General features: G+C 77.3%; 45 protein-coding genes and 1 pseudogene. 25 read left to right on the forward strand and 21 right to left on the reverse strand.

Annotated features, from left to right (window positions below):
- Nucleotides 1–130: 130 nt before the first annotated feature.
- A complete protein-coding gene (locus tag ACI796_RS20475; RefSeq protein WP_456943059.1) occupies nt 131–1747 on the forward strand; it encodes a long-chain fatty acid--CoA ligase in 1617 nt (538 codons plus the stop codon).
- Nucleotides 1748–1756: 9 nt separating this feature from the next.
- On the opposite strand, the gene ACI796_RS20480 is transcribed toward ACI796_RS20475, so the two are convergent.
- Nucleotides 1757–2065, reverse strand: coding sequence for a rhodanese-like domain-containing protein (locus ACI796_RS20480; RefSeq protein WP_456943060.1), 309 nt, complete (start codon nt 2063–2065; stop codon nt 1757–1759).
- Between the two features lie 81 nt (nt 2066–2146).
- Here ACI796_RS20480 and ACI796_RS20485 point away from each other — a divergent pair, with 81 nt between their 5' ends.
- The gene (locus tag ACI796_RS20485; RefSeq protein WP_456943061.1) at nt 2147–2665 is read left to right on the forward strand and encodes a PH domain-containing protein; all 519 of its coding nucleotides are present in this window, start codon (nt 2147–2149) and stop codon (nt 2663–2665) included.
- The gene (locus tag ACI796_RS20490; RefSeq protein ID WP_456943062.1) at nt 2662–4170 is read left to right on the forward strand and encodes a PH domain-containing protein; all 1509 of its coding nucleotides are present in this window, start codon (nt 2662–2664) and stop codon (nt 4168–4170) included. Before ACI796_RS20485 ends, ACI796_RS20490 begins: the two co-directional genes overlap by 4 nt.
- A gap of 106 nt (nt 4171–4276) precedes the next feature.
- On the opposite strand, the gene ACI796_RS20495 is transcribed toward ACI796_RS20490, so the two are convergent.
- Nucleotides 4277–4969: a response regulator gene (locus tag ACI796_RS20495; protein WP_456943063.1), complete on the reverse strand. Its 693-nt coding sequence runs from the start codon at nt 4967–4969 to the stop codon at nt 4277–4279.
- A gap of 59 nt (nt 4970–5028) precedes the next feature.
- On the opposite strand from ACI796_RS20495, the gene ACI796_RS20500 reads away from it, so the two are divergent.
- From ACI796_RS20500 to ACI796_RS20510, 3 genes are all read left to right on the forward strand, one after another.
- Entirely contained in the window at nt 5029–5775 is a 747-nt protein-coding gene (locus tag ACI796_RS20500; protein ID WP_456943064.1) for a sensor histidine kinase, read from the forward strand.
- A 190-nt stretch (nt 5776–5965) separates the two neighbouring features.
- Nucleotides 5966–6826: a manganese catalase family protein gene (locus tag ACI796_RS20505; protein WP_456943065.1), complete on the forward strand. Its 861-nt coding sequence runs from the start codon at nt 5966–5968 to the stop codon at nt 6824–6826.
- A 109-nt stretch (nt 6827–6935) separates the two neighbouring features.
- Nucleotides 6936–7190 carry a hypothetical protein gene (locus ACI796_RS20510; protein WP_456943066.1) on the forward strand — a complete coding sequence of 85 codons (255 nt, stop codon included), beginning with the start codon at nt 6936–6938 and terminating at the stop codon, nt 7188–7190.
- 70 nt (nt 7191–7260) lie between these two features.
- Here ACI796_RS20510 and ACI796_RS20515 read toward each other — a convergent pair whose 3' ends face one another.
- Together ACI796_RS20515 and ACI796_RS20520 are read right to left on the reverse strand one after the other, a co-directional pair.
- Entirely contained in the window at nt 7261–8904 is a 1644-nt protein-coding gene (locus tag ACI796_RS20515; RefSeq protein WP_456943067.1) for a solute symporter family protein, read from the reverse strand.
- Nucleotides 8894–9289 carry a DUF485 domain-containing protein gene (locus tag ACI796_RS20520; protein ID WP_456943068.1) on the reverse strand — a complete coding sequence of 132 codons (396 nt, stop codon included), beginning with the start codon at nt 9287–9289 and terminating at the stop codon, nt 8894–8896. Before ACI796_RS20520 ends, ACI796_RS20515 begins: the two co-directional genes overlap by 11 nt.
- Before the next feature lie 162 nt (nt 9290–9451).
- On the opposite strand from ACI796_RS20520, the gene ACI796_RS20525 reads away from it, so the two are divergent.
- Nucleotides 9452–10690 (forward strand): Rieske 2Fe-2S domain-containing protein, encoded by a 1239-nt coding sequence (locus tag ACI796_RS20525; protein WP_456943069.1) that lies wholly within the window; start codon nt 9452–9454, stop codon nt 10688–10690.
- Nucleotides 10691–10762: 72 nt separating this feature from the next.
- Here ACI796_RS20525 and ACI796_RS20530 read toward each other — a convergent pair whose 3' ends face one another.
- Entirely contained in the window at nt 10763–10933 is a 171-nt protein-coding gene (locus tag ACI796_RS20530) for a hypothetical protein (protein ID WP_456943070.1), read from the reverse strand.
- 99 nt (nt 10934–11032) lie between these two features.
- Between ACI796_RS20530 and ACI796_RS20535 the strand changes: the two genes are divergently transcribed.
- Nucleotides 11033–12268, forward strand: a complete 1236-nt coding sequence (locus ACI796_RS20535) for an MBL fold metallo-hydrolase (protein WP_456943071.1) — start codon at nt 11033–11035, stop codon at nt 12266–12268.
- 3 nt (nt 12269–12271) lie between these two features.
- On the opposite strand, the gene ACI796_RS20540 is transcribed toward ACI796_RS20535, so the two are convergent.
- The 4 genes from ACI796_RS20540 to ACI796_RS20555 form a co-directional block, all read right to left on the reverse strand.
- Nucleotides 12272–13273: a LacI family DNA-binding transcriptional regulator gene (locus ACI796_RS20540; protein WP_456943072.1), complete on the reverse strand. Its 1002-nt coding sequence runs from the start codon at nt 13271–13273 to the stop codon at nt 12272–12274.
- Between the two features lie 59 nt (nt 13274–13332).
- Nucleotides 13333–14202 (reverse strand): Fpg/Nei family DNA glycosylase, encoded by an 870-nt coding sequence (locus ACI796_RS20545; protein WP_456943073.1) that lies wholly within the window; start codon nt 14200–14202, stop codon nt 13333–13335.
- An 88-nt stretch (nt 14203–14290) separates the two neighbouring features.
- Entirely contained in the window at nt 14291–15781 is a 1491-nt protein-coding gene (locus tag ACI796_RS20550; protein WP_456943074.1) for a malic enzyme-like NAD(P)-binding protein, read from the reverse strand.
- A 35-nt stretch (nt 15782–15816) separates the two neighbouring features.
- Nucleotides 15817–16203, reverse strand: coding sequence for a hypothetical protein (locus ACI796_RS20555; RefSeq protein WP_456930142.1), 387 nt, complete (start codon nt 16201–16203; stop codon nt 15817–15819).
- Between the two features lie 704 nt (nt 16204–16907).
- Between ACI796_RS20555 and ACI796_RS20560 the strand changes: the two are divergent.
- Both ACI796_RS20560 and ACI796_RS20565 read left to right on the forward strand, forming a co-directional pair.
- A pseudogene (locus tag ACI796_RS20560) lies at nt 16908–17279 on the forward strand (CPBP family glutamic-type intramembrane protease); the annotation flags it as partial.
- A gap of 37 nt (nt 17280–17316) precedes the next feature.
- The gene (locus tag ACI796_RS20565; protein WP_456943075.1) at nt 17317–20517 is read left to right on the forward strand and encodes a BTAD domain-containing putative transcriptional regulator; all 3201 of its coding nucleotides are present in this window, start codon (nt 17317–17319) and stop codon (nt 20515–20517) included.
- A gap of 59 nt (nt 20518–20576) precedes the next feature.
- On the opposite strand, the gene ACI796_RS20570 is transcribed toward ACI796_RS20565, so the two are convergent.
- Entirely contained in the window at nt 20577–21029 is a 453-nt protein-coding gene (locus ACI796_RS20570) for a DUF309 domain-containing protein (RefSeq protein ID WP_456943076.1), read from the reverse strand.
- 175 nt (nt 21030–21204) lie between these two features.
- On the opposite strand from ACI796_RS20570, the gene egtA reads away from it, so the two are divergent.
- The 9 genes from egtA (at nt 21205) to egtE (ending at nt 29736) form a co-directional block, all read left to right on the forward strand.
- Entirely contained in the window at nt 21205–22509 is a 1305-nt protein-coding gene (gene egtA / locus ACI796_RS20575) for an ergothioneine biosynthesis glutamate--cysteine ligase EgtA (RefSeq protein WP_456943077.1), read from the forward strand.
- Between the two features lie 102 nt (nt 22510–22611).
- Nucleotides 22612–23892 carry an ergothioneine biosynthesis protein EgtB gene (gene egtB / locus ACI796_RS20580; protein ID WP_456943078.1) on the forward strand — a complete coding sequence of 427 codons (1281 nt, stop codon included), beginning with the start codon at nt 22612–22614 and terminating at the stop codon, nt 23890–23892.
- Between the two features lie 2 nt (nt 23893–23894).
- Complete coding sequence (egtC, locus tag ACI796_RS20585; protein WP_456943079.1) at nt 23895–24584, forward strand: ergothioneine biosynthesis protein EgtC; 690 nt, start codon at nt 23895–23897, stop codon at nt 24582–24584.
- A 24-nt stretch (nt 24585–24608) separates the two neighbouring features.
- On the forward strand, nt 24609–25580 hold the full coding sequence (gene egtD / locus ACI796_RS20590; RefSeq protein ID WP_456943080.1) for an L-histidine N(alpha)-methyltransferase: 972 nt from the start codon (nt 24609–24611) through the stop codon (nt 25578–25580).
- 84 nt (nt 25581–25664) lie between these two features.
- The gene (locus tag ACI796_RS20595) at nt 25665–26480 is read left to right on the forward strand and encodes a DUF4397 domain-containing protein (RefSeq protein ID WP_456943081.1); all 816 of its coding nucleotides are present in this window, start codon (nt 25665–25667) and stop codon (nt 26478–26480) included.
- A gap of 1 nt (nt 26481) precedes the next feature.
- The gene (locus ACI796_RS20600) at nt 26482–27123 is read left to right on the forward strand and encodes a class F sortase (protein WP_456943082.1); all 642 of its coding nucleotides are present in this window, start codon (nt 26482–26484) and stop codon (nt 27121–27123) included.
- Nucleotides 27124–27224: 101 nt separating this feature from the next.
- Nucleotides 27225–27824, forward strand: a complete 600-nt coding sequence (locus tag ACI796_RS20605) for an RNA polymerase sigma factor (protein WP_456943083.1) — start codon at nt 27225–27227, stop codon at nt 27822–27824.
- On the forward strand, nt 27805–28596 hold the full coding sequence (locus ACI796_RS20610) for an anti-sigma factor (protein ID WP_456943084.1): 792 nt from the start codon (nt 27805–27807) through the stop codon (nt 28594–28596). Before ACI796_RS20605 ends, ACI796_RS20610 begins: the two co-directional genes overlap by 20 nt.
- A gap of 9 nt (nt 28597–28605) precedes the next feature.
- Nucleotides 28606–29736 (forward strand): ergothioneine biosynthesis PLP-dependent enzyme EgtE, encoded by a 1131-nt coding sequence (gene egtE, locus ACI796_RS20615; protein ID WP_456943085.1) that lies wholly within the window; start codon nt 28606–28608, stop codon nt 29734–29736.
- 57 nt (nt 29737–29793) lie between these two features.
- Here the strand turns inward: egtE and ACI796_RS20620 are convergent, their stop codons facing one another.
- Nucleotides 29794–31167, reverse strand: a complete 1374-nt coding sequence (locus ACI796_RS20620; RefSeq protein ID WP_456943086.1) for an 8-oxoguanine deaminase — start codon at nt 31165–31167, stop codon at nt 29794–29796.
- A gap of 133 nt (nt 31168–31300) precedes the next feature.
- Between ACI796_RS20620 and ACI796_RS20625 the strand changes: the two genes are divergently transcribed.
- From ACI796_RS20625 to ACI796_RS20640, 4 genes are all read left to right on the forward strand, one after another.
- Nucleotides 31301–32179, forward strand: coding sequence for an FAD binding domain-containing protein (locus tag ACI796_RS20625; RefSeq protein WP_456943087.1), 879 nt, complete (start codon nt 31301–31303; stop codon nt 32177–32179).
- Entirely contained in the window at nt 32170–32658 is a 489-nt protein-coding gene (locus ACI796_RS20630) for a (2Fe-2S)-binding protein (RefSeq protein ID WP_456943088.1), read from the forward strand. Before ACI796_RS20625 ends, ACI796_RS20630 begins: the two co-directional genes overlap by 10 nt.
- Complete coding sequence (gene pucD, locus ACI796_RS20635; RefSeq protein ID WP_456943089.1) at nt 32655–35033, forward strand: xanthine dehydrogenase subunit D; 2379 nt, start codon at nt 32655–32657, stop codon at nt 35031–35033. Before ACI796_RS20630 ends, pucD begins: the two co-directional genes overlap by 4 nt.
- A 237-nt stretch (nt 35034–35270) precedes the next feature.
- A complete protein-coding gene (locus ACI796_RS20640) occupies nt 35271–36212 on the forward strand; it encodes a serine hydrolase (protein WP_456943090.1) in 942 nt (313 codons plus the stop codon).
- A 12-nt stretch (nt 36213–36224) separates the two neighbouring features.
- Here the strand turns inward: ACI796_RS20640 and ACI796_RS20645 are convergent, their stop codons facing one another.
- Both ACI796_RS20645 and alc read right to left on the reverse strand, forming a co-directional pair.
- Nucleotides 36225–36968 (reverse strand): SDR family NAD(P)-dependent oxidoreductase, encoded by a 744-nt coding sequence (locus ACI796_RS20645; protein WP_456943091.1) that lies wholly within the window; start codon nt 36966–36968, stop codon nt 36225–36227.
- 50 nt (nt 36969–37018) lie between these two features.
- Nucleotides 37019–38014, reverse strand: coding sequence for an allantoicase (gene alc, locus ACI796_RS20650; protein WP_456943092.1), 996 nt, complete (start codon nt 38012–38014; stop codon nt 37019–37021).
- Between the two features lie 86 nt (nt 38015–38100).
- Between alc and ACI796_RS20655 the strand changes: the two genes are divergently transcribed.
- Entirely contained in the window at nt 38101–38262 is a 162-nt protein-coding gene (locus ACI796_RS20655) for a hypothetical protein (protein ID WP_456943093.1), read from the forward strand.
- A 3-nt stretch (nt 38263–38265) separates the two neighbouring features.
- Here the strand turns inward: ACI796_RS20655 and allB are convergent, their stop codons facing one another.
- The 8 genes from allB to ACI796_RS20695 are packed head-to-tail and all read right to left on the reverse strand — an operon-like array spanning nt 38266 to nt 45084.
- Nucleotides 38266–39594: an allantoinase AllB gene (gene allB / locus ACI796_RS20660; RefSeq protein ID WP_456943094.1), complete on the reverse strand. Its 1329-nt coding sequence runs from the start codon at nt 39592–39594 to the stop codon at nt 38266–38268.
- Nucleotides 39591–40274: an urease accessory protein UreD gene (locus ACI796_RS20665; RefSeq protein WP_456943095.1), complete on the reverse strand. Its 684-nt coding sequence runs from the start codon at nt 40272–40274 to the stop codon at nt 39591–39593. Before ACI796_RS20665 ends, allB begins: the two co-directional genes overlap by 4 nt.
- Nucleotides 40271–40945 (reverse strand): urease accessory protein UreG, encoded by a 675-nt coding sequence (gene ureG, locus ACI796_RS20670; protein WP_456943096.1) that lies wholly within the window; start codon nt 40943–40945, stop codon nt 40271–40273. Before ureG ends, ACI796_RS20665 begins: the two co-directional genes overlap by 4 nt.
- Nucleotides 40935–41573: an urease accessory protein UreF gene (locus ACI796_RS20675; RefSeq protein ID WP_456943097.1), complete on the reverse strand. Its 639-nt coding sequence runs from the start codon at nt 41571–41573 to the stop codon at nt 40935–40937. Before ACI796_RS20675 ends, ureG begins: the two co-directional genes overlap by 11 nt.
- Nucleotides 41573–43294 carry an urease subunit alpha gene (locus ACI796_RS20680; RefSeq protein WP_456943098.1) on the reverse strand — a complete coding sequence of 574 codons (1722 nt, stop codon included), beginning with the start codon at nt 43292–43294 and terminating at the stop codon, nt 41573–41575. Before ACI796_RS20680 ends, ACI796_RS20675 begins: the two co-directional genes overlap by 1 nt.
- Nucleotides 43294–43596 (reverse strand): urease subunit beta, encoded by a 303-nt coding sequence (locus ACI796_RS20685; protein ID WP_456943099.1) that lies wholly within the window; start codon nt 43594–43596, stop codon nt 43294–43296. Before ACI796_RS20685 ends, ACI796_RS20680 begins: the two co-directional genes overlap by 1 nt.
- Nucleotides 43593–43895: an urease subunit gamma gene (locus tag ACI796_RS20690; RefSeq protein WP_456943100.1), complete on the reverse strand. Its 303-nt coding sequence runs from the start codon at nt 43893–43895 to the stop codon at nt 43593–43595. The genes ACI796_RS20685 and ACI796_RS20690 overlap by 4 nt, the downstream gene beginning before the upstream one ends.
- A gap of 58 nt (nt 43896–43953) precedes the next feature.
- Entirely contained in the window at nt 43954–45084 is a 1131-nt protein-coding gene (locus tag ACI796_RS20695; RefSeq protein ID WP_456943101.1) for an epoxide hydrolase family protein, read from the reverse strand.
- A 111-nt stretch (nt 45085–45195) separates the two neighbouring features.
- Between ACI796_RS20695 and ACI796_RS20700 the strand changes: the two genes are divergently transcribed.
- Complete coding sequence (locus tag ACI796_RS20700) at nt 45196–45558, forward strand: GntR family transcriptional regulator (protein WP_456943102.1); 363 nt, start codon at nt 45196–45198, stop codon at nt 45556–45558.
- The last annotated feature ends 436 nt before the right edge of the window (nt 45559–45994 follow it).

The raw sequence follows: 45994 nt of genomic DNA on the forward strand, positions 1-45994 counted from the left end.
GCCGTCGCGACGGCGCGGGACCTGCGGTCGGGAGGCCCCGGCGCGCGCTGGGTCGGCGCCGACGCCCTGCGGGAGCTGGAACGGCGGCCTCCCGGTAGATCGTGAGCGCGGTCACTGGCACGATGCCGCCATGCGCGGGCTCATGCAGGACTTCCCCCTCACCATCGACGCGATCTTCCGGCACGTCGAGCAGCACTACGGCGACGGGACGATCGTCACCGGCAGCCCGACCGGACCGGTGCGCAGCACCTACGCCGAGTGGGCAGGGCGGACCCGCCGGCTGGGCGGGGTCCTCGACACCCTCGGCGTCAGCGAGGACGGCCGGGTCGGCACGTTCGGCTGGAACAGCCAGCGGCACCTGGAGCTGTACTTCGCCGCGCCGGCCACCGGCCGGGTGCTGCACACCCTCAACATCCGGCTGTTCCCCGAGCAGCTGACCTACATCGCCAACCACGCCGAGGACGAGGTGGTCTTCGTCGACCGCACCGTCCTGCCGCTGTTCTGGCCGCTGGTCGACACGATGAAGACGGTCAAGCACGTCGTCGTCATGGACGACGGCGGCGACAACGAGATCCCCGACGACCCGCGCGTCCTGGACTACGAGGCGCTGCTGGCGGAGGCCGAGCCGGTCGACTTCCACGTCGAGGACGAGAACCGCGCCGCCTCGATGTGCTACACGTCCGGGACCACCGGCAACCCCAAGGGCGTCGTCTACAGCCACCGCTCGACGTTCCTGCACACCATGGGCGTGATGCAGCCGAACGCCTTCGGGCTGGGCATCCAGGACGTCGCGATGCCGGTCGTGCCGATGTTCCACGCCAACGCCTGGGGCATCGCCCAGGCCGCCCCGGCCGCCGGCGCCTCGCTGGTCATGCCCGGGCCGATGATGCAGCCCGAGGCACTGGCCAAGCTGATCGTCGAGGAGGGCGTCACCTTCACCGCCGGCGTCCCCACCATCTGGCAGGGCGTGCTGCCGCACCTGGCCGGCAAGCCGCACAAGCTGCGCGACATCGGCTGCGGCGGCTCCGCTGTGCCCAAGGCGCTGTCGGAGGCCTACCGCGAGCAGGTCGGGCTGCCGATCCTGCAGGCCTGGGGCATGACCGAGACCCACCCGGTCGCCTCCTCCGGCGTCCTGCCCAAGCGGTACGCCGACGCCGACGAGGCGACCAAGGCCGACCAGCGGGCCCGCGCCGGCATCCCGTTCCTCGGCGTCGAGGCCCGGATCGTCGACGCCGAGAGCCTCGAGCCGCAGCCCTGGGACGACGAGGCCACCGGTGAGCTGCAGGTCCGCGGCCCGTGGTGCGCGAAGGACTACTACAACCCCGACGCCGGCGTCGTCCTGACCACCGACGACGGCTGGATGCGCACCGGCGACGTCGCGGCGATGGACCCCTTCGGCTCCATCCGCATCGCCGACCGCACCAAGGACCTCATCAAGTCCGGCGGCGAGTGGATCAGCTCGGTCGACCTCGAGAACGCGATCATGAGCCACCCGAAGGTCAAGGAGGCCGCGGTCGTCGGCATCCCGCACCCGAAGTGGGACGAGCGGCCGCTGGCCTGCGTCGTCCTCAAGGAGGGCGAGGAGGCGACCGAGGAGGAGATCCTCGAGCACCTCCGGCCGCTGGTGGCCAAGTGGTGGATGCCCGACGCCGTCGAGTTCATCGACGAGGTCCCGAAGACCAGCGTCGGCAAGTTCTCGAAGAAGGACCTGCGCACCCGCTTCGCGGAGTACGAGCCCAGGTCCTGAGGCGGGGTCCTAGCGGACGAAGGGCGGCCGGCCGGTCTCGCTCACCAGGGGCCGGCCCGCCGCCTCCCACTCCCCCATGCCGCCGCCGACGTTCACCGCGTCGTAGCCGTTGAGGTTCAGCCACGCGGCGACCCGCGCCGAGCGCCCGCCGCTGCGGCAGATCACGTACACCGGGTCGCCGTCGGGGACCTCGTCGAGCCGGGCCGGGACGTCGCCCATCGGGATGTGCGTGGCGCCCTCGGCGTGCCCGGCCACCCACTCGCCGTCCTCACGGACGTCGAGGAGCGCGGCGTCCTCGGGCACCTCGACGGCGGACACGGTCGGAACCTGCTGCGGCATCACGCACCCCATCCTCCCAGGTGGGGCCCTGCCGCACCGGCGGGCTGGGAGGATCGGGCCGTGACGTCCGCTCCCCCCGCGCCGCCGGTCCGCGAGCCGGCCTGGTCGCTGTCGCGCTCGGCCATCTGGCTGTGGGTCACCCAGGGGGTCGTCGGCACGCTCGTCTACGGCGTGGTCGTGGGGGTCCTCCTGCTGGCCGTGCCGGCGTCGGTGGGCGGTCCGGTGCCGGTGCTGCGGTGGCTGCTGCCGGTGCTGGTCGTCGTGTACGCGGTGGTGGCGATCGGCGTGCGGCCGTGGATCCGCTACCGGGTGCACCGCTGGGAGGTCACCGCGGACGCGGTGCACGCCCTCACCGGCTGGCTCAGCCGCACCTGGACGCTGGTGCCGGTCGCCCGCATCCAGACCGTCGACGTCACCCGCGGCGTGCTGCAGCAGCTCTACGGCCTGGCCAGCGTCGCGGTGCTGACCGCCTCGTCGCAGGGCACCGTCCGGGTGCCGCACCTGGAGGTCGCCGTCGCCGAGCGGGTGGCCGACGACCTGGCCCGCCGGGCCGAGCAGGTGCGGGACGAGGCCACGTGACGGACCCGGTCCTGACGGCGCCCGGGCTCACCGCCCCGCGGCGCACCTCGCCGCTGGTCGTGCTCGTGCACACCGTCACCTTCCGCCAGGCCCGGCAGGTGGTGCCGGCCGCGATCCCCGTCGTCGCCGCGGTCGGCGTGGACGGGCCCGGGGTCGTCGTCGCGCTCGTGGCGACGGTGACGGCGCTGTCGCTGCTGTTCGCCGCGCTCACGTGGTGGCGGACCACCTACCTCGACACCGCGTCCGCGGTGGTGGTCACCCGCGGTCTGCTGGCGCGGTCGGTGCGCACGGTGCCCAACGACCGGATCCGCGGCGTGGAGGTCGAGGCGCCGGCGCTGCACCGGCTGTTCGGGCTGGTCCGCGTCCGCGTCGACGCCGCCGCCGGCACGCTCACCGGCGGGGACGAGGAGGTCGTCGTCGACGGCGTCCCGCGGGCGGAGGGCGACCGGCTGCGGGCCTCGGTGCTCACCCACCGGCGGGCCGCGGCGCCGCTGCCCGGGGCGGACCCGTCCGCCCCGCCGCCGGAGGAGCCGGCCGAGCAGGAGCTGGCCCGGTTCGACCGGCGCTGGCTGCTGTACGCGCCGCTGGTCGCCAGCTACCTGGCGGTGCCGCTGGCCGCGGTCGGCGCGCTGTCGCGGCTGCTGCAGGAGCTGCCCCGGGACCTGCGCCCGGACCTCGACGGCCCCGACCTCACCGACGTCCGCGTCCTCGTCGTCACCGCGGTGGCCGCGGTGGTGCTGCTCGCCGTCGGGGCGGTCGCCGGGGCGGCGGTGGTCAACTGGGGCTTCCGGCTGGTCCGCCGCGGGGGCTCGCTGGTCGCCGTCCGCGGGCTGGTGACCCGGCGGCACACCGAGCTGGAGGTGGACCGGATCCGCGGCGGCACCCTCGCCGAGGGGCTGGGCATGCGGCTGGTGCGCGCCGCGCGGGTGAACGCCCTGGTCACCGGCCTGGGCGCGGCCAGCCGGCGCGGCCAGCTGTTCCCGCTGGGCCCGCGCGAGGAGGCGGTGCGGCTGCTCGGCCTGCTGGTCGACGACCCGGGCCCGCTGACGCCGCACCCGCACGCCGCCCGCCGGCGGGCGGTGGTCCGCGCGGTCGCCACCGGGCTGCTGGTCGCCGCGGCCGGGGCCGTGCTGACGGCCCTCACCGGCTCCTGGGGCGTGCTCGCCGCCGGGATCGTGCTCACCGTGCTCGGCGTGCCGCTGGGCCTGGGTCGCTACGCCGCGCTCGGGCACGCCACCGGGGCCGGCTCGTTCACCGTGCGCAGCGGGCTGCTGGTGCGCGAGCAGGCGGTGCTGCAGCGGCGGGCCGTCGTCGGCTGGCAGGTCCGGCAGACCTGGTTCCAGCGGCGCGCGGGCCTGGCCACCGTCGTCGCCTGCGTCGGGGCGGGCAGCGGCGGCTACGCCGCGGTGGACATGGCCGCCGACGACGTCGCGGCGTTCACCGCCGCCGCGTCGGGACCGTGGGCCACCGCGCCCGGCACGGGAGCGCCCCGCCCGGCCGGCTGACGGTGGATCGCTGGCCCGTCGGGGCCAGTTCACCGGAACGCGGGAGTGTCGATCATCGGCCCGGGTAGCCCGGCGCTCGATGACCGCCGCCCCGCGGCACGCCCGCTCAGTGCAGCCCGCCGGTCTCCCTGCCGAGCCCGACGCGGCCGGCCAGCGCGGCCGCCTCCACGCGGGTGGCCACCCCGAGGCTGCGCAGCAGCGAGGCGACCAGCCGCTTGGCGGTCCGCTCGGACACGTGCAGCGTGGTGGCGATGTCGACGGTGCTCGTGCCGTCGGCCACCAGCCGCCACAGCCGGCGCTCGTCGCTGGTCAGCCGGCCGGCCACGGTCTGCTCGCCGGTCGGCGCGGCATCGTCGAGCAGCCGGCGCAGCAGCGCCTCGGGGACGACCGACCAGCCGTCGAGCACTGCCAGCAGCGGGCGGACGAGGTGCTCCGGGTCGGCGCTCTTGGGCAGGAAGCCCGCCGCGCCCGCCCGCAGCGCCTCCAGCGCCGCGTCGGCCTCCGCCAGCCCGGACAGCGCCACCACCCGGACCACGGGGTCGGCCCGGCGGATCGCCGCGATCGCCCGCACGCCGCCCGGGGGCGGCATGTGCAGGTCCACGACGGCGACGTCGGCGTGGTGCCGGCGCACCAGTGCGGCTGCCGCGGAGGCGTCGTCGGTGGTAGCCACGACGCGCACCCGTCCGTCGCTCACCCCGGGGAGCAGCAGCGACAGCCCCCGGCTGAACAGGGGGTGGTCGTCGACGACGACCACGTCCACGTAGCCCTGACGCCCAGCCCCGGCGTCGGTCGATCCCACGACCCTCCTCCCGGTCCGGTGCGCCCGGCGCACCGGACCCTCCGCACCCGGAGGTGCCCGTGACCCTCGCCCCCGACACACCCCGTACCGCCCGGTCCGGTTCCGGCCGCCTGCTCCCCGACCTGGCCCGCGTGGTGCGCGACCACCTCGTCCGCGCCGCCCGCGGCCCGCGGGCGGGCCAGGAGCCGCTCCCCACACCCGAGGGCGCGCTGCTGCGGGCCATGTGCCACGACATGCAGAGCCCGCTGGCCTCGCTGGAGGCGCTGCTCGGCTCCCTGGACCGCGAGCCCGCGCAGCGCGGGGAGCTGCTGGAGCTCGCCCGCGCGCAGACCGCCCACCTGTCCTCGATGTTGCGCACCGCCGACGCCTCCGGCGGGGCGACGCGGCGGCCCCCCGGGGGCCGGCTGCTCGGCGAGGTGCTCCGCGCGTCGGTGGCCGCCTCCGGCCTGCCGCTGCGCCAGCTGACCCTGGCGGTGCAGGAGTGCGCCGCCGGGGTGACCGTGGCCGACGCCCGGGTGCAGCGGATCCTCACCAACCTGCTGGAGAACGCCCACCGGCACGGGGACGGCGCCGCGGTGCTGCTGACGGTGGTCCACCGCGACGGCTGGGTCCGGCTGGCGCTCACCCAGGACGTGGCGCGCCCCGAGCGGGTCGTGCAGTACCTGCGCCACGACGCGCCGCCGGTCGACCTCACGGGCCTCGGCCTGTGGTCGGTGCAGCGGCACGCGCACGACCTCGGGGGCGCCGTCGTCTGGGCCACCTCCGACGCCGGGCTCACCCTCTGCGTCCAGCTCCCCGACCGGTGAGGGGGACGGCACCCGGCCGCGGTGTCGGCCGGTGGACCGACGGGAGACACGGCCGACGGGAGACACGGCACGGACGACGTGGCACCGGGGGGCCACGGGACGGCACGGGCGGGCCACCGGACGCGGGCAGATCCGGGGTGTCGCCGCAGCGGCGGCGGCGCGACGACGCAAGCCGAGTGAGGGAGAGCCCGTGTTCACGCACACCCACGCCCTGCAGTACGAGGCCAAGCCCGACGGCCCCGACCCGGACTTCGCCCGCAAGATGCAGGAGGTCCTCGGCGGTCAGTGGGGCGAGATGACCGTCGCCACGCAGTACCTGCTGCAGGGCTGGAACTGCCGGCTGCCCGGCAAGTACAAGGACATGCTCCTCTCGATCGGCACCGAGGAGCTGGCGCACGTCGAGATGATCATCACGATGATCGACCGGCTGCTCGACCACGCGCCGCTCAAGCCCGACTCGGCCGACCGCACCAAGGAGGCCGCCGCCGGCTACGGGCAGCACAACCCGCAGCACCTGATCCAGAACGGCCAGGCCGCGTCCTACATGGACAGCATGGGCAACCCGTGGACCGGCGCGTACGTGACCGCCAGCGGCAACCTGTACGCGGACTTCATGTACAACGCCACGGCCGAGATGCAGGGCCGGCTGCAGGTCGCCCGGCTCTACAACATGACCGACGACCCGGGCGTCAAGGACCTGCTGCGGTTCCTCATCACCCGCGACCACATGCACCAGCAGCAGTGGCTGGCCGCCATCGAGCAGCTCAAGGAGGACGGCCTCGAGGGGCTGCCGGTGCCCGAGGCCTTCCCGCTCGACGAGGAGGTCGGCGACCTGGGCTACACGTTCATCCAGGCCTCCGACGGTCCCGAGGCCGCCAACGGCCGCTGGGCCTCCGGCCCCTCGATCGACGGCCGCAGCGAGTTCCGCGCCGCGGCGATCGAGGCCACCGCCGACGCCCCGACGCTGCCCCCGGGCGACCCGCGGCTCTACAGCACCCCGCAGACCGAGGCCCACACGATGCTGCAGAAGGCCAAGGACCTGCTCAAGTGAGCCGCTGACCCCGACCACCGCGCCGTCGCCGCGCCGGCGGCCGGGCTCCCGCAGCCCGGCCGCCGGCCGGCGGGGTGCATCCCGCGAACGGCAGTCCCCGGAGGTCCCCGTGCACCTGCCTGCTCCCGCCGCCGTCCTGACGGCGGTCTACGCCACGGCGCTCGCCGTCGCCGTGGCCGGCGCCACCACCGGATCGGTCCGCGAGGCCCTGGCCGGCCTGGTCGTCCTCACCGCCCTCGTCACCCGCTGGGCGGTGCGCCGCTCCCGCCGCGCCACCCCCACGACCGCGGCCGCCGTGGCGACGGTCGACGCCGCGCTGCCCGACGTCCCCCTCCCCGAGGCCGCCCCTGCCCGCGCCGCCTGACACGCGCGAGGCGCGCGCCCCCTGACGGGGACGCGCGCCTCGGCTGGTGCCGTGCTCGGTCGGCGACCCGTCAGTGGGCGACGGCCTTCTCGGCACCGATCCCGGTGAGGGAGCGGACCTCCAGCTCGGCGGTCTTGTCCAGGTCCGGCTTCTCCTTGGACAGGACCGTGCCCAGCCAGCCGAGGAAGAACGACAGCGGGATGGACACGATGCCGGGGTTGTTCAGCGGGAACCAGTGGAAGTCCACGTCCTGGAACAGCGACGGGGACAGCCCGGTGGCCGGGTTGACCGGCGCACCCGACACCACCGGCGAGAAGACGATCAGCACGATGCAGGCGATCAGGCCGCCGTACATCGACCACAGCGCGCCCTGGGTGGTGAACCGCTTCCAGAACAGCGTGTAGAGGATCGTCGGGAGGTTCGCCGACGCCGCGACGGCGAAGGCCAGCGCCACCAGGAAGGCGATGTTCAGCCCGGCCTGCAGGGCGAGGATGCCCAGGCCGATCGAGATCGCGCCGATGACGACGGCGGTGATGCGGGCGACCCGCACCTCGCCGTTGGGCGGCACGTTGCCCTTCTTGATGACCGACGCGTAGACGTCGTGCGCGAACGAGGCCGACGCGGTGATCGTCAGGCCGGCGACCACCGCGAGGATCGTCGCGAACGCGACGCCGGCGATGATGCCGAGCAGCACCGTGCCGCCGAGCTCGAAGGCCAGCAGCGGGGCGGCGGAGTTGACCGCGCCGGGGGCACCGAGGACGGTGTCCGCCCCGACGAGGGCGCCGGCGCCGTAGCCGATCACCAGGCTGAACAGGTAGAAGATGCCGATCAGCCAGATCGCCCAGACCACCGAGCGACGGGCGTCCTTCGCCGTCGGCACGGTGTAGAAGCGCATCAGCACGTGCGGCAGGCCCGCCGTGCCGAGCACCAGGGCCAGGCCCAGCGAGACGAAGTCCAGCTTCGAGGTGCTGGTGGCGCCGTACTGCGCCCCGGGGGCCAGGACGTCGCGGCCCTCGACCGCGTTGTCCTGCGCGGCGCCGAGCAGCGAGGACAGGTTGAAGCCGAACTCGCCGAGCACCCACAGCGTCATGACCAGCGCGCCGGCGATCAGCAGCGAGGCCTTGATGATCTGCACCCAGGTCGTGCCGCGCATGCCGCCGACCAGCACGTAGATGATCATCAGCGCGCCGACGAGGACCACGACCAGCGCCTGCGCGGCCTCGCCGGTGACCCCCAGCAGCAGGGTCACCAGCCCGCCGGCGCCCGACATCTGCGCCAGCAGGTAGAACAGCGACACCGCGAGCGTGGAGATGGCCGCGGCGGTGCGCACCGGGCCCTGCCGCATCCGGAAGGCCAGGACGTCGGCCATCGTGAACCGGGCGGTGTTGCGCATGAGTTCGGCGACCAGCAGCAGCGCCACCAGCCAGGCGACGAGGAAGCCGATCGAGTACAGGAAGCCGTCGTAGCCGTAGACGGCGATCGCCCCGGCGATGCCGAGGAACGACGCCGCCGACAGGTAGTCGCCGGCGATGGCCAGCCCGTTCTGGGTGCCGCTGATGTTGCGGCCCGCGGCGTAGTAGTCCGCCGCGCTCTTGTTGTTCCGGCTGGCGCGGAAGGTGATCACCAGGGTGACCAGCACGAACGCGCCGAAGATGCCGATGTTGAGCGCCGGCGTGCCGATGGTGGCGTCGGCGGCGAGCACGTCAGCGGGCACGCGTGGCCCCCTTCCCGAGGTCGGGGCCACCGCGGCGGCCGGTGGCGTACTCGTGGTGCTCGAGCCGCTCGCGCATCTCGTCGGCGATCGGATCGGTGCGCCGGTTGGCGTGCGACACGTACAGGTGGGTGATCACGAACGTCGACAGGAACTGCCCGAGCCCGAGCAGGAGCCCGATGTTGACGTTGCCGAACACCCGGGTCGCCATGAAGTCCGGCGCGTAGGTGGAGAGCAGGACGTAGAGCAGGTACCAGGCCAGGAAGGCCACGGTCATCGGGAACGCGAAGGCCCGGAAGCGCCTGCGCAGCTCCGTGAACTCCGGCGAGTCCTGTGCCTGCCGGTACTCCTCCGGCGTCAGCAACCGCCGTTCGGCGGGTTCGGTCACGGCTGTGCCCCCTCGTGTCGACCTGTTCCGGACGTGTGACGGCGCTCACCATAGGTCGGGGCCGGTGGGGTCGGAAACCGGCGAAACTTTCGGTGCCAACCCGTGACCTGAGCTTCCGACCGCCGTAACGCCGTGGAAGTGCGCCGGCGGTGCACTGGGGACATGACCGCGACGGCAGGGACGTCGACCGCACGGTCGACGGGGTGGTTCCCGGTGGCCCGCGCCACCGAGGTCGGGACGACGCCGGTGCCGGTGGGCGCCGGCGGGCGTGCGTACGTCGTCGTCCGGCTGCGGCCCGGCGGGGAGGTCAGCGCCTTCCCCGCCCGGTGCCCGCACCGGCTGGTCCCGCTGGCGGCGGCCACCGTCGTCGGGGGCAGGCTGCAGTGCCCGTACCACGGCTGGCGGTTCGACGCCGACGGCCGCTGCGTGGACGTCCCCTCCCTCGGGCCCGACGGCAGCGCGCCGCCGCGGGCGGACCTCCCGGTGCCGTGGGCGGTCGAGGAGCGGCACGGCTGGGTCTGGCTGGCGCCCGAGCCGACCGCCGTCGCCCTCCCGCCGGTCCCCGCCGCCGAGCCGCTGCCCGAGCCCGCCCCGGCCCCCGGGCCGCCGCCGGGGCCGGTGTTCGGCAACCTCGACCCGTCGCTGGAGCACGCCTGGCACCCGGTCGCGCTGTCCCGCGAGCTGCGGCCCGGCGGCTGGCTGCAGGTCCGGCTGCTCGGCCGCACCTGGGCGCTGTCCCGCGGCGCGGACGGCCTGTCGGCCGACCCGCCGGCGTGGGGCGTCCGCGAGCGGTTCGGCGTCGTCTGGCTGGCGCCGGCCGAGCCCCGCGACGTCCCGCTCGAGGTGCCCGAGGACGGCGACCGGCGCTTCGTCCGGGGCTGGCTGGCGCCGGTGCGCTCGCCCGGCCCGGCCGGGCCGCTGGCCGACGCCCTCCTCGATCCCACGCACGGCCCGTTCGTGCACGGCGGTCCCGAGGACGACGCGCCGGCGCCCGAGGTGACGCCGGAGCCGGGCGGGTTCACGAGCGTGCGCGGGCAGGGCGCGACGGTGGCCACCGCCGTCCACCGCGCGCCGTTCCAGCTGCGGCGGCGGGTGGAGTCCCCGGCGTCCGGCGCGGCGACGACGACGCTGTTCCTCCTGCAGCCCGAGGACGCCGACTCCACCCGCGTCTACGGCTGCCTGCTGCTGCGGGCGGGGCACGGCGAGCCGCTGCCCGGGCCGGACGTCGTGGCCGCCGAGGTCACCCGCGCGCAGCAGGCGCTGGCCGAGGACCTCGAGCTCCAGGCGCAGCTGGGGAGCACCGGGCTGCCGCTGTCGGCGCGCGACGAGCTGCACGTGCGCGCCGACCGGCACGGCCTGGCGCTGCGCCGCGCCCTCGCCGACTTCGCCGCCGGCCGCTGAGGCACCGGCCTCACCGTGTGGTGCCCGCCCCCACCGCACGGCGTGAGGGCGGGCACCGCGAGCCGGGGCCCGTCAGGCCGGCTCGAGCTCCTCGCCGCACGCGGGGCAGCGGGTGGGCGGGTCCTCGTCGGCGAGCCGCCCGCACGCCGGGCACACCCGCGTCAGCCAGCACGCCGGGTCCCCGCCCTCGTCGTCCGGACCGGTGCCACCCGCCGGGCGCGGCCGGACCTCCTCCTGGGACATCCCGCCTCCTCGCTGCAGGGCCGACGTGCGCAGGGCCGACGGTACGGCGACCGGGACGGTGACGCGGGTCGCGGCGGCCGCCCGGGCCCGGCTGGGAGCATGGACGTCGTGCCGTCGCCCGCCCCGCGCCGAGAACGAGCGCGCCGCACCGCCCTGACCGCCGCCGCCCTGGCCCTCCCCGCGGGCTGGCTGGCCCGCGCGCTGTGGGGCCTGCCCACGGCGATCGGCGCCGGCCGGCGGGAGATCCGGCCCACCGTGGCCGGCTCGCCGCAGTGGTCGCACGGCAAGTTCCACAACACGCTGCCCACGCCCACCCTGCCGCCGCCCAACGCCCGCCGCGGCCTGCTCCGGCAGTGGCACGACGACCGGCACGTGGGCCTGCCCGCCCGCCCGGTGCCGCTGGCCCGCCCGGAGGTCCCGGCCGAGGCCGGCGAGCTCGCCGTCACCTGGTTCGGGCACTCGAGCGCGCTGCTGGAGGTCGACGGCGCCCGCGTGCTGGTCGACCCGGTGTGGGGGTACCGCGTCTCGCCGTCGCCGGTGTTCGGCCCCACCCGGCTGCACGAGCCGCCGGCGCCGCTGGAGTCCCTCCCCCGCGTCGACGCCGTGCTGATCTCGCACGACCACTACGACCACCTGGACCTGCCCACGGTGCGGGCGCTGGTCGAGCAGCAGGACGCGCCGTTCGTCGTCCCGCTGGGCGTGGGCGTGCACCTGCGCCACTGGGGCGTGCCGGAGGACCGCGTCGTCGAGCTGGACTGGGACGGCGCGACGACGGTCGGCGACCTGACGATCACCTGCACCGAGGCACGGCACTTCTCCGGCCGCTACCTCACCCGCGACACCACGCTGTGGTCGTCGTGGGTGGTGGCCGGGCCGCGGCACCGCGTCTTCTTCGGCGGCGACACCGGCTACACCCCCGCCTTCGCCGGCATCGGCGCCCGGCTGGGCCCCTTCGACCTCACGCTGATGCCGATCGGCGCCTACAACGAGGCCTGGGCGCACATCCACATGGACCCCGAGGAGGCGGTGCGCGCGCACGGCGACCTCGGCGGCGGGGTGCTGCTGCCGGTGCACTGGGCCACGTTCAACCTGGCCTTCCACCGCTGGGCCGAGCCGGTGCAGCGGCTGCTGGCCGCCGCGGGGCGCTCGGGCGTGCCGGTGCTCGTGCCGCGGCCGGGCCAGCGGGTCGACGTCCTGGCGCCGCCGCCGCTGGAGGACTGGTGGACCGCGGTCGGCTCGGCCGAGGCCGGCCCCGCCCGGCACGACGACGCCGGCGTGGGCGGCACCGTGCTCGCGCGGGTGCTCTCCCGGCTGATGGCGCTGCGGCTCGGCTGATGCTCAGGCGCTGCGGCGCAGGACCAGCTCGGAGGGGAAGAACACCGTCTCCCCGGCCGTCGACGCGGTGAGCGGGGCGCGGGCGAGCACGGCCCGCACCGCCGCGCCGGCGATCCGCTCCACCGGGTGCGTCGCCGTCGTCAGCCCGGTGACCCCGGCGACGGGGACGTCGTCGAACCCGGCGACCGCGACGTCGCCGGGGACCTCCCGGCCGTGCCGGCGCAGCACCGCCAGGACGCCGAGGGCGACCTCGTCGCAGCCGGCGAGGACCGCGTCGGTGTCCGGCCAGCGGGCGAGCACCTCCTCGGCCCCGGCCTCCCCCGCCGCGGTGTCGAAGCCCCCGGGCACCGTGCGCGCCTCCAGCCCGGCCGCCGCGACGGCCGCGCGGTAGGCCTCGACCGGGCGCTGCGCGCACGGCAGCCACGGCGGGCCGGTGACCATCGCGATCCGCCGGCGTCCCGACCGGAGCAGGTGCGCCACCGACGCGGCGGCGGCCCCGGCGCCGTCCACGTCGAAGGACGGGACGTCCGCGCTGCCCACCCCGATCGACACCACCCGGCCGCGCAGCGCCCGCGGCACGGCGGCGAGCAGCTCGTGCGTGGTGTTGACCAGGACGACCCCGCCGACGGTGCGGTCCCGGGCCAGGGCGTCGAGCTCGGCGCCCGGAGCCCGCAGCGGCAGCCGGCGGACGGCGATCCCGAGCCCCGCCGGCGTGCACACCCGGGCGCCGGCGGTCACCAGCCGAGCCGTGTACTCGCACTCGAGGATCCCGTCCGACGTGCCGGTGACGGCGACGACGACCCGCGTGCCGGTGCCGCTGGCGAGGGCGCGCGCGACCGGGTCGGCCTCGTACCCGAGCGCCTCGGCGGCGGCGCGCACCCGGGTCAGGGTCTCCGCGGACACCGGCCCGCTGCCGGTGACCACCCGGGACACCGTCGCGCGCGAGACGCCCGCGGCCCGTGCGACGTGCTCGAGGGTCACCGTCGGGGGCGGGGCGTCGCGCACCCGGCCGTCGTACCACCGCGGCGGCGCCGGCGGGACCCCCCGGCGGGCCGGGACCGCTCTCAGCGCAGCAGCTTGCTCATCCGCCGGTCGGCCAGCGGCTTGCCGCCGGTCTGGCAGGTGGGGCAGTACTGCAGCGAGGTGTCGGCGAAGCTGACCTCGCGGACGGTGTCGCCGCACACCGGGCACGGCAGGCCGGTGCGGGCGTGCACCTGCAGCCCCGACCGCTTCTCGCCCTTGAGCGTCGCCGCCGCCTGGCCGACCTGGCGCTCGAGCGCGTCGGTGAGCGTGGCCCGCAGCGCGTCGTACAGCCGGACCAGCTCGTCGTCGGTGAGCCTGTCGGCCATCTTGAACGGCGAGAGCCGGGCGGCGTGCAGGATCTCGTCGGAGTAGGCGTTGCCGACACCGGCCAGCACCGTCTGGTCGGTGAGCGTGCCCTTGAGCTGCGCGTGCCGCCCGGCCAGCAGCGCGGCGAACTGCTCGCGGTCGACGGCGAGGGCGTCGGGACCGAGCCGGCCGATGCCGGGCACCTCCGACGGCGAGCGGACCAGGTACACGGCGAGGCTCTTGCGGGTGCCCTGCTCGGTGAGGTCGAAGCCGTCGGACGGCGTCCCGTCCTCAGATGCCAGGTGGACGCGCAGCGCGAGCGGGCCCTTGCCGGGCTTGGGCGGCGCGGTGGGCAGGCCGGTGCGCCAGTGCAGCCACCCGGCGCGGGCCAGGTGCACGACCAGGTGCAGCCCGGAGACGTCGAGGTCGAGGAACTTGCCGTGCCGGGCGGCGCCGGTGACCTCCAGGCCGGCCAGCGCCGACAGCGGCGGGTCGAACGTCTTGAGCGCCTGCAGCGCGGTCAGGTCGGCGCGCGCGACCACCCGGCCGACGGCGTTCTCGCGGAGGAACGCGGCCAGCGCCTCCACCTCGGGCAACTCGGGCACCCGGCCATGATCCCCGCCGTCGCCGCCTCCCGTCGTCCCCGGTCGTGTGCACTTCCGCGGAGGTGCACGGGCCACCTCCGCACGGGGCTCAGCCGACGAACGACGTCCGGTCGGTGACCGTGGCGGTGGCGCCCGGCTCGGCGCGGGCGGCGTCGGCGACCGCGGCGGCCACGGCCTGGGTGACCGCCGGGTCGAACACGCTCGGGATGATGTAGTTCGCGTTGAGCTGGTCGTCGCGGACGATTGCCGCCAGCGCCCCCGCCGCGGCCAGCAGCATCCCGGTGCTGATCTCGGTGGCGCGGGCGTCGAGCAGCCCCCGGAAGACGCCGGGGAAGGCCAGCACGTTGTTGATCTGGTTGGGCAGGTCCGAGCGGCCCGAGGCGACGACGGCGGCGTGCTGCCGGGCCCGGACCGGGTCGACCTCCGGCGTCGGGTTGGCCATCGGGAAGACCACCGCCCGCTCGGCCATCGCGGCCAGCGCCTCCACCGGCAGCACGTTGCCGGCGCTCACCCCGATGAACACGTCGGCGCCGGCCAGCGCGTCGGGCAGCTCGCCGCGCACGCCGGCGGGGTTGGTGCGCCGCGCGAGGTCGGCCTTGGCGGGGGACAGCCGCTCGTCGTCCGGCGAGAGGATGCCCTCGCGGTCCCACACGAGCACCTGCCCGGCGCCGGCCGCGAGCAGCAGGTTGACGATCGCCGTCCCGGCCGCGCCGGCCCCGGCGACGACGGTCTTCACGTCGGCCAGCTGCTTGTCCACCACGCGCAGGGCGTTGCGCAGGGCGGCGAGCGCCACGATCGCCGTCCCGTGCTGGTCGTCGTGGAAGACCGGGACGTCGAGCCGCTCGCGCAACCGCGCCTCGATCTCGAAGCAGCGCGGCGCGGCGATGTCCTCGAGGTTGATGCCGCCGAAGCCGGGGGCGATGAGCTCGACGGTGCGCACGATCTCGTCGACGTCCTGGGTGTCCAGGCAGATCGGCCAGGCGTCGATGTCGGCGAACCGCTTGAACAGTGCCGCCTTGCCCTCCATCACCGGCAGCGCGGCGCCGGGCCCGAGGTCGCCCAGGCCCAGGACGGCCGACCCGTCGGTGACGACGGCGACGGTGTTGCCCTTGATGGTCAGCCGACGCACGTCCTCGGGGTGCTCGGCCAGCGCCAGGCACACCCGCGCCACCCCGGGGGTGTAGGCCATCGACAGGTCGTCGCGGGTCTTGAGCGGCACCTTGGAGGCCACCTCGAGCTTGCCGCCGAGGTGCAGCAGGAACGTGCGGTCGCTGACCTTGCGCACGGCCACCCCGGGCACGGCGCCGAGGGCGGTGACCATCTCCTCGGAGTGCGCGGCGTCGGCGGCCGAGCAGGTGACGTCGACGGTCAGCCCGTCGGGCCGGGAGTCGACGACGTCGATGGCGGTCACCGCGCCGCCGGCCTCGCCCACCGCCGTCGCGATCCGGCCGATGCTCGCCGGGTCTCCGTCGGCGGTCAGCCGCACGGTGATCGAGTAGGAGGCCGAGGTGACCGGCCCGCGCGGGACGGCGGCCGGCTCGCCGAGGGCGGTCGGGTCCGCTGCTGTGTCGCTGCTCACACCCCGATCGTGACACCGCCGGGCGCGGCCCGCGCTCAGCCGCCGGGGATCGGCTCCAGCACGACCTCGAGGCCGCCGTCGGCCGCGGCCGCCACCAGCGCGGCGCCGTCGAGCGGCGGCGGGCCGAGCAGCGTGGCCAGGGCGGCCTGCGGCCCGGCCGGGACGGCGACGACGACCACCCGCGCCGCGGCGTCCCCGCCGGCCACCGACCAGGGCACGCCCCGCGGGCAGACGACGGCCGACCCGGGCGGGCGCGGCCGTGCCGGCGCGGAGCCGACCGCGACCAGCGGGCAGCCGGCGGTGACGACGAGCACCACGTCGGCCCCGCGGGCCACGAGGCGGCGCGGCGGGCAGCCGGGCGGGACGGTCACCGCCTCGGCGGCGGGACGGCCGGGCGGGGGGACGGCGTCGAGCGGCTCCATGCCCCGCACGGTGCGCCCGTGCGCTGGTGGGCCGCTGGTCCCGCCCCCGCCAGCGGCCGACCAGCCCCCGACCAGCCCCGGCCCCGACGGTGGGCGCCGATCGAGACCGACCTCCCCTGGAGCCGCCATGAGCACCGCCCCGTCCCTGTCCGCCTCGTCCCTGTCCGCCTCGTCCCTGTCCGCCTCGTCCCTGTCCGCCCCGTCCCCGTCCGCCCCGCCGGCCGCGCCCGCGGCCCGCCCGTCGCCGTGGCGGGAGATCGGCGTCTTCCTCGGCGCCACCGCCGGCCTGCTCACCGTGACGACCGCCGTCGCGGCGGCCGCGGACGCCGACGTCGCGCACGTCGACCAGGAACCGCCGTTGATCCAGGCGCTGCTGTTCGGCCAGGCGCTGATCCCGCTGCTGGCCGCCGTCCTCGCCCGGCTGGTGACCGCCGGGACGCTGCGCCGGCCCGGCTGGGGCTTCCGCCGGACGTCGTGGCGCAGCCTCGGCACCGCCTGGCTGTGGGCCCTGCTGCCGACGCTGGCCGCCGGCGGCCTGCTCTGGGCCATCGGGCTGGCCGGCTTCGCCTCCGAGGGGCTCACGCCGACGGTGGCGCTCGGCCTGACCGTGCTGGTCCTGCCCTACGTCGCCCTCGCGCTGTTCGAGGACGTCGGCTGGCGCGGGCTGCTGGTGCAGCGCCTGGCCGAGGTCGCCGGCCCGCGCCGTCGTCCTGGTCAGCGGGCTGGCCTGGTCGCTGTTCCACTGGCCGCTGGTGCTCTTCCTCGGCGGCGCGCCCGCCGGGATCCCGGTGCCGTTCGCGCTGCTGTGCCTGACCGTGGGCACCACCTCGCTGGGGGCCGTGCTCGCCTCGATGCAGCTGCGCTGGGGGATCTGGCCCGGCGTCCTGGCGCACGCGGTGCTCAACGCGCTGCTCTACCACGTGCTCGCGCCGCTGACCGCCGACAGCGGGCCCACCGAGTGGTTCTCCACGGAGACCGGCGCCGCGGGGGCCGTCACGCTGCTGCTCGCCGCGCTCGCCTGGTGGCGGGTGGCGCCGCTGCGCCGGTCCCCCGACGGCGGCACGGGAGCCGCCTGAGCCCCCGGAGGGCCCGGACCACCTACCCTCCCCGGCCGTGGACCTGCGGCTGGACGTGCTCGGGCCGACGCGGCTGCTCCGCGACGGCGCCGCGGTGGACCTCGGCGGGCGCCGGCCCGCCGAGGTCCTGGCGCTGCTGGCCGCCGCCGAGGGCCGGACGGTGCAGGCCGCGACGCTGGCCGACCGGCTGTGGCGCGGCGCCCCGCCGGCCACCGCCACGACGACCCTGCAGGGCCACGTCAGCCGCCTGCGCCGGCTGCTCGACCCCGGCCGCGGCGCCCGCGACGCCGCCGTGCTGGTCACCCGCGGCGACGGCTACGCGCTGGTCCTGCCGCGCACCGCCGTCGACGCGCACGCCTTCGCCGACCTGGTCACCGCCGGCACCGCCGCCGACGACCGGGAGGCGGCCCGGCTGCTGACCGAGGCGCTGGCGCTGTGGCAGGACCGGCCGTACGCCGACGTCGCCGACGTGGAGGACGTCGTCCCGGCGGTGGCGCGGCTGGAGGAGCTGCGGCTGGTCGCCGTCGAGCGGCTGGCCGAGGCCCGGCTGGCGCTGGGCGCGGGCGCGGAGCTGGTGCCCGACCTCACCGCGGCCGCCGCCGTCGCCCCGCTGCGCGAGCACACCGCCGCGCTGCTGGCCCGGGCGCTGTACCGGGCCGGGCGGCAGGGCGACGCGCTCGACGTGCTGCGCCGCACGCGGGAGCGGGTCGCCGACGAGCTGGGCCTGGACGCCTCGGCCGAGCTGCGCGACGTCGAGGCCGCCGTCCTGCGGCAGGACGCGGCGCTGGCCGCCCCGGCGCGGACCCCTGCCCCCGTGCCCGCGCCGCGGGAGGCGCCGGCCGGGGACGGCTTCGTCGGCCGGCCCGGCGAGCTGGCCGCCCTGGCGGCGGCGTGGGGCGCCGCGGACGCCGGCCGCGGCACCGCCGTGGTCGTCACCGGCGAGCCGGGCATCGGCAAGACCCGGCTGGTCGAGGCCTTCGCCGCCCGCGCCGGGGCCGCCGTCCGCTGGGGCCGCTGCGCCGAGATCGGCGGCGCGCCGCCGTACTGGCCCTGGCAGCAGGTGCTCGGCGGGCTGCCCGAGGCGGCGCTCGGCGCGGACACCGGCGCCCGCTTCGCCCTCGGCCTGGACACCGCCCGCCGGCTGCGCGCCCTCGCCGCCGAGCGGCCGCTGCTCGTCGTCCTCGACGACCTGCAGTGGGCCGACGGCGACTCCCTGCACGTGCTCGAGGTGGTCCTCTCCCAGCTCCACGGCAGCCGGCTGCTGCTGGCGGTGACCTGCCGCGAGGAGGCCACCGCCGACCCGGTGCTCACCCGCGTGCTGGGCCTGGCCGCCCGGCTGCCCGGCGCGCGCCGGCTGCGGCTGGCCGGGCTGGCCGCCGAGGAGGTCGCCGACCTGGTGACCGGGCTGCGCGGGGACACCCCGGCCGGCGCCGTCGTCGCCTCGCTGGCCGAGCGCACCGGCGGCAACCCGTTCTTCGTCACCGAGCTGGCCGCGCTGCCGCCGTCGGCCGGGGAGGCCGTGCCCGCCGGGGTCCGCGACGTCGTCCGGCTGCGGCTGGCCGCCCTGCCCGCGCCCGCCCGCGAGGCGCTGGCCGCGGCCGCCGTCGCGGGCCGGGACGTGCCGGTCGGGCTGCTGACCGCCGTCCTGTCCGGGGACGACGGCGGGGTGACGACGGCGCTGTCCGCGGGCCTGCTGGTCGAGACCTCCCCCGGCCGGGTGCGGGTGGCGCACGACCTGGTGCGCGAGGTGCTGCTGGCCGACCTGGGGCCGGTCGAGCGGGCGCGCGTGCACGGCCGGACGGCCGACGTCCTGGAGGCCGGGCCCGCGGCGGCGACCGCGGCCGGCGCCATCGCCGTGCACCGCAGCGAGGCCGCGGCCGGCGGGCCGGACCCGGCGGCCGCCCGCGCGTGCCTGCGGGCCGCCCGGGAGGCGCTGGACCGGGCCGGCGTCGAGGAGGCCGCCGCGCTGGCCGACCGGGGGCTGGCGCACGTCCCGCCCGGGGAGGCGGCGCTGGCGGCGGACCTGCACCTGGTGCGCGGCCGGGCGCTGCGCCGGCTGGGGCTGCTGGAGGAGAGCGGCGCGGCGCTGCGCGCGGCCGCGGACCTCGCCCGCGGGGTCGGCGACGCGCCGCGGCTGGCCCGGGCCGCCGTCGCCTCCGCCGGCGGCGGGCTCGGCGGCTACTGGGCCTCGGTCGGCGCGCCGGCGGCCACCGACGTCGCGCTGCTGGAGGAGGCCGCGGCCGGCGCCGACGCGCTGCCGCCGGAGCTGGCCTCGGCGGTGCTCGCCGCGCTGGCGGTGCAGCGGTCCTCCACCGGCGAGGCGGGCGGCCGGGAGCTGGCCGACCGGGCGCTGGCCGCGGCCGGCGACGTGCCGTCCGCGCGGCCCCGGGCGCGGGTGGCCCGGTTCGTGGCCGACTGGACGCCGGCGCACGCGGCGGAGCGGGTGGAGCTGGCCCGGGCGCTGCTGCGCGAGTCGGGGAGCGACCCCGCCGCCGAGGCCACCGCCCTGCACCTGCTGCGCTGCGCGCTCACCGAGACGGTGCAGGCCGACGAGGCCGCGGCGGTGTCCCGCCGGTTCACCGAGCTGGCCACCCGGCGCGGCGACGGCGACCTGCTGCAGCTGGACGCCTGGTGGTCCGCGGGGCTCGCGCTGGCCCGTGGGGACGCCGAGGGCGCCCGGCGGCTGGCCGACGCCGCCGTCCGCGAGGCGCCGACCACCTCCCCGGCCGCCGCCGACGTCACCCGCATGTCCCGGCAGACGATCGAGGGCATCGCCGCCTGGCACGAGCGCCGGATGGGCGCGCTGGTGCCCGAGGTCGTCGACCTGGCGGCGACCGTCGACGCCGGGTTCCTGTCCGTCCTCGCGCTGGCCCACGCGCAGGCCGGGCGGCGGGAGCAGGCGCGCGCCGTCGTCGAGCGGTGGCTCGCGTTCCCCGCGCACGGCGCCCGCGAGCCGGTGCGGGCCGTGCTGCTCGCCGACGCCGCCCTGGAGCTGCGCGACCGCGACCTGGCCGCCTCGCAGCTGCCGGTGCTGGAGGGCTACGGCGACACCGTGGTGGTGCTGTGGGCGGGCACGACCGTCCTCGGCCCGACCGCGCTCTACCGCGGCGGCGTGCTCGGGCTGCTCGGCCGGCCGGGCGCGGCGGCGGAGCTGCGGCGGGCGCTGGAGATCTGCGACGCGTTCGGGTTCGCGCCGTTCGCCGCCCGCGCCCGCTCACTGCTGGCCGAGCACGGCTGACCCGGTCCCGTGCACTCCCGCGGAAGCGCACCGCGCACTTCCGCGGGAGTGCACGAGGGTCAGGCGGGGCCGCGCAGCCGGAACGGCCGGTCCGCGGCGAGCGGCCCGCGCGCCCAGGCCACGAGCCCGGCGACGTCGATCCCGTGCGGCGGCGCGGCCGCGTAGGGCGCCACGTTGCCCGCGCCCCGCTCGACCAGCCGGGCGGCGCCGCGCGCGTTGCCGCGGGCTGCGTGGGTCAGCCCGACGGCGAGCTGAGCCAACCCCCGCCACAGCTGCCGCTCGTGCCCGGGCGCGGCCTTCCAGGCGTCCTCCAGCACCTCGTGGGCGTGGAACGGGCGCCCGGCGTCGAGCAGCCGCTGCGCCTCGGTCAGCGCCTCGTCCGGCGTGCGCGGCACCCCCTCGGGCGCGCGCTCCTCGCCCACCGCCCCGCGGGGCAGCGGGCGGCCGAGGGCGTCGCGGGGCCGGGCGTTGCGCGCCCGCCCCGCGGCGTCCCGGTCCCGGGAGGAGTCCACCGGGCGATCCTCGCGCGAACACCGGACGGCGGCGCGGTGCGTCCTCCGGCCCGGGGGTTGTCACAGGCGCCGTGTAGTGCATGGATGTCAGCCGAGGACGGCCCCTGCACGGAGCCGCCCCCGCACCGACCCGCGGTCGTTCGCGACCGGTCCGGACCTGGAGGGGGTGGGCCCCGTGGGCCCTGCCGTCGAGGAGCGCACCGCGCTCGACCTCGAGACCGCCGTCGCCGCGGTCACCGCCACCGCGCTGCGGCCCGGCCCGGCCGGGCCGGTCGGCCTGGAGCTCGAGGCGCACCTGGTCGACCTGGACGCCCCGGCCGCCCGCGTGCCCTGGGACCGGGTGTGTGCCGCGGTGGCCGACGTGCCGGCCCTGCCCGGCGGCAGCCGGGTGACCCTGGAGCCCGGCGGGCAGGTGGAGCTGTCCGGGCCGCCGCTGCCCGGCGCCGCGGCCGCGGTGGCCGCGCTGCGCGCCGACCGAGCCGTCCTCGCCGCCGCGCTGGCCCCGCACCGGCTCGGGCTGGCGCCGGTGGGCGCCGACCCGCTGCGCCGCCCGGCCCGGGTGAGCCCCGCGCCGCGCTACCGCGCGATGGAGCGGCACTTCACCGCCGCCGGCTGCGGTGCGGCGGGGACGGCGATGATGACCGCGACCGCGTCCCTGCAGGTCAACCTGGACGCCGGCCCGCGCGGCGGGTGGAGCCGCCGGGTGGCGCTCGCCCACCAGCTCGGCCCGGTGCTGGTCGCCGTCTCGGCCTGCTCCCCGCTGCTCGGCGGGCGGGCCACCGGCTGGCGCTCGTCGCGGCAGCAGGTGTGGGGCGCCCTCGACCAGGCCCGCTGCGGCCCGATCCTCGGCGGCGCCGACCCCGCCGGCGAGTGGGCCGCGTACGCGCTGGCCGCGCCGGTGATGCTGGTCCGTGACCCGGACACCGGCGACGCCGAGCCGGTGCTGACCCGCACCCGCTTCGCCGACTGGGTGACCGGCGCGGTCCCCCTGGGCGGGCGCCGCCCCACCACGACCGACCTGGACTACCACCTGTCCACGCTGTTCCCGCCGGTGCGGCTGCGCGGATACCTGGAGATCCGCTACCTCGACGCCGCGCCCGAGCCGTGGTGGCCGGCCCTGGCCGCCGTCACCGCCGCGCTGCTCGACGACCCGGCCGCCGCCGACGCCGCCGCCGAGGCGACCGCGCCGGTCGCCGGGGCGTGGACCCGCGCCGCCCGCGACGGGCTGGCCGACCCGGAGCTGCGGGCCGCCGCGGTGCGCTGCCTGGCCGCGGCGCTGCCCGCCGTCGACCCGGACCTGGGGGGGGGGGGGGGGGGGGGGGGGGGGGCCCCGGGGGGGCGGGGGCGGGCGGGCAGGGGGGGGGGGGGGGGGGGCGGCGCGCCCCCCGCGCCCCCCCCCCCCCCCCCCCCCCCCCCCCCCCCCCCCCCCCCCCCCCCCCCCCCTCGCCGAGCTGGCCGGGCGCGGCCGCGGCCCCGGTGACGTCCTGGCCGACGCCGCCCGCGCCGGCGGCCCCGCCGCCGCCCTGGCCGCCGCCACCGAGACCGCCCCGCAGACCGCCCCCGTCGTCCCGGAGGTGCACCCGTGACCACGGCGCACGAGCGGCTCGCCCGCGAGCTGGAGACCGCCCGGCGGCGGACCCTGCTGCTCACCGACCTCGACGAGCCCGAGCTGCTGCGCCGGCACAGCCCGCTGATGAGCCCGCTGGTGTGGGACCTCGCGCACGTCGGCCAGCAGGAGGACCTGTGGCTGCTGCGCCACGGCGACGCCCGCCGCGCCGGCCTGCTGCCGCCCGCCGTCGAGGCGCTCTACGACGCCTTCACCCACCCGCGCGCCGTCCGGGACCGGCTGCCGCTGCTGCCGCCGGTGGAGGCGCGCGCGTTCGTCGCCGAGGTGCGCGGCCGGGTGCTCGACCGGATCGGGCGCGCCGGGCCGGACGACGACCCGTTCGACGTCGCGATGGTCGTCAGCCACGAGGCACAGCACACCGAGACCATGCTGCAGGCCCTCGGCCTGCGCGTCGGGCCGCCGGTGCTGGGGACCGGCGGCCCGACGCCGGCCGGCCGGCCCGGGGTGGCCGGGACGTCGGTGCTCGTACCCGCCGGCCCGTTCGTCCTGGGCGTGGACGCCGCCGACGAGCCGTACGCGCTGGACAACGAGCGCGGCGCGCACGTGGTCGACCTCCCCGCGTTCCGCATCGGCCGGGTGCCGGTGACCAACGCCGAGTACGCGGCCTTCGTCGCCGACGGCGGCTACGACACCCCCGGCTGGTGGTCGCCGCGGGGCTGGGCGCACCGGCGGGAGGCCGGGCTCGAGCGGCCGCTGTACTGGGGCCCGGGCGGCGCCCGCACCCGCTTCGGCGTGCTCGAGGACGTCCCGCCCGACGAGCCGGTCCAGCACGTCACGTTCTTCGAGGCGGAGGCGTACGCGGCGTGGGCCGGCGCCCGGCTGCCCGCCGAGGCGGAGTGGGAGAAGGCCGTCGCGTGGGACCCGGCCGCCGGCCGCCGGCGCCGCTGGCCGTGGGGCGACGCCGACCCGACGCCGGCGCTGGCCAACCTGGGCGGGGCGGCGCTGCGCCCGGCACCGGTGGGCGCCTACCCGGCCGGCGCGTCCGCGTACGGCGTGGAGCAGGCGGTCGGGGACGTCTGGGAGTGGACGTCGTCGGGGTTCGAGGCCTATCCCGGCTTCACCCCGATGCTGTACGCCGACTACTCGGCGCCGTTCTTCGGCGGCGACTACCGGGTGCTGCGCGGCGGCTCGTGGGCGGTGGACCCCTCCATCCTGCGGCCGTCGTTCCGCAACTGGGACCACCCGGTCCGGCGGCAGGTGTTCAGCGGCATCCGGCTGGCCTGGGACGTGGACTGACGATGTGCCGTCACCTCGCCTGGCTGGGGCGGCCGCGGTCGGTGGCCTCGCTGGTCCTCGAGCCGCCGTCGTCGCTGCTGGTGCAGTCCTGGGCGCCGCGGCGGCAGCGGTACGGCACCGTGAACGCCGACGGCTGGGGCGTCGGGTTCTTCGCCCCCGGCCGGACCGAGCCGGTGCGGTGGCGCTCGGCGCGGCCGCTGTGGGCCGACCCGTCGTTCGCGTCGGTGGCGCCGGTGCTGGTGTCCGGGTGCGTGGTGGCCGCGGTCCGCTCGGCGACGGTGGGCATGCCGCTGGAGGAGAGCGCCGCGGCGCCGTTCACCGACGGCCGCTGGCTGCTGTCGCACAACGGCCGGGTCGCCCGCGCGGTGCTCCCGCCGGTGCGCGACGCCGAGTCGACGGTGGACAGCGCGCTGCTGGCCGCGCTCGTCTCCTCCCGCGGGATGGACCGGCTCGGCGACACCGTGCGGGAGGTGGCCGCCGCCGACCCCGCCGCCCGCCTCAACCTGCTCGCCGCCGACGGCACCCGGCTGCTGGCCACCACCTGGGGCGACACGCTCTCCGCCCTGGTCACCGACGAGGGGACGGCGCTGGCCAGCGAGCCCTGGGACGACGACCCCGCGTGGACCGACGTGCCCGACCGCTCGCTGGTCGAGGTGACCCCGGACGGCCTGACCGTCACCCCGCTGACCTGACCCGACCGCGAGCCGAGGAGACCCGTGACGACGACCCGCCACCTCGCCCCCGACGACGTCGCGGCCGCGCTGCGCGCCGACGCCCTCGCCGGGCTGACCGCGACGCCGAAGGCGCTACCGCCGCGCTGGTTCTACGACGCCCGCGGCAGCGAGCTGTTCGACGAGATCACCCGGCTGCCCGAGTACTACCCGACCCGCGCCGAGCGGGCGGTGCTGGCCGCGCACGCCGGCGAGGTCGCCGCGGCCTCCGGCGCCGAGGTGCTCGTCGAGCTGGGCAGCGGCACCTCGGAGAAGACCCGCCTGCTGCTGGACGCGCTGACCGGGGCCGGCACGCTGCGGCGGTTCGTCCCCTGCGACGTCGACCCGTCGGTGCTCGCCGCGGCCGCCGAGGCGGTCACCGCCGAGTACCCGGGCATCGCCGTGGACCCCGTCGTCGGCGACTTCACCGCGCACCTGGGCGTGCTGCCCCGCGGCGGCCGGCGGCTGGTGGCCTTCCTCGGCTCGACGATCGGCAACCTCGAGCCCGGCCCGCGGGCGGCGTTCCTCGCCGAGCTGGCCGGCACGCTCGCGCCCGGCGACTCCTTCCTGCTCGGCACCGACCTGGTCAAGGACCCCGGCCGGCTGGTCCGCGCCTACGACGACGCCGCCGGCGTGACCGCGGAGTTCAACCGCAACGTGCTGCGGGTGCTCGACCGCGAGCTCGGCGCCGACTTCGACCCGGCGGCGTTCGACCACGTCGCGGTGTGGGACGCGGCGGACGAGTGGATCGAGATGCGGCTACGCGCGCGGGTCGCGCAGGTCGTCACCGTGCCGGCGCTGGGCCTGACCGTGCGCTTCGCCGCGGGCGAGGAGATGCGCACGGAGGTGTCGGCGAAGTTCCGCCGGGCGGGCGTCGAGGCCGAGCTCGCCGCGGCCGGCCTGCGGACGACGCACTGGTGGACCGACCCGGACGGCGACTTCGCCGTCTCCCTGTCCATCCCGTCTGAGCCCCTGTAGCGCTGTCGGCTCCCGGGGCCTGCATCCGGACCTGCGGGAACGCCGGAAGAGGAGGTGTCAGCACCCCCGACCCCGGAGGACCCCGTGACCCGGACCCGCACCCTCGGCCTCGCCACCGTCGCCGGCGCCGGCGCGCTCGTCGCGCTCGGGACCACGCCGGCCGCAGCGGCCGACACCGCCACCGTCTCCGTGCTGCACGCCGTCCCGGACACCCCGGTCGACGTGTACGCCAACGGCGAGCGGCTGATCGACGACTTCCAGCCCGGCACGCTCACCGACCCGCTGTCGCTGCCCGCGGGCTCCTACGACCTGGCGCTGTTCCCCGCCGACGCCGCCGACGGCTCGGGCACGCCGCTGCTGTCCGCGGACGGCGTCGCGGTCCCGGCCGGCGCGAACGCCACCGTGGTCGCGCACCTGACCGCGGAGGGCCAGCCCGCGCTCACCCCGTTCGTCAACGACACCTCCGCGGTCGCCGCGGGGCAGGGCCGCGTCGTGGTCCGGCACGTCGCGGCGGCCCCGGCGGTCGACGTCCGCGCCGGTGGCCAGGTGGTCGCGCCGGGCCTCGCCAACCCCGACGAGGCGTCGCTCGAGGTCCCCGCAGGCACGGTCAGCGCCGACGTCGTCCTGGCCGGCACCTCCACCGTCGCGCTCGGCCCGGCCGACCTCGCGGTCACCGAGGGCGCCACGACGGTCGTGTACGCGTGGGGCTCGCAGGACGCCGGCTTCGAGCTCGCCGTCCAGACGATCAGCGGCGGGCACTCGGCGCCGTCCGGGGTCCCCGGCGGGAGCGCCGGGCTGGCCGACGACGACGGCCTGCCGCTGCCGCTGCTCGGCCTGTCCGCGCTCGGCCTGGTCGGCGCCGGCGTGGCCGCGCGCCGGCTGGCCACCACGCGGGCCTGACGTGCGACCCGCCGCCGCCGGCGTGGCCCTGGGCCTGGCCCTCGCCGTGGGCGTGCCCACCGCGTGGGAGCTGACCCGGCCGCCGGCGGCGGCGGGCGCGCCGGTCGAGCAGGTGCTCGGCACGCCGGCCGCTCCCCCTCCGACACCGGCACCGGGGCCCCCGGCCCGCGACGCCGCCCCGGCGTCGGCACCCGCCGTCGCCCCGCCCGTCCGGCTGCAGGTGCCGGCGCTCGGCGTCGACGCCCCGGTCGACCCGGCCGGGGTCGCCGGCGACGGGCAGATGGCGCTGCCCGGTGACGTCACGCGGGCCGGCTGGTACCGGTTCGGCCCGGCTCCCGGGGCGCCCGGCTCCGCCGTCCTCGCCGGCCACGTCGACGACGCCGAGCAGGGCCTGGGCGCGCTCGCCCCGCTGCGCTCGGCCGAGCCGGGGCAGGAGGTGCTGGTCACCGACGCCGCCGGCGCGACGACGCGGTGGCGGGTGGTCGCGCGGGAGGTGCTGGACAAGCGGGCGCTGCCGGTGGACCTGCTGTTCACGCGCGAGGGGCCGCCGCGGCTGACGCTGGTCACCTGCGGCGGACCGTTCCTCCCCGACGTCGGCGGCTACCGCGACAACGTCGTCGTGGTGGCGGAGCCGGTCCCGTGACAGTTGAAGGACCTCCCTGCCCCCCACCGCTCGCACGCTCGCGCCGGGCCCCTGCAGGGAGGCCACCCCGGACCGGCCGGACGGGCCCTAGGGTCGGACGGGTGACCACCGAGGCGGAGCCGGCGCCCTGGGGCGCGGGCGAGCCCGACGACGCCGAGGTCGCCCGGCGCTTCGCCGCGGGCGAGGAGCAGGCGCTGGCCTGGGCCTACGAGCGGTGGGCGGCACTGGTGCACGGCATGGCGGTGCGCGCGTTCGGCCCCGGTCCCGACGCCGAGGACGTCACCCAGCAGACCTTCATCTCGGCCTGGACCGGCCGGGCCGGCTACCGCGCCGACCAGGGACCGCTGCCGGGCTGGCTGGTCGGCATCTGCCGCCACAAGATCGCCGACACGTGGGCGCGGCGGGACCGCCAGCGGCGCGCCGCCGAGGCCGCGCTCGCCGAGGCGCAGACCGTGCCCCGCGGCGGAGCGGCCCCGGTGGACAGCACGGTCGCCGACCGGGTGCTGCTGCTCGGCGAGCTGGACCGCCTCGGCCAGCCGCAGCGCGGCATCATCGAGCTCGCCTTCTTCGCCGACCTCACGCACGCGCAGATCGCCGAGCGCACCGGGCTGCCGCTGGGGACGGTCAAGAGCCACATCCGGCGCACCCTCGAGCGCCTGCGCGACCGGTTGGAGGTGGACGGTGCCGCACTGCACGCCTGAGGACCTCGCGCTGGCCGCGCTCGGCGAGCCGCTCCCCGACGCCGCCGCCGCGCACCTGGACGGCTGCGCGTCCTGCGGCGCCGAGGTGGCGCGGCTGCGCCGGGCCGTCGACGCGCTGGCCGTGCCGGAGTTCGCCGCCCCCGGCCCGCCGGTCGCGCCGCCGCCGTCGCTGTGGGCGGGGATCGCCGCGGCCACCGGCGTGGGCGTCACCCCCCGCCCGGACGTCGTCGCGGCGTCGGCGCCCCCGGCCGGCCCGGTGCCCGACGTCCTCCCGGCGGCCCCGCCCGCCCCCGAGCCGGCCGCCCCGGTCGCGCCGGTGGTGCCGGTCGTGCCGCTGCGGCCGCGCCGGTCGCGGCTGGTGCTCGCCGCCGCGGCGGCGCTGGTGGCCGGGCTGGCCATCGGCGCCGGGGCGGTCGCGCTCGGCAGCCGGGACGACGCCGGCGTGGAGGTCGCCGCGGCCGTGCTCGACCCGCTGGAGGGCAACGACGCCTCCGGCCGCGCCGAGGTGGTCCAGCGTGCCGACGGCACCCGGGTGCTGCAGGTCGAGCTCACCGCCGGCGCGCCGGAGCAGGGCTACTACGAGGCGTGGCTGCTCACCGAGTCGGTGTCCGGGCTGGTCCCGCTCGGCGTCGTCCGCGCGGGCACCGAGCAGTTCGAGCTGCCCGCGGGCCTGGACCTGGCCGAGTACCCGGTCGTCGACGTCTCCGTGGAACCGCTCGACGGCGACCCCGCCCACTCCGGGGTCTCCATCGTCCGCGGGCAGCTGTCCTAGCGTCGGGGGGTGACCACGCTCGACCTGCTGCTCCCGCACGCCGACCTCGCCGACTCCTGGCGCGCCGCCCGCCCCCGCCCGGCCGGGCGGCACCTGGACTCCGCGGCGTGCAGCCGGCAGAGCAACCGGGTGCTCGAGGCGGTCGCGCACCACGCCCGCCACGAGGCGGAGCTCGGCGGCTACGTCGCCGAGGCGACCGCCGCCGACCTGCTCCAGCAGGGCCGCAGCGTCATCGGCGGGCTGGTCGGCATGGCCGCCGCCGACGTCGTCTTCGTCGAGTCCGCACAGGCCGCGCTCACCGCGCTGCTGGCCGCCTGGCGCCTGCCGGCCGGCGCGCGGGTGGCCTGCCCGCCCGGGGAGTACGCGCCGAACGCCGCCCTGCTGCGCGCCGCGGGGCTGGTGGTCGAGCCGTTGGCGGTCGACGCCGACGGGCGGGTCGACGTCGCCGCGCTCGAGCGGGCCCTGGCCGCCGGCCCGCCGCGGTTCGTGCACCTCACCCACGTGGCCAGCCACCGCGGCGTGGTCCAGCCGGCCGCCGAGGTCGCGGCTCTGTGCCGGGCGCACGGGGTGCCGCTGGTGCTCGACGCCGCCCAGGCGCTCGGGCACGTCGACGTCGACCTCGACGCCGACGTCGTCTACTCGACCTCCCGCAAGTGGCTGGCCGGCCCGCGCGGGGTCGGCGTCCTCTGCGCGCGGCCGGCGGTGGCCGCGGAGCTGGTCCCGGCGCTGCCCGCCCCGGCCGACCTGCCACCGCTGCGAGCGCTGGAGAGCGGCGAGGCGCACGTGGCCGGCCGGGTCGGGCTGGTGCTCGCCGTCGGGGAGCACCTGGCCGCCGGCCCGCACCGGGTGCGGGAACGGCTGGCCGCGCTGGGCCGGGCGGCCCGGCAGGTCCTCGACGGCGCCGGCGGCTGGCGGGTGGTGGAGCCGCTCGACGAGCCCACCGCCACCACCACGCTGCGCCCGCCGGACGGCGTCGACGTCGTCGCCACCCGGGCACGGCTGCTCACCGAGCACGGCATCGTCACCACGGCGATCGAGCCCGGGCGCGCGCCGGCGGAGCTGACCGGCTGGGTGCTGCGGGTGTCCCCGCACGTCGACGGCACCCTCGACGACCTGGAGGCCCTCGCCACCGCCCTCTGAGGAGCCTCTGTGGTGCCGTTGGCGCCTCCGGGAGGAGCCAACAGCACGACGAAGGCCCTACAGGGCCGCCTGCACGCGCTCGCTCACCCGGCGGTGGACGGCGAGCTGCTCGTCGAGGCCGGGGTGCACCGGCACGCCGTCCTCCACCACGAACCGCCCGCCGACGACGGTGTGCCGCGCGGCCAGCGGCCCGCAGCGCAGCCACGCCTCCACCGGGTCCGACAACGCGCCCGCGAACGCCGGCCCGGTGAGCGGCCAGACGGCGAGGTCGCCGCACGCGCCCACCGACAGCTCGCCGATCTCGCCGGTCCGCCCGAGGCAGGCCGCGCCGCCGCGGGTGGCGATCTCCAGCGCGTCGCGGGCGCTGAAGGACCCGGCGCCGTGCCGCAGCTTGCCCTGCAGCATCGCCGTCCGGGCCTCCAGCCACAGCGACGCCGCGTCCGCCGACGCCGACCCGTCCACGCCCAGCCCCACCGGAGCCCCGGCCGCCCGCAGCTCGGCCACCGGCGACAGCCCGCTGCCCAGGACCATGTTCGACGAGGGGCAGTGCGCCGCCCCGACCCGCGCGGCGCCGAGCCGGGTCACCTCGTCGGCCGAGGGCCACACCACGTGCGCGAGCCACACCCGGTCGGTCATCCAGCCGACGTCGGCCAGGTAGTCCACCGGGCGGCGGCCGAAGCGCTCCAGGCAGAACGCGTCCTCGTCCTGCGTCTCGGCGAGGTGGGTGTGCAGCCGGACGTCGAGCCGCTCGGCCAGCTCCGCCGTCCGCGTCATCAGCGACGTCGACACGCTGAACGGCGAGCACGGCGCCAGCGCGATGCGGGTCAGCGCGTGCGGGGAGCGGTCGTGGTGGGCGTCCACCAGGCGCTGGGACTCGGCCAGGATCTCGTCGTCGTCCTGGACGACGGTGTCCGGCGGCAGCCCGCCGTCCTTCACCGACAGCGACATCGACCCGCGGGTGAACTGTGACCGCATCCCCAGGTCCTGCGCCGCCCGCACCTCGGCGCCGATCAGGTCGCCGCCGCCGCGCGGGTGCACGTAGAGGTGGTCGGTCGAGGTGGTGCAGCCGGCCAGCGCGAGCTCGGTGAGCCCGACGTAGGCCGACACGTACGCCGCCTCCTCGTCCAGCCGCGCCCACAGCGGATACAGGGTCACCAGCCACTCGAACAGCCCGCCGGTCAGCGCGGGGGCGAACGAGCGGGTGAGGTTCTGGTACAGGTGGTGGTGGGTGTTGACCAGCCCGGGCGTCACCAGGCAGCCGCGCGCGTCGACCGTGCGGGCCGCAGCGGGCCGCGGGTCCCCCGGCCCGCCGACGCCGCTCACCACCCCGCCGGTCACGGCCACCCAGCCGCCGGCGATCTCCCGCCGCCCGTCGTCGACGGTGGCGAGCAGGTCGGCGTCGTGCACCAGCAGGTCGGCGGTCGTCTCCACCCGCGGCATCCTGCCGACCGCGTGTGAACGCGGCGAGTCGCCACGTGCCGTCGCGCAACCCGGCCGGAACGAACCGGGGCTACCGTGACCGTCCCCCGGGAACGCGGCCCGCCCGATCCGACGAGGAGCGACGATGGACTTCCTGCAGCCCACGACGTGGGCGGAGGCGCTGGAGGCGAAGGCCGCCCACCGCGACGCCGTGCCCATCGCCGGGGGCACCGACGTCATGGTCGCGATCAACTTCGGCCGGCTCCGCCCGTCGTTGCTGCTCGACCTCACCCGGGTCCCCGAGCTGCAGGGGTGGGACACCGTCGACGACGGCGTGGTGCGGCTGGGTGCCGGCGTCCCCTACGCCCGGGTCATCACCGAGCTCGGCGACCGGCTGCCGGGGCTGGCGATGGCCGCCCGCACGATCGGCTCGCCGCAGATCCGCAACCGGGGCACCGTCGGCGGCAACCTGGCCACCGCCTCCCCGGCCGGCGACGCCCACCCCGCGCTGCTGGCCGCCGGCGCCGAGGTCGAGGTGGCGAGCGTCCGCGGCACCCGCCGGATCCCGGTCGCCGCGTTCTACACCGGCGTCAAGCGCTCCGCGCTGGCCGACGACGAGCTGATCGCCGCCGTCCGGATCACCCCGCCCACCGGCCCGCAGCAGTACAGCAAGATCGGCACGCGCAACGCGATGGTCATCGCCGTCGCCGCGTTCGGGCTGGCGCTGCACCCCGACCGCCGCGCCGTCGGCACCGGCATCGGGTCGGCCGCCCCCACGCCGCGCCGCGCCGCCGCCGCCGAGGAGTTCCTCGCCGGGGAGCTCGACGGCCTGTGGGACTCCCGCGCCGAGCTGCCGGCGGCCACCGCCGCGCGCTTCGGCGAGCTGGTGGCCGGCGCGGCGGCGCCCATCGACGACGTCCGCGGCACCGCCCGCTACCGCGTCCACGCACTCTCGGTCATGGCCCGGCGCACGCTGACCTGGGCCTGGGCCGACTACCGGAAGGGAGACCCGACGTGCGCCTGAGCTGCACCGTCAACGGCACGCCGCAGCAGGTGGACGACGTCTGGGAGGGCGAGAGCCTGCTGTACGTCCTGCGTGAGCGGATGGGCCTGCCCGGCTCGAAGAACGCCTGCGAGCAGGGCGAGTGCGGCTCGTGCACGGTCTACCTCGACGGGCTGCCGGTGTGCGCCTGCCTGGTCGCCGCCGGGCAGGCGCAGGGCCGACAGGTCGGCACCGTCGAGGGCCTCGCCGGCGGGGACGGGCTGCACCCGGTCCAGGAGGCGTTCCTCGAGGCCGGCGCCGTCCAGTGCGGCTTCTGCACGCCCGGGCTGCTGGTGGCCACCGACGACCTGGTCCGCCGCGCGCGGGACGAGGGCCGCACGCCCGCCGACGCCGAGATCCGCGAGGCGCTGGCCGGGAACCTCTGCCGCTGCACCGGCTACGAGAAGATCCTGGACGCCGTCCGGCTCGCGGCCGACCGCATGGCAGGTGACGCGCGATGAGCACCCCCACCCGCGCCCCGAGCGGCGCCCCCTCGCACCTGACCGGCCCCGGCAGCGGCGGCGGCGGGGTGGGCACCGACGCGCAGCGCCCCGACGGCGTCCTCAAGGTCCGCGGCGAGTTCGCCTACGCCAGCGACCTGTGGACCGACGACATGCTGTGGGGCGTCACGCTGCGCAGCCCGCACCCCTACGCCCGCATCCGCTCGATCGACGTCGGCCCGGCGCTGGCCGTCCCCGGCGTGCACGCCGTCCTCACCTCCGACGACGTGCCCGGCGAGAAGGTCTACGGCCTCGAGCTCGCCGACCAGCCGGTGCTCGCCCTCGACGTCGTCCGCTACCAGGGCGAGCCGGTGGCGCTGGTCGCCGCCGACCACCCCGACACCGCCCGCCGGGCCGCGGCGCGGATCGTCGTCGACTACGACGTCTGGGAGCCGGTCACCGACGCCCGCGCGGCGCTGGGCCACCCCACCTGGAACCAGGTGCACGACGCGCCGGCCGAGGTCACCGAGCTCAGCCGGGAGAGCGCCCACCTGCACCCGCACGGCAACCTGGTGCGCCACCTCAAGGTCCGCAAGGGCGACCCCGCGCCCACCGCCGACGTCGTGGTGGTCGGCGAGTACGAGGTCGGCATGCAGGACCAGGCCTTCCTCGGCCCGGAGTCCGGGCTGGCGGTGCCCGGCGAGGACGGCGGCGTCGACCTGTACGTGGCCACCCAGTGGCTGCACGTGGACCAGCGGCAGATCTGCTCGGCGCTGGGCATGCCGCCCGAGCGGGTGCGGCTCACCCTCGCCGGCGTCGGCGGCGCGTTCGGCGGCCGCGAGGACCTGTCGATGCACGTGCACGCCTGCCTGCTCGCGCTGCACACCGGCCGGCCGGTGAAGATGTCCTACAACCGCGAGGAGTCCTTCTTCGGACACGTGCACCGCCACCCGGCGACCATGCGCTACGAGCACGGCGCCACCCGCGACGGCGACCTGGTCTACGTGAAGGCGGAGATCTACTTCGACGGCGGCGCCTACGCCTCCAGCACCCCGGCGGTCGTGGGCAACGGCGGCACGATGGGCATCGGCCCCTACGTCGTCCCGAACGTGCACGTCGACTGCTACGGCGCGTACACCAACAACCCGCCGTGCGGCGCCATGCGCGGGTTCGGGTCGGTGCAGACCGCCTTCGCCTACGAGGCGCAGATGGACGCCCTCGCCGCCGAGCTCGGCGTGGACCCGGTCGAGCTGCGCTGCCGCAACGCGATGGAGCAGGGCTCGGAGACGCCCACCGGCCAGGTGGTCGACAGCCCCGCGCCGGTCGCCGAGCTGCTGCGCCGGCTGGAGGCGATGCCGCTGCCGCCGGCGCCCGCCACCGGCGACGACGTCGACCTGCGGCACATGCCGGGCGGGGTCTCCAACACCACCCACGGCGAGGGCGTGCGCCGCGGCGTCGGGTACGCCGTCGCCTACAAGAACGTGGCCTTCTCCGAGGGCTTCGACGACTACTCGACCGCGCGGGTGCGGCTGGAGGTCGTCGGCGGCGAGGCGGTCGCGACCGTGCACACCGCGGCCGCCGAGGTCGGCCAGGGCCTGGTCACCGTCGAGCAGCAGATCGCCCGCACCGAGCTCGGCGTGGACGCCGTCGTCCTCCACCCGAAGGACACCGGCGTCGGGTCGGCCGGGTCCAGCTCCGCGTCCCGGCAGACCTACGTCACCGGCGGCGCGGTGAAGGCCGCGTGCGAGGCGGTCCGCGGCCGGGTGCTCGAGCGCGCGCGGCACGCCGTCGGCCGGCCGGTGGCCGACCTGCGGCTGGACGGCGGGAAGGTCGTGTCCGACCTCGAGGGCGTCGCGCTGCCGCTGGCCGACGTGCTCGGCGACGAGGCGGTCGAGGAGACCGTCGAGTGGCGGCACCGGCCCACCCAGGCGATCGACCCGGAGACCGGCCAGGGCTTCGCGCACGTGCAGTACGCCTTCTCCGCGCACCGGGCCGTGGTCGACGTCGACACCGAGCTCGGGCTGGTCAAGGTCGTGGAGATGGCCTGCACGCAGGACGTCGGCAAGGCGATCAACCCGCAGGCCGTCGTCGGGCAGATCCAGGGCGGGACGGCGCAGGGGCTGGGCCTGGCGGTGATGGAGGAGGTCCTCGTCCGCGACGGCCGGGTGCAGAACCCGTCGTTCACCGACTACCTCATCCCGACCGTGCTCGACATGCCGCCGATGCGCATCGAGGTGCTGGAGTACGCCGACCCGCACGCGCCCTACGGCCTGCGCGGCGTCGGCGAGGCGCCCAACATCTCCTCCGGGCCCGCGGTGCTCGCCGCGATCCGCCAGGCGACCGGCCTCCCGCTGACCCGCGTGCCGGTCCGGCCCGAGCACGTCACGGGTACGTGAGGGGGTGCGCTGACGCCGTACCCCGGGCGCCGGGGTGCGGCGCCGGCGCACACGCTCAGCCCTCGGGGTGACCCCGGATGGGCCGCCGGGTGGACGCGCGGGCTGCCCGGGATCGCCTCCTGCTCCGACGCGCGGGGACGACGCCCGGCGACAGGGTGGTCGCCGTCCCGACCACCCCGGTCCGGGGGGTCGGCGCATGCACGGCCGGCCCGGATCGCCCCGCCGAGGAGCCCTCCCATGGCCCCGACCCGCCCCGCCCCCGCCCGGCCCGCGCCCCCCGTCCTCCCGGGCCGGACGCCGACCTGGTACGGCCGCGGCGGGCGACCGGTGCGGCGGCGCCGGCCCGGCCCGGTGCGGCTCGCGACGCTCGTCCTCGCCGCCGCGGCGGCCGTCGTGGTGGTGCCGGCCGTCCGCGACACGCTCGGCGGCTGCCGCGGCGACTCGGCGGTCCCGGCGGCGGCGGTGGGCGCGGCGGCCCGCACGGGTGCCGAGGCGGGCCTGCGGGTCGGGGTCGCCGTCCTGGACACGGCCTCCGGCGCGTGCCTGGTGGCCGGCGACCGGAGCGGGGAGTTCGCCACCGCCTCGGTGGTGAAGGTGATGGTCGCGGCCCGGTTGCTGACCGAGGGGGCGATGACCGGCGAGACCGAGGTGCTGGCCCGTGCGATGGTCAGCCTCTCGGACGACGCCGCGGCGAACGTGCTGTGGGAGCGGGCCGGCGGCCCGGACCTCGAGCCGTGGATCGAGGAGCACTACGACCTGCCGGAGCTGGGGTCCCCCAACGGGATCGCCGGCCGGTGGGGCAACACCCACGTCACGGCCCTCGGCCTGGCGCGGCTCTACGCGGCCCTGCGTGCGGACGCCGTGGTCTGGCCCTGGCTCGGCGCCGCGCTGCACGACGTGCGGGCCGAGGCCGCGGACGGCACCGACCAGGGATTCGGCCTGCAGGCGGTCGCTCCCGGCGCCGCGGTCAAGCAGGGGTGGGCGAACGGCTCCGCCGACGACGCGGGCGACGCGGTGGTCAACAGCACCGGTCTCCTGGCGGGCGACCGCTACGTCGTCGTCCTGCTGACCGAGGGCGACGGCAACGTGTCCGGGTGCGACGGCCGTGGGTTCCACGCCGGCCAGGCGGCGGTCGTCACCGCCATGGCGCAGCAGCTCGTCCCGTCCCTGACGGGATGAGGGACCGGCCGCTCAGGCCACCACACCCGCCCGGCGGTCCATCGCGGCCAGCACCCGGTCCTGCAGGTCGTGGTCCTCCAGGGTGCGGGGCGTCCGCGCCGGGCGGCGGCCGGCGGTGTAGCCGCCGGGCCAGTCGCCGGCCGCGGCGTGCGCCACCCGCGCGCCGCCGTCCTCGACGTCGCCGGGTGCGCCCGGGGAGGCGAGCTTGGTGCGCACCCAGCCGGGGTCGACCGCGCCCACCCGCAGGTGCGGCAGGCGGCGGGCCCAGCCGAGGGCCAGGACGACGTCGAGCGCCTTGGAGTCGGCGTAGGCGCGCCCCGGCTCGCGCGGGCCGCCGAGGTCGCCGGGGTCGACGCGCCCCGAGCCGACCATGCCGCTGCCGAGGAAGACCAGCCGCTCGCGCACCCGCTCCCGCAGCAGGGCGGTGAGCAGGTGCGGGGCGAGCGCGTTGACGGCGAAGGCGAGCTCGTGGCCCTGTGCGCTGGTCGGCGCGCCGTCCGGCGGCCACACGCCGGCGTTGTGGACGAGCACGTCGAGGTCCCCGAGCTGCCCGGCGAGCGCGCGGACCTGGTCGAGGTCGGCCAGGTCGCCGGTGACCAGCCGGACGTCGCCGAGCCGGCCGAGCTCCTCGACGACCGGCGCGCCGCGCGACTCGCTGCGGGCGTGCAGGACGACGGTGTGCCCGCCGGCCAGCAGCCGCCGCGCGGCCGCCCGGCCGATGCCGTCGGTGGACCCGGTGACCGCGATCGTCGCCATGCCCCGCCCCTACCCGCCGAGGGCGGCAGGAATGGCCGTTCCTGCCGCCCTCAGCCCCGCGCCGTCCCCTCCCAGCGGCGGATCAGGGCGGCGCGGCCGGCCTGGGTCGGGCGGCCCCACAGCCGCAGCCGGGCCATGCCGCCGTCGGGGAAGACGTCCATCCGCACCGCGGTCACCGCGGCGTCGCCGGGCAGCACGAACCGGTGCCGGGTGTCGGGCTGCAGCGGCGTGCGGGGCAGCAGCTCGACCTCGGCGCCGTCCGCCGTCCTGCCGGTCAGGGACGCCGCCCCGGGCGCGTTGCCGAGGAACCACGAGGTGTCCAGCTCGGCGAGGGTCACCGTGCCCTCGCAGGCCAGCGCCACCTCGACCCAGTCGTTGCCGTCGTCGCGGCGGCGGGCGTTCTCCCACCCCTCCCCCATCGAGCGGGCCTCACCGCGGCCGATGAGCTGGTGCGGGCTGCCGTAGAAGGCGTTGCTCACCCCGGTGATCCGCCCGCCGTTCTCCAGCGCGGCGAGGTCGCACGGGCCGGCGTCGAGCAGCCGCGGGTCGGGCACCACCTCGCCGTGCACCCGCAGCCGCGCCACACCGCCGTCGGGGTGGATGGACAGCCGCACGTGCGTCACCCGCGGGCCCGGCTCGACGGCGAAGCGGTTCGCCGTCCCGCCGGCCAGGTCCGACAGCGGCAGCAGCGGGGTCCAGTCGGCGTCGGCCAGCGCGGACGCCGGCGGGTGCCCCTCGACGGACGCGCCCTCCAGCGCGGCCCGCGGCGGGTAGTTGCCGAGGAAGAACGCGGTGTCGACGACGACGGCGTGCACCACACCCGGCATGCCGAGGCGCACGACCGCCCAGTCGTGCCCGGGCCCGCGCCGCCGGCGGGTCTCCCAGCCGTCGTACTCCTTGCCACGGGCGCCGAAGTCGTCGCGCGCCCGCGCCGGCCCGGGCAGGACCAGGTTCTCCTTGCCGGCGAAGAACTCGTCGTTGGCGGCCACCACGGCGCCGCCCTGCGTGCGGACGGCGAGGTCGGGCAGGTCGAACGGGTCAGGCATCGGTCTCCTCGTCGGCGGCGGTCGCGGGTCACTCTGGCACGGCCGGGGTACCGGGCCGGGGTCCGCGAGAGATCCGAGGAGGACCCGTGTCCGAACCCACCGACGACCTGCGCGAGCGCGCCCGCGAGCACGTCCAGCAGATGCCCGCCGAGACCGCGCTGGGCAACGCCGACCCCGCCGGCGGCTCCACCGACGACCCGCAGCTCATGGACGACGCCGCCCGCGAGGAGGGCGAGCAGTCCAGCTGAGGCTCACCGGCCCCCTCGGCCGAGCAGCCGGCCGAGGGGGCTGCCGTCGGCCTCCCGGCCCCGCAGCCAGGTCCGCCGGACGACGCCGGTGAGCTCCCGCCCCGCGTAGGGCGTCACGGGGTTCCGGTGCTCGAGCCGGCCGACCGTGAACCGCTCGTCCGGCGCGAAGGCCACCAGGTCGGCGTCCCGCCCGACGGCGATCGCCCCCTTGCCCGGCAGCCCGGCCAGCCGCGCCGGCGCCGCCGACATCCACTCGACCACGCGATCCAGCGGGATCCCGCGGGCGCGCGCCCCGGTCCACACCGCGGGCAGCGCCACCTGCAGCCCCGCGATGCCGCCCCACGCCAGCCCGAAGTCGCCGACGTCGAGCCGCTTGAGCTCGGGCGTGCACGGCGAGTGGTCGCTGACCACCATGTCGATCACAGCAGGGCCGCCGTCCCCGGCCAGCAGCGCCCCCCACAGCGCCTCCCGGTGCGCCGCCTCGCGGATCGGCGGGCAGCACTTGTACGCGGTGTCGCCGTCGGGCACGTCCTCGGCGGCGAAGGTCAGGTAGTGCGGGCAGGTCTCCACGGTGATCCGCACGCCGGACGCCCGGGCGGCGCGCAGCAGCGGCAGCGCGTCACCGTCGGCCAGGTGGACGACGTGGCTGCGCGCCCCGGTGTCCCGCGTGGCCGCGACCAGCCGGCCGATCGCCGTCTCCTCGGCCGCGGGCGGGCGCGAGGCGAGGTAGGCCGCGTAGCCGGTGCCGGCCGGCTCCGGCGCCGCGGCGATGACCTGCTCGTCCTCGGCGTGCGCGATGAGCAGCCCGTCGAAGGACGCCAGCTCGGCCAGCGCGGCGCGCAGCCCGGCGTCGTCCAGCGCCGGGAACTCCGGGACGCCGGAGTCGAGCAGGAAGCACTTGAACCCGACGACGCCGGCCTCGTGCATCGGCCACAGCTCGCCGGTGTTGCCCGGCACCGCCCCGCCCCAGAACGCCACGTCGACGGCGACCTGCCCGGCCGCGACCTCCCGCTTGACCCGCAGCGCCTCGAGCGAGGTCGTGGCCGGCACGGAGTTCAGCGGCATGTCCACGATCGTGGTGATCCCGCCGGCGGCCGCGGCCCGGGTGGCGGTGGCGAAGCCCTCCCACTCGGTGCGGCCGGGCTCGTTGACGTGCACGTGGCTGTCGACCAGCCCGGGTAGCAGCACCTCGTCGTCGGCGAGGGTGACCGCGCCGGCCGGGACGTCGTCGAAGCCGGTGACCGCGGTGACCACGCCGCCGGCGGTGTGCACGGCGGCGGCCCGCTCCCCGTCGGGCAGCACCACCCGCCGCGCCCGGACGACGAGCGTCACGCCACCGCCTCCACCGCGCGCACCACGGAGTGCAGTTCGGTGCCCCAGGCGGTGGCCACCCAGCCGTTCTCCAGTGGCAGGCGGACGGCGTCGCCGGCGGTCAGCACCCCGGCAGCCTGCCCCACGTGGACCGTGGACGCCCAGGCACGCGGCGCGACCGGCGGCAGCCAGGCCGGCGCGCCCGGTCCCAGGCCGATCGTGGTGTGCACCAGCGGGCGGCCGTCGACGACCACCCGCGTCGTGCCGGTCCACCGGCCGGGCTCCTCGCCGGTGCGCCCGAGCAGCACCTGCTCGCTGGCGGTGAGGACTGCGCCCGCCGCGAGCGTGGCGGCCAGCTCGGCCCGGTGGTGGGCGCGGACGGCGACCACGGTGGGTTCGGGCCGCAGGTCCAGCTCCCCGGCCACCTCGGCGACGACGCGCTGCACCGAGGGGCGGTCACCGTCGCGGGCGGGCAGCGCGACGGCGGCGGCCACCGAGCGCACCGCCAGCGTGGCGCCCTCCTCGACCACCAGCCGGACCTCCGCGTCGTCGCCGCCCAGCGGGCCGAACGCCGTCGCCACGAGGTGCACCGAGGACGGACCGGTCCGCCGCACCGCCAGCTGCCCGCTCGCGCGGACCACCGGCAGCACCGTGCGCCCGCCCGGGCCGCGCCGCGCGACGACCTCGACCCGCGTCCTCACGCCCGCTGCAGCCGGCGGGCGCGCACCTGCCCGCGCACCCACTCCGCCACGGCGGCCGCCGTCGGGTCCTCCCGCAGGGAGATCAGCAGCGTCGGCTTCTCCCCGCGGACCATCGCGGAGTCCCGCCGCATGACGTCGAGGTCGGCGCCCACCAGCGGCGCGAGGTCGGTCTTGTTCACCACCAGCAGGTCCGACGCGGTGACCCCCGGCCCGCCCTTGCGCGGCACCTTGTCCCCGCCGGCCACGTCGACGACGAACACCTGCACGTCGACCAGCCCGTAGCTGAAGCTCGCCGTCAGGTTGTCCCCGCCGGACTCGACGAACACCAGCTCCAGGCCTGGGTGGCGGGCCTCGAGCAGCTCGACGGCGTCGAGGTTGGCGGTGATGTCGTCCCGGATGGCGGTGTGCGGGCAGCAGCCGGTCTGCACCGCCTCGATCCGGTCGTCGGGGAGGACGGCGTTGCGGCGCAGGAAGTCGGCGTCCTCGGTCGTGTAGATGTCGTTGGTGACGACGGCGAGGTCGTACTCGGTGCCCAGCGTGCGGCACAGCGCGGCGGCCAGCGCGGTCTTGCCCGAGCCGACGGGGCCGCCGAGCCCGACGCGCAGCGGCCCGCCGTGCCGGTGCGGCACCTCCGCGTCGACGTAGTCCTGCAGGTCGTGGTCAGGAGGCAAAGAAGCGGTCCTTCCGTGCGGCGTGCACCTCGGCGAGGAGGTCGAGGACCGGGTCGGTGTCGGCGGGTAGGGAGCCAACAGCGCTGCAAAGGCACCTCTCGGCGACGGCGTCGATCTCGGGGGCCAGCCGCGCGGTGACGGCGGCGACGGTGAGCGGGTCCATGGCCAGCAGCCGCTGGGCCGCCGTCGCCGGGCCGCTGACCGACAGGTACGCGGCGGCCGCGGCGGCGTCCCGGGCGGTCAGCCCGCCCGCGGCCGCGGCGACCCCCAGCGCGACCGGGTGGTGCGGCGCGGCCGGCAGCGCCTCCCAGACCGGCGACGGCCACGCGCGGCGGCCCACCCGCACCAGGCCGCGCCCCTGCTGCCGGGACGCCGTCCGCAGCGCCGGCGACGGCGTCCGCGCGTCGGCCTCCGCATCGAGCGCCGTCAGGTCTCCTCCGTGGCACGCCGCAGCGGCGAGACCGGCGGCGACCCGGCCGGAGGTCTGCAGCCGGCGCAGCAGGAACGCCGCCAGCGACGCCGGGTCGCGCACCAGCCCGGCCGCGACCGCCTGCTCCACCCCGCCGGAGTGGGTGTGCCCGCCGGCCGGCAGCCGCGAGTCGGCCAGCGTGAGCAGCGCTGCCGTCATCAGAACAGGAAGTACCGCTGCGCCATCGGCAGCTCGCGCACCGGCTCGGGCTCCCACACCTCGCCGTCCACGGTCACCGTGAAGGTGTCCGGGTCGACGCGGATCTCCGGCAGCGCGGTGTTCTCCGGCATGTCGGCCTTGGTGAGCCGGGTGGTGTCGGTGACCGCGGCCAGCCGCCGGTCGACCGCCAGCCGGTCGCCCAGCCCGGCCTCCAGCGCGGCGGGCGCGACGAAGTGCAGCGAGGTCCGCGCCGGCACCCTGCCGTAGGCGCCGAACATCGGCCGCGGGAGCTGCGGCTGCGGCGTCGGGATGGAGGCGTTGGCGTCGCCCATCTGCGCCCACGCGATCACCCCGCCCTTGAGCACCGCGTGCGGGCGGACGCCGAAGAACCGCGGGTCCCACAGCACCAGGTCGGCGAGCTTGCCGGGCTCCACCGAGCCCACCTCGCCGTCGATGCCGTGCGCCACCGCCGGGCAGATCGTGTACTTCGCGACGTACCGGCGGGCCCGCAGGTTGTCCGCGGCGCCGTCGCCGGCCAGCGACCCGCGCTTGCGCTTCATCACGTGCGCGGTCTGCCAGGTGCGCAGGACCACCTCGCCCACCCGGCCCATCGCCTGCGCATCCGAGCCGATCATCGAGATGGCGCCCAGGTCGTGCAGCAGGTCCTCGGCGGCGATCGTCGTCGGCCGGATCCGGCTCTCGGCGAAGGCCAGGTCCTCCGGCACCGAGCTGTCCAGGTGGTGGCAGACCATCAGCATGTCGAGGTGCTCGTCGAGGGTGTTCACCGTGTGCGGCCGGGTCGGGTTGGTCGACGACGGCAGCACGTTCGGGTGCCCGGCGACGGTGATGATGTCCGGCGCGTGCCCGCCCCCGGCGCCCTCGGTGTGGTACGCGTGGATCGACCGGCCGGCGATCGCGGCGAGGGTGTCCTCGACGAACCCGGCCTCGTTGAGGGTGTCCGAGTGCAGCGCCACCGGGACGCCGTGCCGGCCGGCGACGGTGAGGCAGGCGTCGATCGCCGCGGGCGTCGAGCCCCAGTCCTCGTGCAGCTTGAACCCGCTCGCCCCGCCGCGGAGCTGCTCCTCCATCGACTCCTGCGAGACGGTGTTGCCCTTGCCCAGCAGCGCGACGTTCACCGGCCACGGGTCCATCGCCTCGAGCATGCGGGCCAGGTACCAGTCACCCGGGGTGATCGTGGTGGCCTTCGAGCCCTCCGCCGGGCCGGTACCGCCGCCGATGAGCGTCGTGACGCCCGAGCCCAGCGCCGTCGGGACGATCTGCGGGCAGATGAAGTGCACGTGGCAGTCGATGCCGCCGGCGGTGAGGATCCGGCCGTTGCCGGCCATCACCTCGGTGCCGGGCCCGATCACCAGGTCCGGGTGGACGCCGTCCATCGTGTCGGGGTTGCCGGCCTTGCCCAGCGCGACGATCCGGCCGTCCCGGACGCCGACGTCGGCCTTGACGACCCCCCAGTGGTCCAGCACGACGGCGCCGGTGACCACCAGGTCGGGAGCGCCCTGCGCGCGGGTGGCGCGGCCCTGGCCCATCGACTCGCGGATCACCTTGCCGCCGCCGAACACCGCCTCCTCGCCGGCCCGGCCCGGGCCGCCGCAGCGGTCCTCCTCGACCTCGACCAGCAGGTCGGTGTCGGCCAGCCGGATCCGGTCGCCGGTGGTGGGCCCGTACAGCTGGGCGTAGCGCTCGCGGGACAGCCGCACCATCAGCCGAGCCCTCCCTCTGCGGTCAGGCCGGGGACGACGCGCGCGCCGGCCAGCGGCACCAGCGTCACGGTGCGGGTGATGCCGGGCTCGAACCGGACGGCGGTGCCGGCGGCGACGTCGAGCCGGTGACCGCGCGCGGCGGCCCGGTCGAACGCCAGTGCTCGGTTGGTCTGCGCGAAGTGGACGTGCGACCCCACCTGCACCGGCCGGTCACCGGTGTTGGTCACCTCGAGCTCGATCCGCGGGGCTCCGGGCAGCGTCTCGATGACGCCGTCGGCCGGGATCACCTCGCCGGGGATCACGGGATGGGCTGGTGGACCGTGACGAGCTTGGTCCCGTCCGGGAAGGTCGCCTCCACCTGCACCTCCTCCAGCAGCTCGGGGACGCCGTCCATGACGTCGTCGCGGGTGAGGACGGTGCGGCCCGACTGCACGAGCTCGGCGACCAGGACGCCGTCGCGGGCGCCCTCCAGCACGTGGTCGGTGACGATCGCCGTCGCCTCCGGCAGGTTCAGCCGCAGCCCCCGAGCGCGCCGTCGGCGGGCGAGCTCGGCGGCGTAGGAGAGCAGCAGGCGCTCCTGCTCGTGCGGGGAGAGGTGCACGCGGGGTCCTCCGGGGTCGGCGGAGCCCGGACGCTAGTTCCCGGATGTGTCGCGGCGGTTACCGGAGCGGGCGGAAGAACTCCCGGACGTCGGCCACCAGCTCCGCCGGGCGCTCCATCGCCGCGAAGTGCCCGCCGCTGTCGTGCTCGCGCCAGGCCCGCAGGTCGGTCAGCTGCCGCTCCGCCCACGCGCGGGGCGGCACGAAGATCTCGCCGGGGAACATCGACACGCCGCTGGGGACGTCGACCCGCGGCGTCCGCTCCCCCGGCGCCCGGGCCATCTCCCAGTACATCCGCGCCGACGACGTCGCCGTGCCGGTGAACCAGTACACGGACACGTCGTCGAGCAGCCGGTCGGCGCCGAGCGCCCCGACCGGGTCGCCGCCGGTGTCGGTCCAGGCGTGGAACTTCTCGAGGATCCACGCGCACTGCCCGGCTGGGGAGTCGGTGAGGCCGTAGCCGAGCGTCTGGGGCCGGGTGCGGTGCTGGTGGCTGTAGGCCGAGCCGTCGTCGCGGAAGGCCCGCATCCGGTCCAGCGCCCGCTGCTCGCGCTCGTCGAACTCGCTCCGCCCCTCCGGCGGGAGGGTCACCACCATGTTGAGGTGCACGCCGACCACCCGGTCGGGGTGCCGCGCGCCCAGGTTGGCCGACACGAACGACCCGATGTCCCCGCCCTGGGCGCCGAAGCGCTCGTGGCCGAGCCGGCGCATCAGCTCCGCCCAGGCGTCGGCGGTCCGTGCCGGCCCCCAGCCGGGCGCGGTCGGCTTCCCGCTCCACCCGTAGCCCGGCAGCGACGGGACGACGACGGTGAAGGCGTCGCGCGGGTCCTCGGGCTCGGTGAGCGGGCCGATCACCTCGAGGAACTCGACGACCGAGCCGGGCCAGCCGTGGGTGAGGACCAGCGGCAGGGCGTCGGGGTGCGGCGACCGGACGTGCAGGGCGTGCACCGGCAGCCCGTCGATCTCGGTGACCACCTGCGGGATCGCGTTGATCCGCCCTTGCCGGGCCGGCCAGTCGTACTCCTCGGCCCAGTACCGGCAGACCTCCTGCAGCACGGCCGGCGGCACGCCCTGGGTCCAGCCGTCCGCCGTCGGCGGGTCCGGCCAGCGGGTGCCCTGGAGCCGGCGGCGCAGGTCCTCCACCGCGTCCGCCGGCACGTCGACGGTGAAGGGCCTGACGACGTCGTCCACGAGCGCCGACCGTAGCCGGGGGTGACGCCGCCGACGAGCCGGTTCTACGGGTCATCACATGAGTGATCAACCCAGGGACCTCGGGGACCCTGGCGGCGGCCGGCGTCCCCGGTGAACGAGGACGCGGGCCCGATCTTCCGGCAGGTCGCCGCGCAGATCGAGAACGCGATCGTCGACGGCTCCCTCGCCGAGGAGAGCCAGGCGCCCTCGTCCAACGAGCTCAGCGCCTTCCACCGCATCAACCCCGCCACCGCGGCCAAGGGCCTCAACCAGCTGGTGGCCGACGGGGTCCTCCACAAGAGACGAGGAGTCGGGATGTTCGTCGCCACGAGCGCCCGCGAGCAGCTGCTCAAGCGCCGCCACAGCGAGTTCGCCGACCAGTACGTCCGCCCCCTGATGACCGAGGCGCACAAGCTCGGCATCTCCACCCGCGAGCTGGCCACCATGATCGACCGCTGGGAGGACGAGCGGTGAGCGACGCCGCCGCCACGCTCACCGACGTGACGATCCGGTACCGGGAGCACACCGCTCTCGACGGCGTCACCACCGGCTTCGCCACCGACGGCATCACCGGCCTGCTCGGCCGCAACGGCGCCGGCAATGACCGAGCAGCCGATGGTCACCCTGGCGGTCCTGGCGCCGGCGGTACTCGGCGTGATCGCCGCGGCTCTGTCCTTCGCGGGCCTCCGCCGCATCGTCCCCTGAGGTCCGGTCGGCCTGGACGAACAGACACGACCCCCGGTTCCGTCAGGACGGAACCGGGGGTCGTTCTCCGTACAGATCCGGACATCGTCCAGAAATGCAGTGGGGCCCCGCACCGGGATCGGTGCGGGGCCCTGCTGAATGGTTGTCCGGCGGCGTCCTACTCTCCCACCCCGTCTCCGGGGCAGTACCATCGGCGCTGAGAGGC

This window comes from Geodermatophilus sp. SYSU D00525 (genome assembly GCF_054050475.1).

Bases quoted from the DNA above. Each gene is read 5' to 3' on its own strand.
- ACI796_RS20645 (WP_456943091.1), bottom strand. From the start codon at position 36,968: ATGGCGACGATCGCGGTCACCGGGTCCACCGACGGCATCGGCCGGGCG.
- ACI796_RS20675 (WP_456943097.1), bottom strand. From the start codon at position 41,573: ATGACGGCAGCGCTGCTCACGCTGGCCGACTCGCGGCTGCCGGCCGGC.
- ACI796_RS20640 (WP_456943090.1), top strand. From the start codon at position 35,271: ATGGCCCCGACCCGCCCCGCCCCCGCCCGGCCCGCGCCCCCCGTCCTC.
- ACI796_RS20530 (WP_456943070.1), bottom strand. From the start codon at position 10,933: ATGTCCCAGGAGGAGGTCCGGCCGCGCCCGGCGGGTGGCACCGGTCCG.
- ACI796_RS20625 (WP_456943087.1), top strand. From the start codon at position 31,301: ATGGACTTCCTGCAGCCCACGACGTGGGCGGAGGCGCTGGAGGCGAAG.
- egtC (WP_456943079.1), top strand. From the start codon at position 23,895: ATGTGCCGTCACCTCGCCTGGCTGGGGCGGCCGCGGTCGGTGGCCTCG.
- alc (WP_456943092.1), bottom strand. From the start codon at position 38,014: ATGCCTGACCCGTTCGACCTGCCCGACCTCGCCGTCCGCACGCAGGGC.
- ACI796_RS20535 (WP_456943071.1), top strand. From the start codon at position 11,033: ATGGACGTCGTGCCGTCGCCCGCCCCGCGCCGAGAACGAGCGCGCCGC.
- ACI796_RS20555 (WP_456930142.1), bottom strand. From the start codon at position 16,203: ATGGAGCCGCTCGACGCCGTCCCCCCGCCCGGCCGTCCCGCCGCCGAG.
- ACI796_RS20475 (WP_456943059.1), top strand. From the start codon at position 131: ATGCGCGGGCTCATGCAGGACTTCCCCCTCACCATCGACGCGATCTTC.
- pucD (WP_456943089.1), top strand. From the start codon at position 32,655: ATGAGCACCCCCACCCGCGCCCCGAGCGGCGCCCCCTCGCACCTGACC.
- ACI796_RS20525 (WP_456943069.1), top strand. From the start codon at position 9,452: ATGACCGCGACGGCAGGGACGTCGACCGCACGGTCGACGGGGTGGTTC.
- ACI796_RS20680 (WP_456943098.1), bottom strand. From the start codon at position 43,294: ATGGTGCGGCTGTCCCGCGAGCGCTACGCCCAGCTGTACGGGCCCACC.